The 55384-nt window shown below is 62.9% G+C and carries 57 protein-coding genes, 2 tRNA genes and 1 riboswitch (1 of these 60 cut by a window edge); of the genes, 32 read left to right on the top strand and 27 right to left on the bottom strand.

The window, feature by feature from the left end; all coding sequences use genetic code 11:
- The 3 genes in view from ACI3KW_RS12705 to ACI3KW_RS12695 are tightly spaced (at most 28 nt apart) and all read left to right on the top strand, a layout consistent with a single transcriptional unit that may run on beyond the window.
- Positions 1-750, top strand: partial view of a carbohydrate ABC transporter permease gene (locus tag ACI3KW_RS12705; protein WP_404848389.1) — the 3' portion only. The gene continues 159 nt to the left of window position 1, outside the view; the window shows 750 of its 909 coding nt (coding positions 160-909); its start codon lies beyond the left edge, outside the window; its stop codon occupies positions 748-750.
- A 3-nt stretch (positions 751-753) separates the two neighbouring features.
- Positions 754-1656, top strand: coding sequence for a carbohydrate ABC transporter permease (locus tag ACI3KW_RS12700; protein WP_404848388.1), 903 nt, complete (start codon positions 754-756; stop codon positions 1654-1656).
- Between the two features lie 28 nt (positions 1657-1684).
- The gene (locus ACI3KW_RS12695; RefSeq protein ID WP_404848387.1) at positions 1685-2752 is read left to right on the top strand and encodes an ABC transporter ATP-binding protein; all 1068 of its coding nucleotides are present in this window, start codon (positions 1685-1687) and stop codon (positions 2750-2752) included.
- Positions 2753-2777: 25 nt separating this feature from the next.
- Here the strand turns inward: ACI3KW_RS12695 and ACI3KW_RS12690 are convergent, their stop codons facing one another.
- Positions 2778-3461, bottom strand: a complete 684-nt coding sequence (locus ACI3KW_RS12690) for a GntR family transcriptional regulator (RefSeq protein WP_404848386.1) — start codon at positions 3459-3461, stop codon at positions 2778-2780.
- A 130-nt stretch (positions 3462-3591) separates the two neighbouring features.
- Here ACI3KW_RS12690 and ACI3KW_RS12685 point away from each other — a divergent pair, with 130 nt between their 5' ends.
- The 4 genes from ACI3KW_RS12685 (at position 3592) to ACI3KW_RS12670 (ending at position 7994) form a co-directional block, all read left to right on the top strand.
- Positions 3592-5121, top strand: a complete 1530-nt coding sequence (locus ACI3KW_RS12685; protein WP_404848385.1) for an aldehyde dehydrogenase family protein — start codon at positions 3592-3594, stop codon at positions 5119-5121.
- A 114-nt stretch (positions 5122-5235) separates the two neighbouring features.
- Entirely contained in the window at positions 5236-6192 is a 957-nt protein-coding gene (locus ACI3KW_RS12680) for a substrate-binding domain-containing protein (RefSeq protein WP_404848384.1), read from the top strand.
- 132 nt (positions 6193-6324) lie between these two features.
- Entirely contained in the window at positions 6325-7269 is a 945-nt protein-coding gene (locus tag ACI3KW_RS12675) for an ABC transporter permease (RefSeq protein ID WP_404848481.1), read from the top strand.
- Complete coding sequence (locus ACI3KW_RS12670; RefSeq protein ID WP_404848383.1) at positions 7266-7994, top strand: ATP-binding cassette domain-containing protein; 729 nt, start codon at positions 7266-7268, stop codon at positions 7992-7994. Before ACI3KW_RS12675 ends, ACI3KW_RS12670 begins: the two co-directional genes overlap by 4 nt.
- Positions 7995-8011: 17 nt before the next feature.
- Here ACI3KW_RS12670 and ACI3KW_RS12665 read toward each other — a convergent pair whose 3' ends face one another.
- Together ACI3KW_RS12665 and ACI3KW_RS12660 are read right to left on the bottom strand one after the other, a co-directional pair.
- Positions 8012-8569 (bottom strand): dihydrofolate reductase family protein, encoded by a 558-nt coding sequence (locus ACI3KW_RS12665; protein ID WP_404848382.1) that lies wholly within the window; start codon positions 8567-8569, stop codon positions 8012-8014.
- A gap of 29 nt (positions 8570-8598) precedes the next feature.
- Positions 8599-8814, bottom strand: coding sequence for a hypothetical protein (locus tag ACI3KW_RS12660; RefSeq protein WP_404848381.1), 216 nt, complete (start codon positions 8812-8814; stop codon positions 8599-8601).
- 96 nt (positions 8815-8910) lie between these two features.
- On the opposite strand from ACI3KW_RS12660, the gene ACI3KW_RS12655 reads away from it, so the two are divergent.
- Entirely contained in the window at positions 8911-10305 is a 1395-nt protein-coding gene (locus tag ACI3KW_RS12655) for a PLP-dependent aminotransferase family protein (protein ID WP_404848380.1), read from the top strand.
- 65 nt (positions 10306-10370) lie between these two features.
- On the opposite strand, the gene ACI3KW_RS12650 is transcribed toward ACI3KW_RS12655, so the two are convergent.
- Positions 10371-11288, bottom strand: coding sequence for a helix-turn-helix domain-containing protein (locus ACI3KW_RS12650; RefSeq protein ID WP_404848379.1), 918 nt, complete (start codon positions 11286-11288; stop codon positions 10371-10373).
- 157 nt (positions 11289-11445) lie between these two features.
- Between ACI3KW_RS12650 and ACI3KW_RS12645 the strand changes: the two genes are divergently transcribed.
- The 13 genes from ACI3KW_RS12645 to atzF all read left to right on the top strand — a co-directional run bounded on the left by ACI3KW_RS12645 (position 11446) and on the right by atzF (position 25113).
- Positions 11446-12600, top strand: a complete 1155-nt coding sequence (locus ACI3KW_RS12645; protein WP_404848378.1) for an amine dehydrogenase large subunit — start codon at positions 11446-11448, stop codon at positions 12598-12600.
- A complete protein-coding gene (locus tag ACI3KW_RS12640; RefSeq protein WP_404848377.1) occupies positions 12600-13130 on the top strand; it encodes a MauE/DoxX family redox-associated membrane protein in 531 nt (176 codons plus the stop codon). Before ACI3KW_RS12645 ends, ACI3KW_RS12640 begins: the two co-directional genes overlap by 1 nt.
- Positions 13131-13154: 24 nt before the next feature.
- Positions 13155-13754 carry a methylamine dehydrogenase accessory protein MauD gene (gene mauD, locus ACI3KW_RS12635; RefSeq protein ID WP_404848376.1) on the top strand — a complete coding sequence of 200 codons (600 nt, stop codon included), beginning with the start codon at positions 13155-13157 and terminating at the stop codon, positions 13752-13754.
- Between the two features lie 20 nt (positions 13755-13774).
- A complete protein-coding gene (locus tag ACI3KW_RS12630; protein ID WP_404848375.1) occupies positions 13775-14314 on the top strand; it encodes a methylamine dehydrogenase light chain in 540 nt (179 codons plus the stop codon).
- Entirely contained in the window at positions 14307-14750 is a 444-nt protein-coding gene (locus ACI3KW_RS12625) for a cytochrome c (RefSeq protein WP_162740377.1), read from the top strand. Before ACI3KW_RS12630 ends, ACI3KW_RS12625 begins: the two co-directional genes overlap by 8 nt.
- Positions 14747-15193, top strand: a complete 447-nt coding sequence (locus ACI3KW_RS12620; protein ID WP_404848374.1) for a c-type cytochrome — start codon at positions 14747-14749, stop codon at positions 15191-15193. The genes ACI3KW_RS12625 and ACI3KW_RS12620 overlap by 4 nt, the downstream gene beginning before the upstream one ends.
- 171 nt (positions 15194-15364) lie before the next feature.
- A riboswitch (guanidine-I (ykkC/yxkD leader) is annotated at positions 15365-15473 on the top strand.
- A 71-nt stretch (positions 15474-15544) separates the two neighbouring features.
- Positions 15545-16618 carry a putative urea ABC transporter substrate-binding protein gene (locus tag ACI3KW_RS12615; RefSeq protein WP_404848373.1) on the top strand — a complete coding sequence of 358 codons (1074 nt, stop codon included), beginning with the start codon at positions 15545-15547 and terminating at the stop codon, positions 16616-16618.
- Between the two features lie 47 nt (positions 16619-16665).
- The gene (locus tag ACI3KW_RS12610) at positions 16666-17481 is read left to right on the top strand and encodes an ABC transporter permease (protein ID WP_404848372.1); all 816 of its coding nucleotides are present in this window, start codon (positions 16666-16668) and stop codon (positions 17479-17481) included.
- Entirely contained in the window at positions 17481-18308 is an 828-nt protein-coding gene (locus ACI3KW_RS12605) for an ABC transporter ATP-binding protein (protein ID WP_404848371.1), read from the top strand. The genes ACI3KW_RS12610 and ACI3KW_RS12605 overlap by 1 nt, the downstream gene beginning before the upstream one ends.
- Positions 18305-19102, top strand: coding sequence for an urea amidolyase associated protein UAAP1 (locus ACI3KW_RS12600; RefSeq protein WP_404848370.1), 798 nt, complete (start codon positions 18305-18307; stop codon positions 19100-19102). Before ACI3KW_RS12605 ends, ACI3KW_RS12600 begins: the two co-directional genes overlap by 4 nt.
- A 13-nt stretch (positions 19103-19115) precedes the next feature.
- Positions 19116-19724, top strand: a complete 609-nt coding sequence (locus tag ACI3KW_RS12595; RefSeq protein ID WP_404848369.1) for an urea amidolyase associated protein UAAP2 — start codon at positions 19116-19118, stop codon at positions 19722-19724.
- 47 nt (positions 19725-19771) lie between these two features.
- Positions 19772-23308 (top strand): urea carboxylase, encoded by a 3537-nt coding sequence (gene uca / locus ACI3KW_RS12590; RefSeq protein WP_404848368.1) that lies wholly within the window; start codon positions 19772-19774, stop codon positions 23306-23308.
- Positions 23308-25113: an allophanate hydrolase gene (gene atzF / locus ACI3KW_RS12585; protein WP_404848367.1), complete on the top strand. Its 1806-nt coding sequence runs from the start codon at positions 23308-23310 to the stop codon at positions 25111-25113. Before uca ends, atzF begins: the two co-directional genes overlap by 1 nt.
- A 144-nt stretch (positions 25114-25257) precedes the next feature.
- On the opposite strand, the gene ACI3KW_RS12580 is transcribed toward atzF, so the two are convergent.
- The gene (locus ACI3KW_RS12580; RefSeq protein ID WP_404848480.1) at positions 25258-26004 is read right to left on the bottom strand and encodes an SDR family NAD(P)-dependent oxidoreductase; all 747 of its coding nucleotides are present in this window, start codon (positions 26002-26004) and stop codon (positions 25258-25260) included.
- Between the two features lie 140 nt (positions 26005-26144).
- Complete coding sequence (locus tag ACI3KW_RS12575; protein ID WP_404848366.1) at positions 26145-26552, bottom strand: ArsR/SmtB family transcription factor; 408 nt, start codon at positions 26550-26552, stop codon at positions 26145-26147.
- 169 nt (positions 26553-26721) lie between these two features.
- Between ACI3KW_RS12575 and ACI3KW_RS12570 the strand changes: the two genes are divergently transcribed.
- The gene (locus tag ACI3KW_RS12570) at positions 26722-27408 is read left to right on the top strand and encodes a hemolysin III family protein (RefSeq protein ID WP_404848365.1); all 687 of its coding nucleotides are present in this window, start codon (positions 26722-26724) and stop codon (positions 27406-27408) included.
- On the opposite strand, the gene ACI3KW_RS12565 is transcribed toward ACI3KW_RS12570, so the two are convergent.
- A complete protein-coding gene (locus ACI3KW_RS12565) occupies positions 27405-27890 on the bottom strand; it encodes a DUF192 domain-containing protein (protein ID WP_404848364.1) in 486 nt (161 codons plus the stop codon). The genes ACI3KW_RS12570 and ACI3KW_RS12565 overlap by 4 nt on opposite strands.
- Positions 27891-27900: 10 nt before the next feature.
- Positions 27901-28524: a cold-shock protein gene (locus tag ACI3KW_RS12560; RefSeq protein WP_404848363.1), complete on the bottom strand. Its 624-nt coding sequence runs from the start codon at positions 28522-28524 to the stop codon at positions 27901-27903.
- Positions 28525-28717: 193 nt separating this feature from the next.
- On the opposite strand from ACI3KW_RS12560, the gene ACI3KW_RS12555 reads away from it, so the two are divergent.
- The 5 genes from ACI3KW_RS12555 to ACI3KW_RS12535 all read left to right on the top strand — a co-directional run bounded on the left by ACI3KW_RS12555 (position 28718) and on the right by ACI3KW_RS12535 (position 30568).
- A complete protein-coding gene (locus tag ACI3KW_RS12555) occupies positions 28718-29134 on the top strand; it encodes a VOC family protein (protein WP_404848362.1) in 417 nt (138 codons plus the stop codon).
- Positions 29135-29287: 153 nt separating this feature from the next.
- On the top strand, positions 29288-29764 hold the full coding sequence (locus tag ACI3KW_RS12550; protein WP_404848361.1) for a YcbK family protein: 477 nt from the start codon (positions 29288-29290) through the stop codon (positions 29762-29764).
- 72 nt (positions 29765-29836) lie between these two features.
- Positions 29837-29911: transfer RNA gene (locus ACI3KW_RS12545), tRNA-Glu, on the top strand.
- A 50-nt stretch (positions 29912-29961) separates the two neighbouring features.
- Positions 29962-30036 (top strand) — tRNA-Glu (locus tag ACI3KW_RS12540).
- Between the two features lie 208 nt (positions 30037-30244).
- On the top strand, positions 30245-30568 hold the full coding sequence (locus ACI3KW_RS12535) for a hypothetical protein (protein ID WP_404848360.1): 324 nt from the start codon (positions 30245-30247) through the stop codon (positions 30566-30568).
- Between the two features lie 19 nt (positions 30569-30587).
- On the opposite strand, the gene ACI3KW_RS12530 is transcribed toward ACI3KW_RS12535, so the two are convergent.
- On the bottom strand, positions 30588-31703 hold the full coding sequence (locus tag ACI3KW_RS12530; RefSeq protein WP_404848359.1) for an acyltransferase: 1116 nt from the start codon (positions 31701-31703) through the stop codon (positions 30588-30590).
- Between the two features lie 1513 nt (positions 31704-33216).
- Here ACI3KW_RS12530 and ACI3KW_RS12525 point away from each other — a divergent pair.
- On the top strand, positions 33217-33486 hold the full coding sequence (locus ACI3KW_RS12525) for a hypothetical protein (protein WP_404848358.1): 270 nt from the start codon (positions 33217-33219) through the stop codon (positions 33484-33486).
- Here ACI3KW_RS12525 and ACI3KW_RS12520 read toward each other — a convergent pair.
- Positions 33468-33707: a hypothetical protein gene (locus ACI3KW_RS12520; RefSeq protein WP_404848357.1), complete on the bottom strand. Its 240-nt coding sequence runs from the start codon at positions 33705-33707 to the stop codon at positions 33468-33470. The genes ACI3KW_RS12525 and ACI3KW_RS12520 overlap by 19 nt on opposite strands.
- 288 nt (positions 33708-33995) lie before the next feature.
- On the opposite strand from ACI3KW_RS12520, the gene ACI3KW_RS12515 reads away from it, so the two are divergent.
- Positions 33996-34670 carry a permease gene (locus ACI3KW_RS12515; RefSeq protein ID WP_262168336.1) on the top strand — a complete coding sequence of 225 codons (675 nt, stop codon included), beginning with the start codon at positions 33996-33998 and terminating at the stop codon, positions 34668-34670.
- Here ACI3KW_RS12515 and ACI3KW_RS12510 read toward each other — a convergent pair.
- From ACI3KW_RS12510 to ACI3KW_RS12455, 12 genes are all read right to left on the bottom strand, one after another.
- Positions 34667-35482 carry an ABC transporter ATP-binding protein gene (locus tag ACI3KW_RS12510; RefSeq protein WP_404848356.1) on the bottom strand — a complete coding sequence of 272 codons (816 nt, stop codon included), beginning with the start codon at positions 35480-35482 and terminating at the stop codon, positions 34667-34669. The genes ACI3KW_RS12515 and ACI3KW_RS12510 overlap by 4 nt on opposite strands.
- A gap of 15 nt (positions 35483-35497) precedes the next feature.
- Complete coding sequence (locus tag ACI3KW_RS12505; protein ID WP_404848355.1) at positions 35498-36553, bottom strand: FecCD family ABC transporter permease; 1056 nt, start codon at positions 36551-36553, stop codon at positions 35498-35500.
- Entirely contained in the window at positions 36550-37581 is a 1032-nt protein-coding gene (locus tag ACI3KW_RS12500; RefSeq protein ID WP_404848354.1) for a FecCD family ABC transporter permease, read from the bottom strand. Before ACI3KW_RS12500 ends, ACI3KW_RS12505 begins: the two co-directional genes overlap by 4 nt.
- Complete coding sequence (locus ACI3KW_RS12495; protein WP_404848353.1) at positions 37578-38540, bottom strand: ABC transporter substrate-binding protein; 963 nt, start codon at positions 38538-38540, stop codon at positions 37578-37580. Before ACI3KW_RS12495 ends, ACI3KW_RS12500 begins: the two co-directional genes overlap by 4 nt.
- Before the next feature lie 4 nt (positions 38541-38544).
- A complete protein-coding gene (locus ACI3KW_RS12490) occupies positions 38545-39504 on the bottom strand; it encodes an ABC transporter substrate-binding protein (RefSeq protein WP_404848352.1) in 960 nt (319 codons plus the stop codon).
- Between the two features lie 91 nt (positions 39505-39595).
- Positions 39596-40831, bottom strand: a complete 1236-nt coding sequence (locus tag ACI3KW_RS12485; RefSeq protein WP_113122918.1) for a cyclopropane-fatty-acyl-phospholipid synthase family protein — start codon at positions 40829-40831, stop codon at positions 39596-39598.
- A gap of 85 nt (positions 40832-40916) precedes the next feature.
- On the bottom strand, positions 40917-41156 hold the full coding sequence (locus tag ACI3KW_RS12480; protein WP_404848351.1) for a hypothetical protein: 240 nt from the start codon (positions 41154-41156) through the stop codon (positions 40917-40919).
- 88 nt (positions 41157-41244) lie between these two features.
- Positions 41245-43035 (bottom strand): single-stranded-DNA-specific exonuclease RecJ, encoded by a 1791-nt coding sequence (recJ, locus tag ACI3KW_RS12475; protein ID WP_404848350.1) that lies wholly within the window; start codon positions 43033-43035, stop codon positions 41245-41247.
- Between the two features lie 63 nt (positions 43036-43098).
- A complete protein-coding gene (locus tag ACI3KW_RS12470; protein WP_404848349.1) occupies positions 43099-43560 on the bottom strand; it encodes a cupin domain-containing protein in 462 nt (153 codons plus the stop codon).
- A gap of 64 nt (positions 43561-43624) precedes the next feature.
- Entirely contained in the window at positions 43625-44611 is a 987-nt protein-coding gene (glpX, locus tag ACI3KW_RS12465; protein WP_404848348.1) for a class II fructose-bisphosphatase, read from the bottom strand.
- A 38-nt stretch (positions 44612-44649) separates the two neighbouring features.
- The gene (locus ACI3KW_RS12460; protein ID WP_404848479.1) at positions 44650-45990 is read right to left on the bottom strand and encodes a homoserine dehydrogenase; all 1341 of its coding nucleotides are present in this window, start codon (positions 45988-45990) and stop codon (positions 44650-44652) included.
- A 276-nt stretch (positions 45991-46266) separates the two neighbouring features.
- A complete protein-coding gene (locus ACI3KW_RS12455) occupies positions 46267-47481 on the bottom strand; it encodes an LL-diaminopimelate aminotransferase (protein ID WP_113122922.1) in 1215 nt (404 codons plus the stop codon).
- A gap of 422 nt (positions 47482-47903) precedes the next feature.
- Between ACI3KW_RS12455 and ACI3KW_RS12450 the strand changes: the two genes are divergently transcribed.
- A complete protein-coding gene (locus tag ACI3KW_RS12450; RefSeq protein WP_262168351.1) occupies positions 47904-49214 on the top strand; it encodes a glycosyltransferase in 1311 nt (436 codons plus the stop codon).
- A gap of 266 nt (positions 49215-49480) precedes the next feature.
- Here the strand turns inward: ACI3KW_RS12450 and ACI3KW_RS12445 are convergent, their stop codons facing one another.
- Positions 49481-50851, bottom strand: coding sequence for a dicarboxylate/amino acid:cation symporter (locus ACI3KW_RS12445; RefSeq protein WP_404848347.1), 1371 nt, complete (start codon positions 50849-50851; stop codon positions 49481-49483).
- A 172-nt stretch (positions 50852-51023) separates the two neighbouring features.
- Complete coding sequence (locus ACI3KW_RS12440; RefSeq protein ID WP_404848346.1) at positions 51024-51662, bottom strand: SdpI family protein; 639 nt, start codon at positions 51660-51662, stop codon at positions 51024-51026.
- A gap of 143 nt (positions 51663-51805) precedes the next feature.
- On the opposite strand from ACI3KW_RS12440, the gene ACI3KW_RS12435 reads away from it, so the two are divergent.
- Positions 51806-52657 carry an NAD(P)H-binding protein gene (locus ACI3KW_RS12435; RefSeq protein WP_404848345.1) on the top strand — a complete coding sequence of 284 codons (852 nt, stop codon included), beginning with the start codon at positions 51806-51808 and terminating at the stop codon, positions 52655-52657.
- A 95-nt stretch (positions 52658-52752) separates the two neighbouring features.
- On the opposite strand, the gene rpsI is transcribed toward ACI3KW_RS12435, so the two are convergent.
- The 3 genes from rpsI to ACI3KW_RS12420 form a co-directional block, all read right to left on the bottom strand.
- The gene (gene rpsI, locus ACI3KW_RS12430) at positions 52753-53235 is read right to left on the bottom strand and encodes a 30S ribosomal protein S9 (RefSeq protein ID WP_404848344.1); all 483 of its coding nucleotides are present in this window, start codon (positions 53233-53235) and stop codon (positions 52753-52755) included.
- A 1-nt stretch (position 53236) separates the two neighbouring features.
- Complete coding sequence (rplM, locus tag ACI3KW_RS12425; RefSeq protein WP_113122928.1) at positions 53237-53701, bottom strand: 50S ribosomal protein L13; 465 nt, start codon at positions 53699-53701, stop codon at positions 53237-53239.
- A gap of 143 nt (positions 53702-53844) precedes the next feature.
- Positions 53845-54918 carry a COX15/CtaA family protein gene (locus ACI3KW_RS12420; protein WP_404848343.1) on the bottom strand — a complete coding sequence of 358 codons (1074 nt, stop codon included), beginning with the start codon at positions 54916-54918 and terminating at the stop codon, positions 53845-53847.
- 69 nt (positions 54919-54987) lie between these two features.
- Between ACI3KW_RS12420 and ACI3KW_RS12415 the strand changes: the two genes are divergently transcribed.
- Positions 54988-55224, top strand: a complete 237-nt coding sequence (locus tag ACI3KW_RS12415) for a DUF2842 domain-containing protein (RefSeq protein ID WP_404848342.1) — start codon at positions 54988-54990, stop codon at positions 55222-55224.
- Positions 55225-55384 lie beyond the last annotated feature (160 nt).

Here is a 55384-nt window from a genome sequence, read left to right as displayed (position 1 = left end):
TGGGTCGGGCTCGAAAACTTCCAATATATGTTCGAGTTCGACTACCGTTTCTGGCAGTCGCTCAAGGTCACCTTCCTTTTCGTCGTGCTCTCGGTGCCGGCCAAGCTAATCTTCGCGCTGATCGTGGCCATGCTGCTAGACAAGGGCATTCGCGCGGTCGGCTGGTATCGCGCCCTGTTCTACCTGCCGTCCATTCTGGGCGGCTCCATCGCCGTGGCCATCCTGTGGCGGCAATTGTTCAACGCCGATGGCGTGATCAATTCGGCCCTCGGGGTATTCGGCATCCAGGGTCCCTATTGGCTCTCGGACCCCAATTATTCGCTCTATACGCTGGTCGTGCTCGCCATCTGGCAGTTCGGCTCGCCCATGCTGATCTTCCTCGCAGGGCTGCGCGCCATCCCGCAGGACCTGTACGAAGCGGCCGAGATTGACGCCGCCACGCCCAGCCGGAAATTCTTCGCCATCACCGTGCCCATGCTGGCCCCGGTCATCTTCTTCAATCTGGTGCTGCAGATGATCGAAGCGTTCAAATCCTTTTCGGGTGCCTTCATCATTTCGGGCGGCACCGGCGCCCCGCTCGATAGCCTGCTGTTCTTCACGGTTTACCTGTTCAACGAGGCGTTCAGCTATTTCCGCATGGGCTATGCCTCTGCGCTGGGCTGGGTCCTGCTGGTCATCATCGCCGCCTTCACCGCCGTCGCCTTCTGGACCTCGAAATATTGGGTCCACTACGAAAATGAGAGGGGCTAGGCCATGACCGACGCAACTTCGACCCGCCTCGCCGATCTCGCCATTGTGTCCGCTCAGCTCCGCGCTGATCGTGCCGTCCGTGCCAAACGCGCGGCAATGCTCAAGCACGTCTTCCTGATCGCGGCATCCTTCGTGATGATCTATCCGCTGCTCTGGATGGTCGCGAGTTCACTCAAGCCCAATAACGAGATTTTCGGCCAGCTCGGGCTCATCCCCAGCGATCCGCAATGGTCCAATTACACCAGCGGCTGGAATGCCCTGCCGGTCAGCTTCACCAATTTCTTCTGGAATTCGGCCGTGGTGACCGTGCTGTCGGTGATCGGCAATGTCATCTCATGCTCGTTTGCCGCCTATGCCTTCGCCCGGCTCGAATTTTCCGGCAAGACTATCTGGTTCGCGCTGATGATGATGACACTGATGATCCCCTATCACGTCGTGCTCATCCCGCAGTACCTCACCTTCCTGCAGCTGGGCTGGGTCAACACCTACCTGCCACTGGTGGTGCCGCGGTTCCTCGCGTCGGACGCGTTCTTCATCTTCCTGATGATCCAGTTCTTCCGCCAATTGCCGCGCGAGCTGGATGAGGCGGCCATGATCGATGGCTGTTCCCCCTTCAAGATTTACTGGGCCATCATCCTGCCGCTCTCGCTGCCGGCGATGACCACGGCGGCCATCTTCTCCTTCATCTGGACCTGGGAAGATTTCCTGGGGCCGCTGGTCTATCTCAACGATATCAAGGACTACACGGTCCCCCTCGCCCTGCGGATGTTCCTCAGCCAGGACAGCGTTTCCGAATTTGGCCAGATGTTTGCCATGTCGGTGCTCTCCATCCTGCCCATCATCCTGTTCTTCGTCATCTTCCAGCGCTTCATCATCCGCGGCATCGCCATGAGCGGCATGAAATAGCGCTCGATACCCATCAAGGACCAAACCAATGGCCTCTGTCACTCTCAGCGACGTCAAGAAAACCTATGGCAACGTGCCCATCATCCATGGCCTCGACCTCGAGGTTCAGTCGGGCGAATTCCTCGTGCTGGTCGGCCCTTCCGGCTGCGGCAAGTCCACCCTGCTGCGCATGATCGCCGGGCTCGAAGACATCAATGATGGCGTCATCGCCATCGGCGACAAAATCGTCAACGACCTGCCCGCCTCCCAGCGGAACCTCTCCATGGTGTTCCAGTCCTACGCGCTCTATCCCCATATGAGCGTGCGCAAGAACCTGGCTTTCGGCCTCTCCAATCTCAAGATGCCCAGGCCCGAAATCGAACGCCGCGTCGCCGACGCTGCCCGCATTTTGCAGATCGAGCCGCTGATGGAGCGCAAGCCGCGCCAGCTTTCCGGCGGGCAGAAACAGCGCGTCGCCATCGGCCGTGCCATCGTGCGCGAACCGCAGCTATTCCTGTTCGATGAACCCTTGTCCAATCTCGATGCCGAATTGCGCGTGCAGATGCGGGTCGAGCTGGCCGGCCTCTATCAGCGGCTGGGCACCACCATGATCTATGTGACGCACGACCAGACCGAGGCCATGACCATGGCCACCCGTATCGTCGTGCTCAACAAGGGCCATATCGAGCAGGTCGGCACGCCCTACGAGCTGTATAATTTCCCGCGCAACAAATTCGTCGCGACCTTCATCGGTTCACCCAAGATGAACATGCTCGACGCACAGGCCGCAGGCGGCAAGGCCGATATTGCGGGCCTGGGTGGCCTCGCCCTGCCCCAGGACATCACCGCCAATGGCCCCATCAGCATCGGCATCCGCCCTGAACAACTCAGCCTTGGCACATCAGGCGATCTGACTTTGCCCGGCAAGGTGACCCTGGTGGAATACCTGGGCAGCGAAGTCTTCATCTATGTCCGCCTCGCCAATGAGCAGACCGTGCTGGTGCAAGGCGCCGGCGACGCCAAAACCCGCAATGGCGAGGACGTAACCCTCACCATCAATGCGGCAGGCGCCCATTATTTCGACGCCGAAGGGCAGCGTTTGGGGGATATGAAATAGCCTTATATCCCAAACCGGTCGCCGCCTAGATAAAGAGGCTGGCGTTCCGTGTTTCCAGGTCGGGCAGGTCATCTAGGATACTGCCCAGGTGCTGGGCCATGGCGCGTTGGGCGCCTTCGACATCGTGTCCATCGATGGCGGCCATGATGTCCTGGTGTTCGCGCACGCGACGCACCATGTCCGCCTCGCTCTGCAAGGTCATGTTGCAGACCCGGTCCATATGCGTCTTCATATCGGCAATGGCGATCCAGGCAATGCCGACCCCGGCTCCCTGTGCAATGGCAAAATGAAACGCCTCGTCATGGTCGCGGAAGCCGGCATGGTCGAGCTTGGCCGCCGCTTCTTCCTGCTTGATCAACAGACTGGCTATGCGCTTGCGTTGCCATGCGTCAAAGCTCTGCGCGGCCTTGGCGACTACGGCCAGTTCCACGGCCTGCCGGACGAACAGCGCCTCGGTCATCTCCTTGGCCGAGATGCGTGCCACGACCGTGCCGCGATGCGGGCGGATTTCGATCAATCGTGAATTGGCCAGGCGGATCAGGGCCTCGCGCACCGGCTGCCGCGACACGCCGAGGCGGGTGGCAATATCCTGTTCGCTGAGGCGCGAGCCCGGCAACAATTCCAGCTCGATGATCGCCCGCCGCAGATCTTTTTCGATCGAGGCGGCGGCACTTTCACCGCTCTCAGCCACCTGCATTTCAAGAGTCATATTACATCTCGCCCACGCCATTGACAGCTTGTGTCAATGCGCCATACGGTACCATACAATTCCATACAGGACGCATAGAAACGTCCGAATCTATTCGAGGAGGTGGGTTCAGCCCGCCATGGCGATATCCATGCAGTCACGCTTTCAGGACAATTTCGTCGCGCCGAACCTTAGTGATCCGCGGCTGGCGAGTAAACGCGCCTATCGCATGCTGATCGATGGTCGATCGGTCGATGCGCAGTCGGGCGAAACCATCACCCGCGAAAGCCCCGGCCATCGCGGCAAGGCCGTTGGCGAATGGCCGGCGGGTAGTGCGGCCGACGCCGAACTTGCCATCACCGCGGCGCGGCGCGCCTTCGACACTGGTGCCTGGCCGCGGATGAGCGGCGCGGAGCGCTCGACAATCCTGCATGCCGTTGCCACCAAAATCCTCGAACATGTCGACGAACTCGGCCTGATCGAATGCCTCGAAACCGGCAAGCCCCTGGAACAGGCCAAGGCGGAGATCGGCTATTGCGCTGACCTGTGGAACTATGCCGCGGGCCAGTCGCGCGGGCTTGAGGGTTCAACCCACAATGCTATTGGCGAGTCCCGCCTCGGCCTGGTGTTGCGGGAGCCGGCGGGCGTTGTCGGCATCATCACGCCGTGGAATTTCCCCTTCATCATCGTCTCCGAACGCGTGCCGTGGGCGCTGGGCGCGGGCTGCACTGTCGTGGTCAAGCCGAGCGAATTCACCTCCGGCACCACTATCCGTCTCGCCGAACTGGCTGTTGAGGCGGGCCTGCCGCCCGGGGTGTTCAACGTCATCACCGGCTATGGCCCTGCCGTGGGGCAAGTGCTGGCCGAGGATCCGCGGGTCGACGTATTGGCCTTTACCGGGTCGGTTCGTGTCGGCACCACGTTGGCCGGTCTGGCGGCCGCGGGGGTCAAGCGGGTGGGCCTGGAGCTGGGCGGCAAGGGGCCGCAGATCGTCTTTGCCGATGCCGATCTGGACGCTGCCGCCGATGGCATTGCCTATGGCGTTTATCACAATGCCGGGCAGTGCTGCATTTCCGGCAGCCGATTGATCGTCGAGAATTCAATTCGCCAGCCATTGCTCGAACGGGTGCTGGAGCTGTCACGCAAGCTGCCCTTTGGCGATCCGCTCGGCGCCGGTACGCGCTTTGGCGCCATGGTCACCCGCAATCATCTCGAAAAGGTGGCGAGCTATGTGGCCGCCGGCATCAATGAAGGCGCCGAATTGCTGCTGGGCGGCGACATGGTCGATGCTAAATCGGGCAATTTTTTTGCGCCGACGGTTTTCGACAAGGTGCGCCCCGACATGGCCATCGCCCAGGAGGAAATCTTCGGGCCAGTGCTCGCCACCATTGGTTTCGACACGCCCGAGGAAGCTGTCGCCCTCGCCAATGGTACGCCATTTGGCCTGTCGGCCAGTGTCTGGTCGCGCGACCTCGAGAACGCCATCCAGACCACGCGCAAGCTGCGGGCCGGACGGTGCTGGATCAATTCGGTGATCGACGGCACGCCCGAGCTACCCATTGGCGGCTACAAAAAAAGCGGCACCGGCCGCGAGCTCGGGCGCTTTGGCTTTGACGAATATTCCCAGTTCAAGGGTCTGCACATGACGCTTGGGCGGGGCCAACCCTGGTTCCAGCATTGAGGAAGAGCTGAAGCGGGGAGACACGCATTCGGGCGGCGCGATCTTTGGTCGGAATGCGCCGTCCGGAACGGGACCTGAGGAGGACCCGTCACAGATCCAAGGGAGGATTAAGCGATGAATTTGACCAAGTCGAAAGCCGCTTTACTGGCCGGCTGCGCCCTGTTCGCCACCATCGGTGGCGCCGCGGCCCAGGATGATCAGGTCAAGGCAACCATGATCATCTATCTCGATCCCAGCGTGCAGTTCTTCAACCCGGTGGTGAAGGGCGCCCAGGACGCCGCGGCCGCCTTCAATGTCGATCTGGACGTGCAATATGCCAATAACGATCCGGTCCGCCAGAACGACCTGATCGAGAGCGCGGTAGCCACGGGCGTCGATGGCATCGCTGTCGCCATTTCCAGCTCCGACGCCTTTGACGACAGCATCTGCGCCGCCGTCGAAGCCGGTATAGTGGTCATCGGCTTCAACAATGACGACCTCGAGGGCGCGAACGGCAATTGCCGCCAGGCCTATGTCGGCATGGATGAATTTGCTTCGGGGTATGAACTGGGCAATCGCATGATCGAGGCCTTCGATCTCAAGGAAGGCGACGTGGTGTTCAATCCGCGCGAAATTCCCGAGGCCAGCTTTGCGGTGGCTCGGGGCGGCGGCATCGAGAAGGCCATGAGCGAGCATGGCATCACGGTAGAAACCGTGCGCGCCGGCCTCGATCCGGCCGAGGCGCAGAACATCATGGCCCAGACGCTGATCGCCAATCCGGATATCAAGGCGGTGTTCGGCACCGGTTCGGTCACCTCCACCGTTGGCGCCGGCGCCATTAAGGATGCCGGTGCCGACGTGCCGTTCGGCGGCTTTGATCTGGCGGTCGAAATCGTCAATGCGGTGGAATCCGGCGCCATGTTCGCCACCATGGACCAGCAGCCTTATCTGCAGGGCTATTATCCGATCGCCCAGATCGCCATGGCCGCCCGGTATGGGCTGACCCCGACCGATGTCGATACCGGCCAGGGTGCCTTCCTCAACCAGGAACGCATCGGCGTCGTGAAGCCCTTTATCGGCACTTATCGCTGATCGGCCGGTCCCGGCTTTCGGGCCGGGGCCATTCCCTTTTCACAACCGGATATGACCGTGACCGAGATGATCGATCATCGTGCCGCCTGGCCCAGGCGAACGGCTGCCCAGAACCTGCATGCGCTGCTCACCATGCCGGCAGGCGCCATTCTGCTGGTCTTTGTTGCCGTGCAAATCGGCTGCATCGCCGCCGGGCTGCTGTTTCCCGACGACTTCCGCTACCTCTCATCAGCCAATATGGGCATCATGATGCGCTCGGTGCCGGTGCTGGGGTGCCTGGCACTGGGCGCCGGTGTGTTGATGATTGCCGGGGAATTCGACCTGTCGATCGGCTCGGTCTACACCTTCACCGCCATCGTCATGGCCATGCTGGTCGGCAATGGCGTCGACGCCTTCCTCGCGGCGCCCGCGGGCCTGCTCATCGGCGCTGCGATCGGCCTGCTCAATGGCGCGCTGACGCTGCGCTTCAACCTGCCCAGCTTCATCGTGACATTGGGTGGCCTACTGTTCTGGCGCGGCGCGGTGCTGCTGCTCAATGGCGCGGTACAGGTGCGCTTTGATCCCAATCCGGTGTTCAACGCGCTGTTTTCCGGCACGCTGCTCGGCATCAATGCCGCCTTCATCTGGTTTATCGGGCTGTGCCTGGTCTTCTGGGCCATGCTGCACCGGCATCGCTTCGGCAACCATGTCTTTGCCACCGGCGGCAACCGCTCGGCCGCGACCGCCATCGGGGTCAATACCAATGCTATCAAGCTGATGGCCTTCGCCATTGCCGGCTTCATGGCGGCTTTTGCCGGAATTCTCGCCACGACGCGGGTCGGCTCGGTGCAGCCGGGCCAGGGCGCCGGGCTCGAGCTGCAGGCCATCGCGGCCTGCGTCATCGGCGGGCTGTCCCTGCGCGGCGGGCGCGGCTCCATCCTGGGGGTCTTTCTGGGCGTGATGCTGATTTTCACCATTACCGACGTGCTGCTGCTGATGCGGGCACCGGGCTTCTATCTCGACATGTTCATAGCCACGCTGATCGTGATGGCCTCGATCTTCAATCACGGGCTGGATCGCCGGGGAGCCGCCGCATGAGTCTCTTGGCCCTGCACAATATCAACAAGACCTTCGGGCCGCTCAAAGCCCTTACCGATCTCAGCTTCGAAGTCGGCCACAGCGAAGTGGTGGGCCTGCTCGGCGACAATGGCGCGGGCAAATCGACCACGGTCAACCTGCTTTCGGGCATTCACCAGCCCAATTCCGGCTATATCTCGGTCGATGGCCAACGGCACGATTTCAGCTGCCGCCGCGACAGCGCCGAAGCGGGCATCGAGACGATCTACCAGAATACCGCGCTGGTCGATTGCCTCTCCATTTCGCGCAATATCTTTCTGGGCCGCGAATTGACCGGCCGCTTCGGCTTTCTCGATCTCAGACAGATGCGCGAGATCGCCATGCAGGTGCTGGAAAGCGCGGTGCATATTTCGGGGATCGACTCGCCGGACAAGCTGGTCGGCGACCTGTCCGGCGGGCAAAAACAAGCCGTCGCCATTGCCCGCGCCGTGTTCTTCAAGCGCCGGGTGCTGCTGCTCGATGAGCCGACTTCGGCGCTATCGGTCCGCGAAACCGAGGCGCTGCTGCATCAGGTGCTCAAGCTCAAATCGGAGGGGGTATCGAGCGTGCTGGTCACGCATAATCTCTATCACGCCTACCAAGTGTGCGACCGCTTCGTGATCATGAGCCACGGTACCAAGGTGTTCGACGTGGCCAAGGCCGACACCACGATTGAGGAGCTGACCCAGCACGTGGTGCTGACCTAAATGTGGGGAGTCGCGATCTATTTGGCTTTGTTACGGGGAGCATAGCGCAGGAAGGCCATGCCCGAGGCGAACTTATGCTCTTCGATGAGTTCGAGATCCAGTTGCGCTTCCAGATCCCTGAACACCGGCTTGCCCGCGCCCAGGACCACGGGCACGGCATAGAGCGCGTACTCGTCGATCAATCCGGCCTTGATGAATTGCGCGGCCAGCGTCGGACCGGTGACCGAGATATGCCCGGTCGATTCCGCCTTGAGGCGCCGGATTTCTTCCGGCTCGAAGGCGCGCAGGAGCCGCGTTTTCTCGCTTGAGGTGCGTTCAAGCGTCGAGGAGATGACCAGCTTGTCGAACCCTTTCCAGATGCGGGAAAATTCGTCCGCGAAACCGTTCCCGCCCGATTTCGGCTCGTAGGTTTCCCAGTAGACCATCTCTTCATACATGCGCCGGCCATAAATCTCGGTGCCGTAGGTGCGGGCTTCATCATTGATGAAACCCAGAACTTCGTCGTCGAAATAGGCCGAGGCGTCGGCGAGGAAGCCATCGAGCGACATGATCATGCCATAGGTCAGCTTGCCCATTCTTGCGCTCCTTTGGTCGGTTATGAGGTTTAGCGATGTTGCGTTTCAATCATCTGGATCAGTTGCTCGCGGGTAATACCGAGATCGCGCAAACGGTGCTCGGGTGCAAACAGCAGGCTGTGCAATGCAGTGCGCTTGGCGCGCGCTGCTCGACTGGCGGCGACCCAGCGGCCGATGGCATGGATGACACGGACAAGGGGGAACTCAACGGATTGGTTGGCGGGGGTGACATCGAGGATGCTCATTTGCTGCTCCAACGGTTTGATTTGAAGCCCTAGCGGGCATGGATGAAGCTATGGCAAACTGGTCAGGCATTTAATGACCAGTTGAGGAGGAAACACTTGTCCAGTCGCGACGCCGAATTGCTGATCAGTGTGGACCGCAACGGGCCGGCCTCCATGCAGGCGCAGTTGGAACGCCAATTGCGTGATGCCATCCGTGGCGGCATGTTGCGGCCGGGGAGCGAAGTGCCATCGACACGGGACCTCGCCCGCGACCTGGCCATTTCGCGGCCGCTGGTGATGGAGGCCCATGCCCAGCTCGCCGCCGAGGGCTACCTTGCCCTGCGCCAGGGGGCAGCGCCGCGCGTGGCCGACACCGCGCCGCGACAGCAGATCCAGGATCTGCCGCCCGAGAGCGTTTTGACCCTCACCTTCCGCTATGATTTCCGGCCCGGCATTCCGGACCTGGCGAGCTTTCCCTCGGCGCGCTGGCTGAAGGCGGCCGAGGCCGCCCTCAGAATCATGGCGCCCAACGATTTCGGCTATGGGCAGCGCTATGGCGTATTGCCCCTGCGCCAGGCCTTGGCCGATTATCTAGGACGCGTGCGCGGCGTCAGCGCCGATCCCCGGCAAATCCTGATCACCAGCGGTTTCGAGCAGACCCGGGCCCTGATGGCGCGGACACTGAAACGTCGTGGCGTGACGGAACTGGCGGTCGAGGACCCGGGCTATTCCGACCGGGAGGTTTGGCTGGCGGCCGGATTGAAGCTGCTGCCCATCGCGGTGGATGAAAACGGCATCGACGTTGCAGCGCTCGCTAAAAGCCCGGCGCAGGCGGTGTTGCTGACGCCCGCCCATCAATCGCCAACCGGGGTGGTGATGAGCGGGGAGCGGCGCCTGGCGCTCGCCAACTGGCTGCGGCAAAGGAATGCCATCGCCCTCGAGGACGATTACGACGCCGAGTTTCGTTATGACCGGGCGCCAATCGGCGCATTGCAGGGCCTGGCGCCCGATCACGTCGTCTATGCCGGCACCACGAGCAAGACGCTCGGCCCGGCGCTGCGGCTGGGGTGGATGGTGGCGCCGTCCGATCTGCTGTTGGCGTTCGAAGATGAAATGCGGCTGATGGACTGCGGCCGCGGCCGCCTTGAGCAGTTCACGCTCGCCCAGTTTATCACGAGCGGCGACTATGATCGCCATTTGCGCAAGATGCGCGCCCTGTATCGCGATCGCCGCGAAGCGCTTCTTGCTGTCATCACAGACGAATTGCCGGAGGTGAAGATCAGCGGCATCTCGGCCGGCCTGCACGCCAATGTTCGCTTTCCCCGGCGTCTCGACGAAGCGGTAATCAGTGAGGCCGCCAATAAGCGGGGCATGGGCTTGAGCTTCCTGCGCGGGCACTATCTCGATGACGCGCCCGAGGAGAGCACGCTGCTGCTCAGCTATGCGAGCATGCCGGAATCGAGCCTGCGCACGGCGCTGCGCACGCTTGCCGCGATTATCGCAGGCAATTAGCCCGCTAGTCGAATCCCACCATGCTGCGCAGCCAGAATGGCGGCGCCGGAAACCACCTCAAGCGCCTAGGCTCGCACTAACCTTGTGGCCCGTAATGTCTCCGACGGCGTTTCGTGGAATTGGGCGCTGTAATATTTGGCGAAGCGACCGAGGTGCCAGAAGCGCCATTGCAGGGCAATTTCCGAAACGGTGCGGCCGGTGCGTCCGGCCTGCAGCAGGTCACGGCGGGCGCCGTCGAGCCGCAATTGCTTGAGCCAGACACTGGCATTGATGCCCAGGGTGTTGCGCACCGTCTCATGCAGCGACTGGTGCGTCATGCCGGTGTCGGCGGCGAGCGCGGTAATCGAGAGGGGCATGTCCCCTTCCCCGCATGTGCGGGCTTGCAGGCGGCGGAAGGAGGAATAATCCGGGCTGGTGCTGGGGCCGGGCCATTCCAGCTGGGTGGAGTTGAAATAGAGGCTGGCGAGTTGCTCGATAAGGATCTCGGGCAATAGCTCGGTCAGCTCGTCGGCCGATTCTCTCGGCCCCGCCGCATTGGGCAGCAGGCCGAGCAGCCAATGCAGGCACGCCTTCATCGCGTAGCCCGACAGCACGTTGAAGCCGGAGCGCACCTCCCAGCCGAGTTGGTCCGCGCGCATGGTGACCAACACGATGTCATAGCCGCCCGGACAGACGGCGACCCATTCCAGCCCACCGGTAATGACGCTGCAGGTGACGCCACACAGCGGCATTGCATTGATCTGCCAATGCGCATCGTCATTGACGGTGAAGGCGAAGGTGACGCTGTCCCTGGGCGTCATGATGGTTTGGGCGATGGTGGTGTTGACGCGTTCGCGCATCACCGAAATGCCCGGCATCACCAGATAGTCGACCCGCCCGTGATAGCGGTTGGGCGCCAGTTGCAGAAAACGCTGCTCCCAGCCGGGCAAGGCGGTTTCCTGTTCGGTGGCGTCGAAGAATTCAGCGGCGAAGGCTTTGGGCATGATGATCGCTATGGGCTACGCATTATCCGTAGCAGGCGCGCACAGACTGAGCAATAAACACAATTGCCTATAAATTAGCCATTCAATCGGTTTGGAGTGGATAGCGGCCGGCATGGCGCCTTCCTAGTCTGGCCTCCGACGATTGGAGACCCATGGCATGATCAAACCCAAGCTGCTTGCTGCCAGTGCGCTGTGCTGCGCCACCATGCTGACTTTTCCCGTGATGGCGCAGGAGGCCGAATTCGTCCCCGAGACGTTTTCGGTGAAGGAAGCCATTGAGCCGGGACCCAATATTTTCGTTGGGAAGCAGGAATGGGGCGGGGCCAGCTCGATCGAGGTTTATTCGGCTGATGACCTGACCAACAAGGGCAATATGACGGCGGGCGCCATCATCCAGTTGCTGGTCGCGCCCGATGGCAAGACGGCCTATGCGCAATCCACTTTCATGAAGCGCTATACCTATGGGCCGATCGAGCAGGTGCTCAACGTCTATGACGTGAATACGCTCTCCATCACCAAGGAAATCCTGCTGCCGGGCAAGGCCGCCATGGTCGCCGCCTATGAACCGCTGCTGGCGCAAAGCGCCGATGGCAAGTTCGTCTATGTGCAGAACGCAACACCGGCGACCTCAGTCACGGTGGTCGATGTCGCGGCTGGTAGCGTGGTTCAGGAAGTGGCGACGCCGGGTTGCTGGGGCATCTATCCCTCGCTCGAGGGCCACAGTTTCTCGTCGATCTGTGGCGATGGCACCTTTGCCAGCTTTGATGTGGGCGCCGATGGCGCAGCCGCGGAAAAGACCATCAGCGCGAAAATCTTCGACGCCGACACCGACCCGATCTTTGTCGCCTCCGACCGCATCGGCACCGATCTGGCCTTCATCTCCTATCACGGCAATGTCTATCTGCTGTCGGACGCGACCGGCACGATCACGCAGACCGACAAGTTCTCGATCACCGAAGGCCAGGTCGAAGGCTGGGCGCCGGGCGGCTACAATCTGCTCACTTATAACGACGCCAATGGCGTGCTGTTCGTGACCATGCATGCCGAGGCCTATGACGGCAGCCACAAAAACGCGTCCGAGGAAATCTGGGCCTATGACGTCAAGGCGCGCAAGGCGCTCTACCAGTCTGCGGCGCATGGCCTGATCTCGATCAAGGTCACCGATGGCGAAGTCCCGGTGCTGTTCGGGCTCAATGAGGAAGAGAGCACCGTGGTGCGCTATGCCGTCGATCCAGAGGCCAGGTTTGCGCTCAAAGAGACGGGCTCGGGTGACGGCACCGGCTTTGCCACCGTCGTCGTGGCAGGTCCGTGATGGAGGCGGCCTGGACAAGCCTGGTCGCGGCGACGGCAACGGCGTTCATCGCCCTGCTGTTCGCCCGGGCGGCCTGGCACAAGCTCTCGGACTTCACGGCGTTCACCGGCTTCGTTGCCGACTATGACCTGATGCCCGCCGGCAGGGTGAACCTTGCCGCAATGGTGCTGGCAGGCCTCGAAGTCCTGGTCGTCGTCGTGCTGCTCACGCCGGGCGGCAACGTGGCTGGCGCGATACTCGCTATCGCCCTGCTCGGGCTTTATGCGGCCGGCATGGGCATCAACATCAATCGGGGCCGCGACCGCATCGAATGCGGCTGTGGCGGCGCGGTGCAGCCGCTGGGCTGGCAATTGGTGGGCCGCAATGGCGTGCTCGCCGCTATCGCTGCGCTCTGCCTGGTCGGTTCGCCCTATGCGCTCTCGCTCAGCGAGGCAGCGGCCGCGCTGGTCAGCGGCTTCATCCTGTGGGTGGGCTATCTGCTGATCGAGCAGATCATGGCCACCACTGCCGTCATGCGGCTGCGGCGCTGAGGCGCGGAAACAAGGACAATGGAAATGAATGCACTCATCCTCGCAGTTGGCGTCCTCTGGGTCGTCGTGCTCTGCCTTATCGTCGCGCTGTTCGCCATGGCCCGCCAGATCGGCGTGCTCTATGAACGCGTCTCTCCCATGGGCGCCTTGGTCAATGATGCCGGCCCGCGCATCGGCGATATGACCCCGCTGTTCAGCCTGCCCAGCCTGACCGGCGGCACTGTGGCCATCGGTCCGCGGCCCGACCGTTCGACGCTGGTGTTCTTCCTCTCGCCCACCTGCCCGGTCTGCAAGAAGCTGCTGCCCATCCTGCGTTCGGTGCGCCAGGCGGAAGACAAGTGGCTCGACGTGGTTCTGGCCAGCGATGGCGACGTGGCCAAGCATCAGCGCTTCATCGAAACGGCGGATCTGGGCAGCTTCCCCTATGTGGTGTCGAGCGACCTGGGCGTGTCCTATCGCGTCTCGCGCCTGCCCTTTGCCGTGCTGCTCGACAATCGCGGCATCATCCGCGCCAAGGGCCTGGTCAACAATCGCGAGCAGCTGGAAAGCCTGTTCAACGCCAAGGAAATGGGCGTCGACTCGATCCAGAGCTTCCTCGACAGCCCCGCCCCCGCCAATAGCTGAGCCCCTAAGGAGTACCTTCAATGGCAATGATCGACACTATCTTTGAATGGCTCGACCGGGGTGCCGAAAAGAGCAGCCGCCGCATCGCCCAGGGCACCGGGCGCCGCAACTTTCTCACCAAGGCCGGCGCCGCCATGCTGGGGGGAAGCCTCTTGCCCATGTTGCCCTTCGACCGCAATTTCGGCCAGGCCTTCGCGCAGGAAGGCGCCTCCCCCGATGGCGATCAGACCTCGTGCGATTACTGGCGCTATTGCGCGCTGGACGGCAATCTCTGCAATGAATGCGGCGGCACGCTCAACCAGTGCCCGCCGGGCTCGGAAGCGTCCAAAGTCTCCTGGGTGGGCACCTGCCGCAATCCCAATGACGAGAAGGATTACCTCGTCTCCTACAATGATTGCTGCGGCAAGGCGACCTGCGCCGGCTCGTTCTGCTTCACTTCCGAAGGCGAGCGCCCCGGCTATCGCATGGGTCTCTACAACGACATCAACTGGTGCATGGCCAATGATTCCAAGGGCTATCACTGCACCGTGGCCGTGCTGGTCGGGCTGGCCGATGCATAAAGGCCTTGTCGTAACGCTGGCGCTTGCACTGCTCGCCGCGCCTGCCCACGGGCAGGATGCGGCGGGGCAGACAGCCTTCGCCGATACCTGCGGCGCCTGCCATATGGCGGATGGCAGCGGCTCGCCGGGCCTGGCGCCACCACTCAACGATGCGGCGCTCTGGCAGACGCTGGGCGACCAGAGCGGGCGCTATGTCACCGGGGTGATCCTGAGCGGGCTCACCGGCAGGATCGAAGCCGGCGGGCAGACCTATGTGGGTCTTGCCATGCCGACGCATAATTGGCTGGGAGACGAGGAGATCGTCGCCATCGCCAATTACCTGCTGGCCGACATTAATGGCCTGCCGCCTTCGGTCGATGCCGCGCTGGTTGCCGAATTGCGCGCAGCAGTGCCCAGCCACGCTGACTTGCGGGCCATGCGCAAAGGTAGCCAATGAAATCTCTGCGCGCCTTTGCCTTGCTCGGCCTGCTGGCGGCGACGCCTGTGGCCGCGCAGGAGCGCTCGCCCCACGCCAATTACATCCTGCGCTGCGCCGGGTGCCATGCCATGGATGGCTCGGGACATCCGGTGGGTGGCATCCCCGATTTTCGTAACCTGGTGGGCGCCTTTGCCCGCGATGAAACCGGGCGCACCTATCTGATGCATGTGCCCGGCGTGATTGGCGCCAGCTTGTCCGACACTGAAATCGCGGCGGTGCTCAACTACATCATGGACAATTGGGGCGGGGAATCCGTGCCTGCCGATTTCGTACCGTTCACCGGTATCGAAGTCAGCACACTACGCGCCAAGAGTATTGGCGATGTCGTTACGTATCGGCGCAAACTGGTCGAAACTCTTACCCAGCAGGGCATTGCCACAGCGGGCTATCCCTGGCCGTAACGCAACAGGCGTCGCATGCCGGCGCCATTGCCAAGAATATCGGCGACCGCACACCACCTGCCCAATCGGTGTGCAGCCAGCCGATGTTCTAGCCGCCAGCTTAGCAAAAGCGGCCCAAATCCCCCAATATCTGGCTAAAAATACTTGGCACGTGCCTTGCATCATGTCTGGCGAGTTGGGTGCTAGGGTTCCGGCGTCGTCATGACGCGACTGGTCCGAGAGCCACCCGCCGGCACGGGAGCAATCGTGTCGGACACGGCGGGACAAAAGCCCGGGAGACCTCGTAAGCCAAGGGATTGGCTCGATGGTTTCTGCCGATCCCTTTTTGTGACTACGCAAAGGGGATCTGACATGACGAAACTGTCCAAATTTCTCGTTACGGCATTGCTGGCTTCGACACTGGGTTTCAGCGCAACGCTGCCCGCACTCGCCCAGGCCAAGACCGACTTCAAAGTCGCCTGGTCGATCTATGTCGGCTGGATGCCTTGGGGCTATGCTGCCGACAACGGCATCGTGCAGAAATGGGCCGACAAATACGGCATCACCATCGAGGTGACCCAGTTCAACGACTATGTGGAGTCGATGAACCAATACACCGCCGGCGCCTATGACGCGGTGACCCTGACCAATATGGATGGCCTCTCCATCCCCGCTGCTGGTGGCGTCGACACCACCGCCGTGATCATCGGCGACTTCTCCAACGGCAATGACGCCGTCATCCTCAAGGACCAGACCGAGCTGGCCGCCATCAAGGGCCAGAACGTCAACCTCGTCGAATACTCCGTCTCCCATTACCTGCTCGCCCGCGCACTCGAAAGCGCAGGGATGAGCGAGCGCGACGTCAAGGTCATCAATACCTCCGACCCCGACATGGTCGGCGCCTTCCAGACCGCTGACGTCACCGCCATGGTCACCTGGAACCCCATGGTCTCCGAAATCCTCGCTTTGCCCGACGCCACCAATGTCTTCAACAGCGCCGATATTCCCGGCGAAATCATCGACATGATGGTCGCCAATACCGACGTGCTCGCGGCCAATCCCGATTTCGGCAAGGCGCTGGTCGGCATCTGGTATGACACGATGGCCATCATGACCGCCGACACACCGGAAGGCGCCGCCGCGCGGCAGGCCATGGGCGTTGCCTCGGGCACCGACCAGGCTGGTTTCGAGGCTCAGCTTGCCGCCACCAAGCTGTTCCCCACGCCAGCGGAGGCCGTCGCCTTCACCACCGCGCCCGAGCTTGCCACCACCATGGATCGCGTCCGCACCTTCCTGTTCGACAAGGGCCTGCTCGGCTCCGGCGCCCCTTCGGCTGACGTCATCGGCATCGAATTGCCCGACGGCACCGTGCTGGGCGACGCCGCCAACGTGAAACTGCGATTCACCGCCAGCTATATGAGCATGGCCGCCGACGGCGCCCTCTGAACCGGATCGGGCCGGCTTCTGGCCGGCCCACAGACGGAGCCCACACCATGCGTTGGATCAATACCAAACCCGGGCCAGCCATGCGGCTGATGCTCATGCTCGCGCCCTTCGTGCTGCTGGTCATTGCCTATGGCATGGGCTCGGCGGCCCGGCTCGCCGACAATCCCAGCGACAAGCTGCTGCCCGCATTGGCAAGCCTCACCGACGCCATCAACCGCATGGCCTTCACACCGGATGTCCGCACCGGCGAATATCTGATGTGGGTGGACACCACAGCCAGCCTCTCCCGCCTGCTCTGGGCGCTGGGCATTTCCACCGCCATCGCCCTGCTGCTCGGCGTGATCGTCGGCATGTTCCCCTATATCAGGGCGCTGCTGGCCCCGTTCATCGCCACCGTCTCCATGGTGCCCCCGCTGGCTCTGTTGCCCATCCTCTTCATCGTGCTGGGGCTGGGCGAAGCTGCCAAGATCACGCTGATCGTCATCGGCGTCGCCCCAGCCATGATCCGCGACCTCGCCCTAAAGGTCATCGAGCTGCCGCGCGAGCAGATCATCAAGGCCGAAACGCTGGGTGGCTCCTCCTGGCAGATCGCCCTGCGCGTGGTCCTGCCGCAAACCTTGCCCCGGCTGCTCACCTGCCTGCGCCTGCAACTTGGGCCCGCCTGGCTCTTTCTCATCGCCGCCGAAGCCATCTCAGCGGATTCCGGGCTCGGCTACCGCATTTTCCTCGTCCGCCGGTATCTCTCGATGGACGTGATCTTCCCCTATGTGGCCTGGATTACGCTCCTCGCCATCATCATGAATTTCGCGCTCGATCGGCTGCGCATCGCCATCTTCCCCTGGTCCAATCTGGAGCGGCAGTGATGAGCACTATCGTTCTCGACAATGTCTGGAAGGAATATGGCGACCAGATCGTGCTGGAAAAGGTCTCGCTGACCATCGCCTCCCGCGCCTTCGTCGCCCTAGTCGGCCCCTCCGGGTGCGGCAAGACCACTTTCCTCAAAATGCTGCTGGGCGAGGAAGCCCCAACCCGCGGGACTATTACCCTCGATGGCGTCCCGCTGGTAGCCGAGCCCGGCCCCGACCGCGGCGTCGTCTTCCAGCGCTATTCGGTGTTCCCGCACCTCACCGTGCTGGGCAATGTGCTGCTGGGCAAAGCCTTTACCGGCTCCAAAATCGCCGCCCGCCTGTTCGGCGCCAGCAAGCGCAGTGCCGTCGAAGAAGCGCGCCAGCTCATCGCCGATGTGGGCCTGGCCGGTTCCGAAAACAAATACCCCGCCCAGCTCTCCGGCGGCATGCAACAGCGCCTCGCCCTCGCCCAGGCGCTAATCATGAAGCCCAAAGTGCTGTTGCTCGACGAGCCCTTCGGCGCGCTCGATCCCGGCATTCGCGCCGAAATCCATGTGCTGATGAAGCGCCTCTGGCACGAGACCGAGCTCACCGTCGTCATGGTCACCCATGACATGCGCGAGGCCTTCACCCTGGGCACCCGCGTCATCGCCTTCGAGCGCCCGCGCGACCGCCCCGAAGAGCGCGAGCGCTACGGCGCCCTGCTCAGCCGCGACATCGATATCTGGCCGCCGCGCATTGCCGGCGAGCCCTCCATTTTCGCACCCGACCGGGACGACCCGGCCATGCCCTTGGGTCTTGCTCAGGACGACCTGGCGCCAACACAAGGAGATAATCCATGAGCCGTACGCCCGACCAGATCGCCGCCGACCGCGCGCGCTATGAAGAGCATCAGCGCAAGGGCCTGCAAAACGCCCCCAAGGCGCTGCCCGCCCCCAGCGCCATCCCGGCCGCGCCGATTGCCGACCCCATCCAAACCGAAACCGTGCCCGGCGGCTGGTATTGGTCCACCAATCTCAAAGCCGGCGACACAATCCGCATCGCCCAGGATCAGGGCCCCTCGGCCGTGGCCATGATCGCCTGGAGCCTTGCCGACACCAGCGAGCGCCTCAACCTACCCGACACCGTCAAAGTGCAATGGACCACCGCCATCGCCAAGGGCCGCGTGCTCTTCTCCGATATGGGCCGCGTCATGTTCTCGGTCACCGAAGCCGCTTCATCCGCCCATGACGGCCTGGTCGGCGGCTCCAATGCCGCCTCCAACGCCCGCTATCCCGGCGACACCCGCAACACGCGCGACAATTTCGTCCTCGTCGCCGGCAAGCTGGGGCTGGACCGTCGCGACATCCCTTCGGCGCTCACCTTCTTCGCCCCCGTCCGTGTCACCGATGACGGCACATTTCTCTGGCGCGAGGACATGCGCCAGCCCGGCGACTATGTCGAACTGCGCGCCGAGATGGACCTGCTCATCGCCCTCTCCAATTGCCCGCACCCGCTCGATCCCAACCCCGCCTTTGAACCCAATCCGGTGACCGTCACCCGCTTCCGCCTGCCCGTGCCCGCCGACGACCTCTGCCGCACCGCCACCGCCGAAGCCGCTCGCGGCTTTGAAAACAACACCATGCAGCTGGCTTGAGGGGTAGACGCAGATGAGCACTCAGGAACACTTCATCCCCGCCGAAAAGCCCTGGTCCGGCATTGTCCGCAAGGGGCAAACCATCCGCATCATCGACAGCGAAGGCCAGCAGGCCGTCGATACCCTGTTCTACAAGGCCGACGATTTCTCCGAACGCTATAGCGGCCAGGATACCCTGCGCGTCCAGGGCAGTGCCTATGTCGGCATCGGCACAAAAGTCATCAGCAATGAAGGCAATGTCATGCTGACTGTGACCGCCGATAGCTGCGGCCGCCACGACACGTCCGCCGGCGCCTGTTCCTGCGAAAGCAACACTGTCCGCTTCGGCCACGACACCAAGTATCTCCACGCCTGCCGCGACAATTTCCTGCTCGAAGTCACCAAACACGGCATGGGCAAGCGCGACATCGTCCCCAATATCAACTTCTTCATGAACGTGCCCATCGAGCCCTCCGGCCAGATGACCATCGTCGACGGCCTCTCCGCCCCCGGCGACCATGTCGAACTGCGGGCCGAAATGGACGTCCTCTGCGTCATCTCCAACTGCCCGCAAGTGAACAACCCCTGCAACGGGTTCAACCCGACGCCGATCAAGGTCGTGATTTCGGGGGATGCGAAGTGATCTTGCACCACATTGCCGCAGATCGCGCCTGCGGAGGGCACTGAACCATGTTCACCAAAGTCCTTATCGCCAATCGTGGCGAAATCGCCGTGCGCGTCATCAAGACCCTACGCCGCATGGGCATCGCCTCAGTCGCCGTCTATTCCGATGCCGACCGCTTCACCAAGGCCGTGTCCCTCGCCCATGAAGCCGTTCGCCTCGGCCCGGCGCCCGCCAGCGAGAGCTATCTCGATATCGACGCCGTCATCGCCGCCTGCAAATCCACCGGCGCCCAGGCCGTCCATCCCGGCTACGGCTTCCTCAGCGAAAATGTCGGCTTCGCCGAACGGCTAGCCGCCGAAGGCATCGCCTTTATCGGCCCGACGCCGGACAACATCAAAGCCTTCGGCCTGAAGCACACCGCCCGCGAACTGGCCAAGGCCAGCGGCGTGCCCCTGCTGCCGGGCACGGACCTGCTGACCAGCGCCGCCGAAGCACTCTCCGCCGCTGAAACCGTCGGCTACCCCGTCATGCTTAAAAGCACGGCCGGCGGCGGCGGTATCGGTATGCAACTCTGCGCCGACGCCCCCGCCCTCGCTGCCGCCTTCGACAGCGTGCAGCGCACCGCCACGGCCAGCTTTGGCGACGCCCGCGTCTATATCGAGCGCTTCGTCTCGGATGCCCGCCATGTCGAAGTGCAGATTTTCGGCGATGGCAAAGGTGGAATTGTCGCCCTGGGCGAACGCGATTGCTCCCTGCAACGCCGCAACCAAAAAGTCGTCGAGGAAACCCCCGCGCCCGGCCTCTCCGACGCCACCCGCGCCCGCCTCCACAAAGCCGCTACCGATCTCGGTGCTGCCGTCGCCTACGTCTCAGCAGGCACGGTAGAATTCATCTACGATCCGGTCCGCGAAGACTTCTATTTCCTCGAGGTCAATACCCGCCTCCAGGTCGAACATCCTGTCACCGAAGCCGTGTTCGGCATCGACCTTGTCGAATGGATGATCCGCCAGGCCGCAGGCGAAGACCCCATAGCGGCAGCCGGCCCGCTCACTCCCAAAGGCGCTGCCATCGAAGCGCGCCTCTACGCCGAAATCCCCCACGCCAACTTCCAGCCCAGCGCGGGCCTGTTGACCGAAGTGCGCTTTTCCGACTCTGCCCGCATCGACACCTGGATCGAAACCGGCACCGAGGTCACCCCCTATTACGACCCCATGCTCGCCAAGATCATCGTGGCCGGGGCCGACCGCCCCACCGCCATCGCCAACCTGCGCGCCGCGCTCAACGACACCTCGATCACCGGCATCGAAACCAACCTGGCATATCTCCGCGCCATCGCCGCGTCCGACCTGCTCGCCAGCGGCAAGGTGGCCACCACCGCGCTCAAGGACTTCGCCTTCATCCCCGATGTCATCGAAGTCCTCGCCCCCGGCGCGCAGTCAAGCCTGCAGGAACTCCCCGGGCGTCTTGGCCTCTGGCATGTCGGCGTGCCGCCGAGCGGCCCCATGGACGAACGCAGTTTCCGCCACGCCAACCGCCTTGTCGGTAACGCCGACGTCACGGCTGCGCTCGAACTCACCGTGGCCGGCCCGACCCTGCGCTTCCACGCCCCCGCCACTATCGCCCTCGCTGGCGCTGCCATGCCGATGAAGCTCGACGGAATCCTCATCGCCCACAACACTGCAATCGCCGTAGCCGCCGGCCAGACCCTGAGCATCGGCACCATCGACGGCCCCGGCCAACGCAGCTATCTCGCCGTGTCCGGCGGCTTCGCGGCGCCCGTAGTCCTCGGCTCCCGCGCCACATTCGGCCTCGGCCAATTCGGCGGCCACGCCACCGGCACGCTCAAAGCCGGCCAAGTGCTCCACCTCGCCCGCGCGGAACAGCCAGCCACCCAGCCCTCCAACGCGCCGGCGCCGCTGTCCCGCCATTGGGATGTCGGCGTGCTCTATGGCCCCCATGGCGCGCCGGACTTCTTCCTCGATACCGATATCGAAACCCTCTTCGCCACCGATTACGAGGTCCATTTCAACAGCGCCCGCACCGGCGTTCGCCTCATCGGCCCGGCCCCCAAATGGGCCCGCACCGATGGCGGCGAAGCCGGCCTGCACCCCTCCAACCTGCACGACAACGCCTATGCCGTCGGTGCCATCGACTTCACCGGCGACATGCCGATCATCCTGGGCCCCGACGGCCCGAGCCTGGGCGGCTTCGTTTGCCCCGCCGTTATCGCCCGCGACGAACTCTGGAAAATGGGCCAGTTCAAGCCCGGCGACACCATCCGCTTCCAGCCCCTCGCCCGCCCCGACGATCCGATTGCGGCGCCTGCCATCCAGCGCCCGGACATCGACACCGGTTCGGCCATTCTAGCCCGCTCCGATGCTGGTCCCGTGCCGGTCGTCTATCGCCGTCAGGGCGACGACAATCTGCTGGTCGAATATGGCGACATGTCCCTCGATATCGCGCTGCGTTTGCGCGTTCATTTATTGATGGAATCCATCCAGCGAGACGGCAAGATCGGGGCCATCGACCTCACGCCCGGCATCCGCTCGCTGCAGATCCACTATGACGGCACCGCCATGTCGCGCAGCCGCCTGCTGGGTTTCCTGGGGGAAATCGAACAATCTCTCCCTGCCGCCGAAGAAGTCGTCGTCCCCAGTCGGATCGTGCACTTGCCCTTGTCCTGGAACGACCCGGACATTCAGCTGGCGATGCAGAAATACCAGGAATTGGTGCGCCCCAATGCGCCCTGGTGCCCGGACAATATCGAGTTCATCCGCCGCATCAACGGGCTCGACAGCGTGGACGCCGTCAAGCAAACCATCTTCGACGCCAGCTATCTCGTGCTCGGCCTGGGCGACGTTTATCTGGGCGCTCCGGTCGCCACCCCCGTCGATCCGCGCCATCGCCTCGTCACCACCAAATACAACCCCGCCCGCACCTGGACGCCCGAAAATGCCGTCGGCATTGGCGGGGCCTATATGTGCATCTACGGCATGGAAGGCCCGGGCGGATATCAGCTGTTCGGCCGCACCATTCAGGTCTGGAACACCTGGCGCTCGACACCCGCCTTCCAGCCGCAAAAGCCCTGGCTGCTCAATTTCTTCGACCAGATCCGCTTCTTCCCCGTCGATCATCAGGAGCTGACCGAAGCCCGCGCCGCCTTCCCGCATGGCGCCTATCCCATCCGCATCGAGGAGACAAAATTCTCCTATGCCGACTACGCTCGCGACCTCGCGGCAAATGCCGATAGCATCACGGCCTTCAAAACCCGCCAGCAAGCCGCCTTCGACGCCGAGCGCAATCGTTGGAAGGCCGAGGGCCTCGATAGCTTCGTCGCCGATGACGCCGGCAATGGTGCCCTCGAAGGCGATATTCCCGCTGGCTGCTTTGGCGTCGGCAGCACCGTCCCCGGCAATATCTGGAAAATCCTGGTCGAAGACGGCGCCGCGGTCGCCGAGGGCGACGCCGTCGCCATCGTGGAATCCATGAAAATGGAAATCACCGTCACTGCCCATGCCGCAGGGCGCGTCCGCGACGTCCGCGCGGCCCCCGGCCGCAATGTCAAAACCGGCGATGTCATCGTCGTTCTGGAGGAAATCTGATGCTGCCGATCATGCTGGACCTGGCCACTCTCAAAGCCCTCTACGCAGAGCGGAAGGCGACCCCGCTCGACATCATCCAAGCCGTCATCGAACGCCGCGCCGCCTGGCCCGACAAGGCCGTTTTCATCACGCCCGTCAGTGACGAAGCCCTCCGCTCGGCCGCCCAGACTCTGATGGCCGAGCATCCAGAGCCCAATAGCCTGCCGCTCTGGGGTATCCCCTTCGCGGTCAAGGACAATATCGACGTGGCGGGCCTGCCCACCACGGCCGCCTGCCCCGCCTTCGCCTATCAGCCCAGCGCCGACGCGACAGTCGTCGCCCGCCTGCGCGCGGCGGGCGCCATCGTCATCGGCAAGACCAATCTCGATCAGTTCGCCACCGGCCTCAACGGCACCCGCTCGCCCCATGGCGCACCGCGCTCCGTCTTTGACGCTGACTATGTTTCTGGCGGCTCCAGCTCCGGCTCGGCGGTCACCGTCGCCGCCGGCTTCGCTACCTTCTCCCTGGGCACGGACACGGCTGGCTCCGGCCGCGTCCCCGCCATGTTCAACAACCTCGTCGGTATTAAGCCAACACCAGGCCTGTTGCCTAATACCGGCGTGATCCCAGCCTGTAAAAGCGTTGATTGCGTGACGATCTTTGCCGCAACCGTGGGCGATGGCGTTGCCATCCGCAAAGTGGCCGAAGGCTTCGACGCCGCCGATCCATTCTCCCGCCGCGCCAACTGGGCAAACCTGCCCATTACAAGCCTGCGCGTCGGCGTGCTCGACGGAGCCGAGCGCGAATTCTTCGGCAATGCCGAGGTCGAAAAGCTCTACGACGCGGCCATAGAAAACGCCCGCGCCCTGGGCGCCACCATCGTGCCCTTCGACTATGCTCCGTTCCGCGAAGCCGCCGCCCTGCTCTATGACGGCCCCTGGGTCGCCGAGCGCCTAGCTGCCGTCGAAGATTTCTTCGCCACCAACGAGGCCGATTTCGACCCAACCGTGCGCGCCATCATCGCCGGCGCCAAGGGCAAGACGGCGGTCGAAGCCTTCAACGGCAAATACCGGCTTGAGGAATTGCGCCGCATCACCGAGGCCGAATGGGCCAAGGCCGATGTGCTGCTGCTCCCCACATCACCCACCACCTATACCGTGGCCGAAATGCAGGCCGACCCGATCCGCCGCAATTCCCATTTCGGGCGCTACACCAATTTCGTCAATCTGCTCGATTGCGCCGCCATCGCCATCCCGGCCGGCTTCGACAGCGCCGGCCACCTGCCTGTCGGCGTCACTCTTGTCGCTCCCGCCTTCACCGACGATGCATTGGCCCCCCTCGCCGACGCCCTGCACCGCCGCGCCGCCAGCGGCATGGGCCGCGACAAGGCGGCCATCCTGCCCGAAGCCAGCAAGGTCTCCGCCGTCCCCGACGCCTTCATCCCCATTGCCGTCGTTGGCGCCCACCTAACCGGCATGCCGCTCAATCACGAACTGACCGGCCCCGGCGGACGCCTGCTCAGAAGCTGCCGCACCGGAGCCGATTACCAGCTCTTCGCCCTGCCTGGCACCGTACCGCCCAAACCCGGCATGGTCCAGAAACCCGGCTTCGCGGGAGCCGGCCTCGAAGTCGAAGTCTGGGCGCTCCCGGCTGCCGCTTTCGGCCAATTCGTTGCCCGCATCCCCGCCCCGCTCGGCATCGGCAAGATCGGCCTCGACGATGGCAGCACGGTTTCAGGCTTCCTCTGCGAAGCCCATGCCGTCGCCGGCGCCCAGGACATCACCCATCACGGCGGCTGGCGCAATTTCATCGCCTCCCGCACCTGACACGGAGACCAAAATGCTGACCTGGCTCGCTAAACTCCGCCACCTTATCCAGCAGGGGCTGATCGCCCGCATAGAGGCCATCGGCTCCCGCCACTCAGCCGGCGATCGACCCAAACGCTGAAGCCCTTTGCCGACCGCATGCTCCTAATAGGTCGTGCGGCCGCCGGAGAGGTCGAAAACGCTCGCGGTCGTAAAGCTATTATCCTTGCTGACCAGCCAGGCGACCATAGCGGCGGCTTCCTCGACCTCGAGGAACCGGCCGCGGGGAATGCGGACCAGCATATAGTCGATGAATTCCTGGGTCAGCGTTTCCAGGATGCGCGTCTTGGCGGTGGCCGGGGTGATGGCGTTGACGGCAATGTCGAACTTGGCCAGTTCCTTGCCCAGCGATTTGGTGAGGCCGATCACGCCCGCCTTGGCGGCGGAATAGGCGGACAGGTTGGGGTTGCCCTCTTTGCCGGCGACCGAGGAGATGTTGACGATGCGCCCGTAATTGCGGGCTTTCATCGATGGGATCACCACCTTGTTGACGTAGAATGTGCCATTGAGATTGATCTCGATGACGCGGCGCCATTCTTCGGGATCATAGTCTTCAAGGCTGGCATTGCTGCCGGCGATGCCGGCTGAGTTGACCAGGATCGACACCGCACCAATTTCAGCCTCGACCTGGGCGTGGGCAGCGGCGAGGCCGCTGAGGTCGGTGATATCAACGACTTTGCTGGACGCCCCCTCGCCCAGTGCGGCAACAGCCTTGTCGAGCGCTGCGGCGTCGCGATCCCACAGACTCACCTTGGCGCCGGAAGCCAGCATGCGGTGCGCCATGGCAAAACCCAGCCCTTGGGCGCCGCCGGTGATCACGGCGACCTGGCCATTCAAATCGATCTGGTTCATCTTGGAAAAGGCTTTCTGCTCAAATAGTTGCGACATGAGCGGCCCACGATGGTCACGCCGCAACCGGCGCATCGCAGACTCACTGGCGCCCCTCCTCAGGCGGCGCTTCATGCAGACAAGCTATAGCTCTATCGCAGCGCTTAGAAGTCAAAACCCATCTGCGAGAGCGGCGCAGATTTGCGTGGCTTGGCCGGCGCTGGCGTGTCTGTCATGACTTCTACCACCGGATCAGGAACGGGTGCCGGCGCGGGCTTGGCCACCGGGGCAGATACGGCTTTTTTCGCCGGAGCCGGCGCCAGCTTGTCCAGCCAATTGCGCACTGGTGCCAAGCGCTTGGCCTGCAAGGCATAGTGGTTTTCCCGGCCCGACTTTTCCTCGCGGATCAGTCCGGCCTCGCGCAACACCCGCAGATGGCGCGAAATGGCGGGGCGGCTGATGTCGAATTCGGCGGCAAGGCGGTGGACCGGCGAAGGCCCGACTTGCAACAATTCGATGATGCGGCAGCGCGTCGGATCGGCCAGCGCGATGAAGATGGGAACAGGGGCCATAATTCTCTCGTATCGAAGCCCGTCTAAGTAACCCAGGCGTTACCCGTCAAGCCGGAACCGCTTGAAGTAGCAGCTTGTTCACCGGAACGATGTCTTTGCCCTAGTACGGCCTTGACGAAGCGATAGTCTTCAATCTGCGGGCGGCGATGCCGGCAAGGAGCCTTGACGCGTGCAAACGATCGTAAAGCCGACCTATTCATGGTGGAGCCGCCAGCAGCGGCCCTATACGATTGCCGAACTGGTCGTTGACTGTGCCGTCCACGTGCTGGGCCTGGTAGTCGCGGTTGCACTTGGCTCTGTCCTGCTGGCCTATGCCACGACCGTCACGGCGCCTGAGGCCGTGCCAGCACTATCGCTTTATGTGGGAACGCTGATCGCCGTGTTAGGCGTATCGCTGGCTTACAATATGTGGCCGGTTTCGCCGATCAAACAGGTGTTGGCGCGCTTTGATCAGGCGGCGATCTTCCTTTTTATTGCAGGGACTTACACGCCATTCCTTGCGGTCATCGGCGGCACCACGACCGGCATGGTGATGACCAGCTTCGTCTGGGGGGCCTCCCTTGTCGGCGTCGCCCTCAAGCTGATCGTGCCGCAGCGCTTTGGGCGGCTCGCCATCGTGCTCTATCTGGCCATCGGCTGGAGCGGCATCCTGGTGTTCCAGTCCCTGGCGCAGACGCTGCCCGCCAGCACGATGTGGCTGATATTGGCTGGCGGCGTGGTCTATTCCTTGGGGATCGTGTTCCACCTGTGGGAACGGCTGAAGTTCCAGAATGCCCTGTGGCACGTTTTCGTAGTCACCGGCGCCAGCCTGCATCTATGGGCCGTGCTCGATTGCATGGTGATCCACCGGCTCTAATTGGCGACGGGCGCCCCGACCCTCGGATGGTCCATCGTGTCTCCGGGCTTGAGCCCGATTTCCACTGACCGGCCGCCGGGGATTTCCAGCACGAATTGCACCGGCCCGTCGGACGGAATGCCCGTTGGGTCGTGCGGGCGGGCATTGACATAGATGTTTTTCACCACGCCCTTGGCATCCACGAAGATCATGTCGAGCGGGATGAAGGTGTTGCGCATCCAGAAAGAGACTGGCTGCTCGCCTTTAAAATCGAACAGCATGCCGGCGTTATCGGCCAGTTCCTGGCGATACATCAGCCCCTGCGCGCGGCTTTCCGCCGTGTCGACCACTTCCACGTTGAACTTGTAGTCCCCGGTAGCGGAATGCAGCACCAGCTTGCCTTCATCGCTGCAGGCGGCCAGGGGCGCCGCCGCGAGAAGCACGGCCATGGCAATGCCAGCCCGGCGCAAGTTGGAGCCGATCCGATGGGCAGACAGAGTCATGCTGAAATTCCTAGTGCGAGGACGGTGCGTCGCCCCAATTATCCGGCCGGATTTCGGCGACCATAAGGCCCTTGGGGCCATTGCCGTAGCGCACCAGCACGAATTGGCCCGGGCGCAGCTCGGTAATGCCGAAGCGGCGCAGCGTTTCCATATGCACGAAAATATCGGGCGTGCCCTCGCCGGCGGACAGGAAGCCGAAGCCGCGAATGCGGTTGAACCACTTCACCTCGAGCCGAACCATGCCCGAGGTCGGCTCGACCACGACATGGGTGCGCGGCGCCGGCATTTGCGCGGGGTGGCGAGCGGTGGAATCATCCATGGAAACAATGCGGAAGGCCTGCAGGCCACCGGGGCGGTTGAGCGCTTCTACGACAATCCGCGCGCCTTCATGGGCCGTCTGATAGCCGTCGCGGCGCAGGCAGGTGACGTGCAGCAGCACATCGGCCATGCCATTGTCGGGAACGATGAAGCCAAAGCCCTTGCCGGCATCGAACCATTTGATGGCGCCGGTGATCTCGATCGTATCGAGGCCCGCTTCGCCTGGCTGAACCGACATGTCGGAACGGTTGCTCGCGCTGCCGTCACCCGATTGGGTTACGGGCTGATCGCCGTCGCCGCTGAACTTGGCCCCCATAGTCCCAAAGCCCTTTAAATACTCGACTCGCTACTGCGAGGTACTCCACACCTAAGCACTCTGGCCGATTCAGCGCCAAAAGTTAAGAAGGTGTTGCGATTTTGTTTAACCGCGGCGGGCCACGGCGCCGGTTGCGGCGGGGCGGCATGCTTGCTAGGCCAAGGTCCAACGGTTTTTGCCCAGGAGAAATGCCATGCAGTTTCTGCACACCATGGTTCGCGTTACCAATGTCGAGGATAGTCTTCGCTTTTATTGTCAAGGACTTGGCCTGGAGGAAGTGCGGCGGACGGAGAATGAAAAGGGGCGGTATACGCTGATTTTCCTGCGCGCGCCGGGCGATGCGGGTGGCGAGCTGGAGCTGACTTATAATTGGGACCCGGAAGACTATACCGGCGGCCGCAATTTCGGGCACCTGGCCTACCGGGTGAAGGATATTTACAAGCTTTGCCAGCATCTTGCCGACATGGGCGTCACCATCAACCGGCCGCCGCGCGATGGCCATATGGCATTCGTGCGCTCGCCGGACGGGATTTCCGTGGAGCTGATTCAGGAGGGCACTCTGCCCCCGCAGGAGCCATGGCTATCGATGCCAAACACCGGAAAATGGTAACGGACTGCTAACGCCGACGCGCGTTAAAGCTAAGGTTTCGCTAACCATCCGGGTTAGCCGCGGGTTAGCGAAACCGATCGTATTTTAGAGACTTCACAGGACCGAGCATTGCCTGTTGCGAATTTGCAACGGACCAGTCCCAGGAAGTCGCCGATGCACCCCCTCCTCCGCCCCATTGCCGCTGCCGTGGTTTGTTCGCTCACTTTGGGCGCCTGCGTGCCGATGGCCATGTTCGCCAGTTCGAGCGGCTCGGCCTATTCGGGCAAGCGCAATGACTGGGGCACGTTCGTCGCCAGCCGCGAGGTGAATGCGCTCTGCATCACGCCCAAGCTACGATTCGTGATCTGGGAATTCGAGGGGCGGTTCGGGCGCAAGGTCATCATGAATTCGGGCTATCGCGACGGGCAGCACAATTCGGCGGCCGGCGGCGCCGACAGTTCCTACCATACCAAATGCATGGCGGCCGATTTCTACATTCCGGGCGTGCCCAAGGAAGAGCTGATCGCCTTTGCCATGCGGGTCGACGGCGTAGGCGGGCTGGGCTGCTATCCCGGTCGCCAGTTCATCCATGTCGATGTGCGCGACCGGCCGCGCGGCTATAACCGCCCGGTGACTTTCTCAGGCTGTTGAAAAAAGTCACTTTCATGTCGTCAAATGGGTTGCGCATCACGAGAGGCCCAACTATACGAACCCAGCGCTTAGGCGCCCTTCGTCTATCGGTCAGGACGCCACCCTTTCACGGTGGAGAGAGGGGTTCGATTCCCCTAGGGCGTACCATTCTTCTTGCTGAAGTTTGGCCAAGTAGCTAACACTAAGATCCTTGCTCCGCGCCCATCGTCTAGCGGTCAGGACACCGCCCTCTCACGGCGGGAACAGGGGTTCGATTCCCCTTGGGCGTACCAAGCGAACCAGGGTCAGATCGTCCCCGTTCCTCGATCTGTATGATTTGCAGAGAATATAGTGAGAGCTTGGCAGAAAATGGCTGCCTCGGCGTCTTCTCTGTTCTACACTCCTCAAGCGGCAAACAATCAGAGTACTCAGACATCGTCCTATCACGGGGCGTGCGCGAGCATGGGATAGTTTCCCTTTGATTTCCGGAGCAACTTGCCCATGATCGAGGCAATCAAAGACATCATTCGCGGTGCGACTGGCATTCCGGATCAGGCGCTGCATGTTTTGCTGGGTCTGACCGTGTACTTCCTCTGTGTGCTGATTTTCCGCGTGCCGTTGCGGAGCTGGTGGCCGTGGCTTGCGGTACTGGCATTACAGCTGATCAATGAGGCGTCTGACGCGATCGGAGATCTGCCGCGGCGCAATGGGATCGAGGTTCGTGGGACGATCCTGGATACGGCAATCACGCTTTTGGTGCCGACGATCATCGTGCTGGTCGCCAAGCTTGCCTTCATGCGGGCCCAAAGGCTGGCGCCGCGCTAGGATCGGCTACGCCTGTGCCTCAGCCCGTCTCCCGGGGCGCTGTTGGGATGACGGGCGCCCAAGCGCCAGGAACGGCCTGCGCCGTCTCCTCTTTTCGGCGCGCAGCTTTATGCCGTTGGGCCTTGAGGTCTATGCCGAGCAATAGCAAAGCCGTCAGATCGGTTTTGAGCGCCAGCTTTTCGATGAGAATGGGTCCGAACAGGCCCATGAGGAATGCCGGCAGGAAGATCAGTTCGGGCGGCAAGGCGGGCCAGAGTTTCTGGAGCACCTCCCGCGTGGTTCCCGTGAACATCACATGGAACAGGAAGATGGCGTAGGTGTGGGTCCCGAAATAGAACAGGATTTTGGACCGGGGCTTGAACAGGAACAGGAACAGCGCGCTGCACAGCCCGAGGATCACCCGATGGACATTGACGATTGGTCGCGGCAGGTGGAGCAGTTCGAGGACCACTGCGGTGTTGACGACAAGCAGCAGCGCCAGAAGCACGCCCAAGACGACGGTCAGCCAGGCCGGCAGGTCTCCTTCATCGCGTTGCGTCCGGTGGCGCAAATAATAGGCGAACAAGTGCCCTGAAAGGAAGAAAGGCGCCAGATAGCTCCCCTGGAACATCGACATAACGTTGGGTTCCCAGCGCCCGACGAAAATGAAAAACGGCACAAAAAATATAAGCAGGACTACGGCCGCTAGGTCGCTACGCCCCTTGAGCAGGAGACTCACGGTGAGGAGCAGCGCCGTCAGCACGAATGTGGCCTGCAGGAACCAATAGTGGGCGTATTGGACGAAGAAAATGGACAGGAACGGCTGCTGATCGTAATCCGCCAACGCCCGCATGGCGTAAAAGATCGCGCTTACTACCGCCATGGGCACGAGCAGGCGTTTTACCTTGCTGAGCATGGCCCCCTGCCACTGGCTGACACTGACAATGGCCGCGCTCAGCACAAAGCCGGAGATAAAGGAAAAGATGGGCATGCGCGAATTATCGAGCCCATCATTGACTATGCGCAGCGGGTGCCATTGATCCAACATCAGACCGTCAGTGAGATTGGTGCCGGTAACGTGGAAGGCGACGAGCAGCAGGCAGGCCAAGCCACGGATAGTTTCGACATATTCGAGCCGTCCAGATCTTGCTTGCACCTCAGACCTCGCTGGTCGTGACAAACCGAACCGGGCGCCAACAGAAGGCCCGACCTGCTGCGGCTATCGAAGGGCTGCTAGCCATGGCGCATCTGCGTCATTTCAGGCTCACCACGGACCCTTTCCAGACCCACTTCGAGACTGTTGAGAAGGTCGGCGAGCTCGCCTAATCCGGCTAGAAGCCTTCCCTGGCAAAGGGCCGGTCGGCCGGTGTCGAGATCAGAGATACTGCAGGTGACTTTGAATTCGGGCCGAATGTCGCATCTGCCGAACATAGCATTCTCCTCGCATCCTGTTTGCCGCCGCCTGTTGTTGATGTCGTTTATGCCGCTCCTTGTCGGCCTCCAGTATTTGTCGGTCAGGTCTTCCGCCGGATATTTCCATCCAATGGCGGGCAGACCTTCACGCTCGAAAAGCTTGGCTGGTCAGAGAATGGCACGAATAGCTGCAAGCATAGCGCCGCTATTGCGAAACCACTCAAACATATCTGCACATGATCTTGCATTTGTTATGTCGATATGCAGACCGAAAGACGCCAATATTTGACAGTACAGATATTGCCTTCAAATGAACAAGCACAAATTTACTTGCGACGGGCATTCGGGGATCAGCCCCCTCCCCCATTTGTATGGTTGCGACAAGCGCGAGCGAGCTGCAGCCAAGCTGGGCTGCACGCCAAGGCGAGCTTGACATGCAGCTGTGTGAACGTTCTGTCTAACTTACTGACATCTCGACAGTGCCGCCGCTGGCACACCAATTCACCTCAGTGCGAGCCCGCCCCCTCCCCCATCCAGTTACGGTGAGGTCGGCGCGACAGACGCCGTCGGGCAGAGTGATAGTCTTGACGCAAAGAGTCGCGCTCTGCCACCCGCAGGGCTTCCCCTCAACAGTCCCACCCGTCACCCAAATCTTGCTAATGTTACCACTATAAGGGGCGATCGTGATTTTCAACGTGTAGGTAGCCGCAAAGCTGGGTGTCGCTGTCAGCGCGAGTGCAAACACGGCCGCAATAATCTTCTTCATGATGTCCCCCAAGGTAATGAGGTCAGAAGATCGGCCCGGACGATCGCTGTCAATTCGAGCGCATGGCCTTTGAACAGTTGCCCGTGGGACGGTTACCGCCAGCACTCCACGAAGCACCAGGCGCAGAGAACATTTTTTCTCTGATCGTTCGCGCACAATAGAGGTCGACAGAGCCAGAGTCTGCCTAGCCGCCGGGCCATCCACGTCGCAACGTCAGCCATCACGCGGCCCACTCGCGACCTGCGCCGTAACAAATCACTTCAATGTTTCGGAATCGCAGCAAGCACATGTTCAACAATGGAGAAAAGTGAGCGGTGCGCCGGGGGGCGTCTGCATTTTTCTGTGGTTAACGGCGCGAATTCGTGCACAATATTTGTTGAGCCCAGATTTCTGGGAACGCCCACGAGAGAATGGCCCTGATGTCACGTCTCTCGGATCTGAAGAATGGCCGCTACGCCTGTAGCTGCCAGGCTTTGTATCGGGGGCAGGAATGGCACTCTTCAAGATACGGACACTCGCTGGCGATCTGGTCACCGTGGAAGACGGGCGGGACCTGACCACGCTGTGCAATACACTGCGCGACCTGGGCTATCTGCAGGTGCAGCGGCGCGATTCCCACTATTCCCCCTCGATGATGACCCTGGTGTCCTTCATGGCCCATGCGGTGGTTTCGATTGAGCTGGCCTCGGCCGCCGGGGAAGTTGAAGGCGCGGTGTCCTCCAATATCTCGCTTCCAGGGACCTATAACGGCCGGCGCTGATGGGGCGGCGCGTTGCGCGGCACACGGTCGGTTTCAAACAGCTGCAGCGTGTCATCCTCCGGCCGGGGGCGGTAGGCCAGCTCGATCGCCGCTTCTAGCGCGACCCCAATATGGACGCGCAGGGGCGCAGCGTCCGGCGCCCTGGGCGCAATGGCCAGCGCCTGCTCGAGATGGTCGCGGACGCATTCATAGCGGGGATCGGGAAGATTGTGCTTGAGCATGGCGGCCTCGTTGTAGGTAGCCGCACGGACAGGTTGCCCTGATCTGGTTTTCGAGCTGTCAAAGCCGGAGTGCCGATTTTATTCAAACAAGGGGCTGAATCGACAGTCAGATTGTTTTGAGGCTGCGGAGCAAGGGAAGGCCCCCTCACCCGGCCCAAATGGGCCGACCTCTCCCCCTGGGGAGAGGTGAAGCGGCGCCACGGGCAGACGGGTGGCGAGCCCTTTCCCGTTGCCTGAAAGCGGCTGGCATCGCATAGCTATCAGGACCGCAGCGAGGGAGGATCGGGCGTGGATTTCATGCGCCTGCTCAAGTCCGTAGAGGAATTGCTCTACGAACTCGTCACCTGGATCTTGTTCTATCCCCTGACGCTGTGGCGCTGTCTGCGGCATCCGGTGCGGATGATGAACTATGCCAGCACCGAGCTGGGTGACGCCGAGGCCGAGCAATATGACGATGCACTCAGCCCGCCGATTTTCCTGCTGCTGACGCTGTTCATCGCGCATCTGATCGAGCTGCGCTTCGGCGTGGCGACCAAGGTGGTGTTGCCGGATGTATTTGCGGACGAGCGCAATTTGCTGTTCTTCCGCGCCATCGCCTTCAGCCTCTTTCCGCTGCTGCTGGCGCTGCAGGATGTGCGGCGGCGTGGCGCCAAGCTGACGCGCCGGACATTGAAGCCAGCTTTCTATAGCCAGTGCTACGCGGCGGCGCCGTTCATCCTGTCGATCGATCTGGCGGTGATCATTGCGCAGCATTCCAATGTGGCGGCTGTTGTCGCGAGCCTTGCGGCCTTTGTTGCGGGCCTGATCTGGTATGTGGGCGCGGAGACTGCCTGGCTTTTGCTGGATGGCCGCCTTGGCCGTCCGCGAGCGCTGCTGAACGCCAGCGGGGCTATTGCGCTTGGATTTGTCGCGGTGCTGGTCGTGCTGGTGCTGACGGCTTGGACGATTATGGCGCCGGCCTAAGCCAGCGTCTTCGCTCCGATATGGTGGCGGCCGATGGGGACGATCATGGGGGTGTCGGAGATGGGGTCGATGACGATGCGGGAGGCCATGCCGAAGATTTCGGCGACGATGGCTTCGGTCATGACTTCGGAGGGCTTGCCTTCGGCGACGAGGCGGCCGGCTTTCATGGCGACGATGTGGTCGGCATAGCGGCAGGCCAGGTTCAGGTCGTGCAGCACGACGACGATTGTGCGGCCATTGTTGCGGACCAGATCGGTCAGCAGGTCGAGCACTTCGACCTGGTGGTTGATGTCGAGGAAGGTGGTCGGCTCGTCAAGCAGCAGCAGATCGGTTTGCTGGGCCAGTGCCATGGCGATCCAGACGCGCTGGCGCTGGCCGCCGGAAAGCTCATCGACGGGGCGATCGGCCAGTTCGAGCGTGTCGGTGGCGCGGAGGGCTTCGGCGACTGCGGCGTCATCCTCGGGGGTCCAGCGGCGGAACCAGCCTTGATGGGGATAGCGGCCACGGCCGACCAGATCGGCAACGACGATGGCGTCGGGGGCGATGGGCGATTGCGGCAGCACGCCGAGGATGGTCGCAACTTCGCGGGTTGGCATGGTGTGGATGGGCTTGCCATCGAGATAGACCGCGCCGCGCGTGGGCGCCAGCAGCCGGGCCATGCCGCGCAGCACGGTGGACTTGCCGCAGGCATTGGCGCCGACAATGACCGTGAGCTTGCCGGGCGGAATGGCCAGGTTGAAATCGGACACGACCTGGCGGTCGCCATAGCCCAGATCCATGCCGGCGGCGATAAATTGGTGTTCAGCGGACATATCTGTCTCCCGGCATTAGTTGACCCGCCCTGCCCGATTGGATGCGATGAGCAGCCAGAGCAGGAACAGCGCCCCGAAAACGCCGGTGACGACGCCGACGGGCAATTGAATGGATGGCAATGCGTGTTGGGCGACCATGTCTGACCCCAGCATGAGCAGCGCGCCGACCAGCGCGGCTTGCAGGAAGCCATTGCCGGCGCCGTTGAGCAGGCGGCGGGCAATCGGGCCGGCGACGAAGGCGACAAAGCTTACCGGGCCGACAGCGGCGGTGGCGAAGGCGGCGTAGCCGACGGCAGCGAGGATCAGGCCGAGCCGCGAGAACTCGACGCGGGCGCCGAGTGCGGTGGCGGTGTCGTCGCCCAATTGCATGGCGTCGAGCGTGCGCACCAATGCGATGGTGAGGGGAATAAGCACGACCAACGCCGTGGCCAGCGGATAAATGTCGCCGGTATTGGCGGCGTTGAGGCTGCCGATCAGCCAGGCCAGGGCTTGCTGGACTTCGAACAGACGCGCCCGCGTGAAGAGATAAGACATGACTGCGCCCATGATGGCTGCCATGCCGATGCCGATCAGCACCACGCGATAGGCGGTGACGCCATTGCGCCAGGCGAGGCCATAGATGGCGAGCGCCGTCAGCACGGCACCGGCAAAGGCGCCGACCGAGACCCAGAGCCCGGACATGCCCAGCACGATAATGCAGAACACGGCCGAGGCGCTGGCGCCGTGGGAGATGCCGATAATGTCGGGGCTGGCCAACGGGTTACGCAGCAATGTTTGGAAAATGATTCCGGACAAAGCGAAGGACATGCCGGTGAGCACGGCCAGTACGGCGCGGGGCACACGCACGTTCAGCACGATGAAATCGACGCCCTTATTGACCTCCCCGGTCAAAGGGGAAAACAGCGAGCGCAGCACATCGAGCGGGGCGACGGGATAGTCACCGAGATAGAGCGAGAGCGCGAAGACCAAGGCCAGGGCGACGGCAAGGCCGAGCGTGACGTGGCGGCGGCGAGTGGCGAGATGGCCGCGGATGGCGTGGACCGTTGCGGATGGGGCGGGAGCGATACTCATAGCGAGGCGAGCTTGCGGCGGCGCACCAGCGCGATGAAGAAGGGCGCGCCGAGAAAGGCGGTGACGATGCCGACCTGCACTTCGCCGGGCGGGGCGAGGACGCGCCCCAGCACATCGGCGCCGAGCAGCAGAATCGGCGCCAGCAGCATGGAATAGGGCAATATCCAGCGGTAATTCGGGCCGGTTACCGCGCGCGCCACATGGGGCACGGTGAGACCGACAAAGGCGATGGGGCCGGCGGCGGCGGTGGAGGCACCGGCCAGGATGACGGCGGCAAGGCCGGCAATGGCGCGGGAGAGGCCTATGCGTTGGCCCAAAGCGCGGGCGACGTCTTCGCCCATGGAGAGGCCATCGAGCAGGCGGGCGGAGGCCAAAGCCAGAACGATGCCGACGGCGAGGAAGGGCGCGACCTGGATGACGATATCCATATTGCGGCCGGCGAGCGAACCGACCTGCCAGAAGCGGACTTCATCGAGCGTGCGGGGGCTGGTGAGCAGGATGGCGCTGATGACCGATTGCAGCGCCGCCGTCATGGCCGCGCCGGCTAGCGCCAGCTTGATCGGCGTGGCGCCTTCGCGGCCCAGCGAGGCGACGGCGTAAACAATCAGCATGGCGGCCCCTGCCCCGGCAAAGGCCAGCCAGACATAGATGCTGAGCTGGCTGATGCCCAGAACGGCGACGCCCAGGACGACAAAGAGCGCCGCGCCGGCATGGATGCCCAGGATGGATGGATCGGCCAGCGGATTGCGGGTGGCGCCTTGCAGTACGGCGCCGGCGAGGCCCAGTGCCGCGCCGACCATCAGGCCGATCACTGTGCGCGGCAGCCGCAATTCCCAGATGATGCGGTGATCGGTGGAGGCGGGATTGTAGGCGGTCAGGGCGGCCCAGACAGTGTCGAGGGTTACCGGGCGGGCGCCGACGGTGATCGACAGGAAGGCGACGCACAGCACGATGGCCACGAGCCCGAGGAGGCCGAGCAGGAGAGGCACGCCGCGGCGGGCGTCGAATGTCGGCGCGACAGTGGTCATTGCGCGGTGGTCAGGTTCTCGTCGGCGGCCGCGACCACGGCGGTGAGCTTGTCCAGCTCGCCGGCATAGGCAGTGTAATTGCGCAGCCAATAGGCCGGCCATTCGCCGATGGCGCCGGCCGCGGCGGCTTTCATGGCGGTCCAGGTGGGCTTGGCCTCGGCACTGGCGCGATTGGTGGGTTTGCGATTGTCGATCAGGATGATGTCGGGCTGGTAGGTGTCGGAGCGCTCCCAGCTGACGGTTTCCCAATAGCCGCTGTCGGCGTTGAGCCCGGTCTTGAGGAAGCCCAGGCCCCAGCGCTTGAGATCCATCAATTCGGCGGAGCCTTCGGGCGCGGCGACCCATAGCCCGTCATCGCCGGCCCAGACGGCCAAGGCGGTGAGGTTTGGCTTGGCTTTGGCGGCGGCGGAGAAGGCGTCGCGGGCGCGCTCGAAATTGGTTTTGGCAGCAGCAATTTCGGGGGTCGACAGATCGGCGCCGAAGCTGATGGCGAGCTTCTCGTATTCCTCGATCAGGCCGACGACGCTATCGAGCTGGGCTGGGCCGGTGACGGGGGCCAGAGCGCGCAGCTGACCATCCGGGCCGGTGACCGCGGGGCCGCCGCCCCATTCGCGGTCGCCGGGCCAATATTCGGCAATCACCAGGTCGGGTTGCAACATGGCGGCTTTTTCGATGTCGACTTCGTTGTAGGCGACGCCGACCATTTCGATGCCGGTCAGGTCGAGCCCCTGCAGGGCGCGCGAATCCTGGGGCTGGCTGCTGGCGATGATGCCGACGGGGCGGATGCCCAAGGGGATGAGCGCGGCGGCGGCATCTTCGGTGGCGATGATGCGCTGGGGCACGGCGCCGAGCGTGATCGTTTCGCCGGCGCCGTCGGTATAGGTCCAGGACTCGGCTTGGGCCGCCAGGGGCGCGGCCGCGAGCACGAGGGCGAGCAGGATCTTGAGCGCGGAATGCATCGCTTTACTCCGAAAGGTTCGCATCGGCGGCGTTGATGGCTGATGTCAGCTTGTCGAGCGCGCCGGCATAGGCGCCGTAATTGCGCAGCCAATAGGCCGGCCATTCGGTGACGGCGCCGGCAGCGGCGGCTTTGATACTGGTCCAGGTCGGCTGGGCCTGGGCGATCTGCAGCTGCGTGCTGGTGCGATTGTCCAGCATGATCAGGTCGGGCTGGTATTTGTCGGCATTTTCCCAGCTGATGTTTTCAAAATAGCCGTGCTGGTCAATGGCATCGGGCACGATGATATCGAGGCCCCAGGTCTGGAAATCGGTGAGTTCGGAACTGCCATGCGGGGTGGCGATATAGAGTGCATCGTTGCCGGCAAAGGCGGCCATGGCGGTGAGGCCGGGCTTGGCTGATATGGCGGCCTTGAAGGAGTCCCGCGCGGTTTCGAAGCGGGCGCGTTCGGCAGCGATATCGGAGTTGGTCAGATCGGCGCCCAGGCTTTGCGCCAGGGTTTCGTAATCCTCGATGATGGCGATGACAGATTCGCCGACGGTGACGCCGGTTATTGGCGCCAGGGCACTCAGCGGGCTATCGGGACCAGCCAGCTTGTTGCCGCCGCTCCATTCGCCCGACACGGGCCAATATTCCGCGACGATCAGATCGGGCTGCAGCGCAGCGGCTTTCTCGATATCGATTTCACCCCAGCTCTGGCCGATGATCTCGATGCCGGTGAGGTCGAGCCCCTGCAGGGCTTTGGCATCGGCCACGGGGCTATCGGCATAGATGCCGACCGGGCGAATGCCGAGCGGGATCAGCCCGGCTGCCGCGTCCTGGCTGGCGATGATGCGGGCGGGGACCGCGTCGAGCGTGACCGTCTTGCCGGTGCCGTCAGTGTAGCTCCAGCCGGCCGCAAAAGCGGTGGCGGACAGCGTCAGGAACAGCGCCAGGAGAACGAGGCGCAACGAGACTCTGATCATGATCGGCAGCTCCGTCGCGTGGTGGCGAAACGGGGCTACCTAACGGGCGCAAACATGAGAGGTCAAGTCATGTTTGGAAAAACCGGCCCGATCAGGCGGGTTTGCGGTATTGATAGATGCCGACGTCGATCGAGCCTTCGGTGAAGCCGGCCTCGCAATAGCTGAGGTAATAGACCCACTTGCGCTTGAATTCCTCGTCATAGCCAAGCGGGGCGATCATCGGCCAGCGTTCAAGGAACCGCTCGCGCCACAGCTTGAGGGTCTTGGCGTAAGACAGGCGGAAATTCTCGACATTTTCGAGCACCAGGCCGACCTTGTCGCCGAATTCGCGCATCACCGTCTTGGTCAGCAGCATGCCGCCGGGGAAGATGTAGCGCTGGATGAAATCGGGGCCGGAGCGATAGCCGTCGAAATCGGCTTCGTTGATGGTGATGGCCTGGATTGCCGCCGTGCCGCCGGGCTTGAGCCGATCATGCACAGTCTGGAAATAGCTGGGCCAATTGTCCTCGCCCACGGCCTCGATCATTTCGATTGAGCCGATATGGTCGAACTGGCCTTCGGTGTGGCGATAATCCTCGAACACCAGGGTGGCGAACTGGTCCAGCCCCTGCTTGGCCAGGCGCTCCTGGCCATATTTGAGCTGTTCGGCCGACAGGGTAATGCCGCGCAGATTAGCCTTGTAGTCACGCGCAACGGTTTCGGCAAAGCCACCCCAGCCGCAGCCGATCTCGAGCACCGAGGAGCCCGCGGTGATGCCGGCCATATCGGCCACGCGGTGGTATTTGGCGAGTTGGGCTTCCTCGAGGCTTTGATCGCCCGAGGTGAAGACCGCCGAAGAATAGGTCATCGAGGGGTCGAGCCACATGCCGTAGAAGTCGTTGCCCAGGTCATAATGCTCGGCAATGTTCTTCTTGGAGCCTTCGAGCGTGTTGCGACGCGACAGGTGATAATGCAGATCGCCGGCAGCGCGGCGGAAAAAGCCCGGATTGGCGCTTTCGAACATATCGCGATTCTGCAGGAAGAAGCGGAACAGCGCCGTCAGGTCATCGACCTCGATATCGCCGCGCATATAGGCGGCGGCAAAACCGACTGTGCCACGCTGCATGGCCTCGGTCAGCACCTTGAAATTGTTAAGCCGCAGCACCGCGTGCTCGCCCGTCGCGGGGCTGCCGACGGTTCTGGTGCGGCCATTGGGGAAAATGACGGTAATGCCGCCGTGGCGGGGATGCCCGATCAGCGCAACGCCGATGCGCTCCACGAGCCATGATACAAAATGAGTCCACGGCGTGGTGCCGGGGCCGGTATTCTCAACTGCTGTTTTGGTCATTGAGCCGCTGGTCCAAATATCGAAAAGCTTGGCGGCGGCTCCTCAGCTGTCGCCTGAATTCAAGCGTCGGCGGCATACCTTTGAGCTACAAAACCAGTGCTTCCCAGTGCATGCCCATGACTACTTTAGCTGTCATAAATGGATATGCAAGCAGCAGTTTCAACTGGGTCACGCCGGATGGCGGGTGGGTCAAAGCACTGAAAATGCTGCTGGAGTGGGCCGAGCCACGACTCACCCGCCCTTTTCGCGGCGCTTGCTCAAAGCCATCCTCACCCACGGTGTCATCCCGGCGCAGGCCGGGATCCAGGTCCGTGGTGATCAGCACACATCGAGCGCCGGGATGGCCTTCAGCATGGATTCCGGCCTGCGCCGGAATGACCCGGTGGGTGGTTTCAAATTCAGCGAAACGGCCGTCAGCCCTTGGGGCGGGCCAGGTCGGTCAGGCGGAACTGGACCTGTTCGCGGCCCTGGTAGTGATCGATGGAGAGGCCGCCGGCGAAGTGGAAGGCGGTGTCGGTTTCGCGCAGCAGGGCATCCCCGATGGGGGTATTGGCGGCGCGGAAGGCGATGGCCTTGAGACGGGCGCCATCGCCCGAGGTCAGGGTGAAGCTGACATGGCCGCCCTTGCCCACGATTTGGGGGAATTTGGCCCGATGCGCGGGGAAGGCGAAGACCGGATTGGGATTACCCGAGCCATAGGGGCCGGCCCGCTCGATATCGTAGATGAGATCGACCGTGGCGCCGCGGGCCGTGAGGGCCGCGTCGATCTTGAGCGCAGTCATGGCGCGGGCGGCGGTGACGTCGAGCGAGAGCGCCTGGGCGAGGAAGGAACGGAACGGGCCGAGCTGGCCGGGCTTGATGGTGACGCCGGCCGCCATGGCGTGGCCGCCGCCCTTGGCGATCAGGCCGGTTTCGACCGCCTCGATGACGGCGCGGCCCAGATCGACGCCAGGCATGGAGCGGCCCGAGCCGGTGCCGGTGCCGTCGGGTTGCAGGGCGATGGCGAAAGTGGGGCGCTCGAAGCGTTCGCGCAGGCGCGCGGCGATGAGGCCGACCACGCCGGGGTGCCAATTGGCGGAGGCGAGGACCAGTACGGGCGGCCCCTCCCCGTTGCCGATTTCCATTTCGGCGACGGCGGCGGCTTCTTCGACGGCTTCGATCTCGATGCGCTGGCGTTCGGAATTGAGTTCGTCGAGGCGCGCGGCGAGGGCGAGCGCGTGATGTTCGTCATCGACCGTCAGCAATTCGGTGCCCATGGCGGCGTTGCCGATGCGGCCGCCGGCATTGATGCGCGGGCCGACGAGGAAGCCCAGGTGGTAGGGATTGAGCGGGCCGCTGACGCGAGCGGCGAGAGCCAGGGCGGCAATGCCCTTGTTGTCGCCGCGGCGGGCGACTTCGAGGCCGCGCACCACGAAGGCGCGGTTGAGGCCAACCAGGGGCACGACATCGCAAATGGTGGCAAGAGCGACGAGATCGAGCAGCTTGAGCAGGTCGGGCAGACCGGTATCTCCGCGCAGGCGCAGTGCACGGTTGACGGCGACCAGCACCATGAAGGTGACGCCGGCGGCGCAGAGATAGCCCAGGCCCGAAATGTCGTCGGGGCGGTTGGGATTGACCAGCGCAGTGGCGTTGGGCAGGTCGTGATCGGACAGATGGTGGTCGATGACCAGGACATCAGCGCCGCGGGCGCGGGCATGGGCGATGGGGGCGTCGCTGGTGGTGCCGCAATCGAGTGTGATGATCAGGCTGGCGCCACCATCGATCAGCTTGTCCATGGCCGCGCTATTGGGGCCGTAGCCTTCAAAGATGCGGTCGGGGATATGCACCTGCGGATTGATGCCGAAATGGTTGAGATAGCGGGCCATCAGGGCGCAGGAACAGGCGCCGTCCACGTCGTAATCGCCGAATAGGGCGATGGTTTCGTTATCGGCAATGGCCTTGGCGAGGCGATCGGCCAGGGCATCCATGGCGGTGAGCGTGGATGGATCAGGCATCAGGCCGCGAATGGTGGGATCGAGGTGCTTTTCGGCATCCTCCAGCGTCACCTCGCGAGCGGCGATGATGCGGGCCAGGATTTCCGAAATGCCGCTGCGCTGGGCGATGGCGGTGGCCATGCGCGTGGCATTGCCATCGAGACGATCCGTCCAGGCGCGGCCGGTAACCGAACGGCTGACGTCAAGAAAAGGGCGTGGCGCTTCGAGCATGGGCGAGAGGTAGGCGATTTAGTGGAAGCGGTCGAGGGGGAAGTGTGGGGGCCTTGTCCCGGCCTAGATCGATAGCGGCGGGCCAACCACTTCCATGCCGTGCTCGCGGCTCAAGGCACGGAACTCTTCCGAGCGCGGATCGAGCAGGCTTTTGGCGAAGAAGGCCTCCATCTGTCCAGCCGGCTGGAAGGCGATGAGCAGCCGCGCAGGCGCCGTCAGGTTAATAAAAGCGTGCGGCACGCGGCGAGGCCCAAAGATCGAGTCCCCGGGGCCGAGCTCGTGCAGGCCGTCGCCGATGCGGAACCGAAAACGCCCTTGCTGCACCAGGAACCATTCATCCTGCTCATGATGATAATGCAGTGGCGGGCCGCCACAGGCGGCGCGTAGTGTATCAATGATGAACAGACCGCCGCCGGTGTCGCCGGTGGCCAGCTTGATATCGAAACGGCCGTTGAGAAAGGTCACCGGTCGCCCAAAGCGGTCGCTGTCCTGCCGCACAGGGCCGGAAAAGTCCGAATTTGTCATGGTCGGAGCCCACCATCGCCGCGAAACGGAGCCTCTGCCTAATGGCCAGCGCCGTCAAGCAGCCTTAGCGCGCGTGCTGGGCCTTGATCCAGCGGACGGTCTGGCTCCAGCTGCGCATGACGATGGTGTTGGTTTCAACCGAGTCGCGGCGCAGGCGGACGCCTTCGAGCAGGGTGCCATCGGTGACGCCGGTGGCCGCGACCAGGACGTCGCCGGCGGCGAGTTCGGTCACGTCGTAGATGCGGTTGGGGTCGGTGATACCCATGGCGTGGGCGCGCTCGCGCTTGGCGGGGCTATCGAGGATCAGCTTGCCCTGCATCTGCCCGCCAATGCAGCGGAGCGCCGCGGCGGCCAGCACGCCCTCGGGCGCGCCGCCAGAGCCGAGATAGATATCGATGCCGGTATCCTCGGTATTGACCGCGTGGATGACGCCGGCAATGTCGCCATCGCTGATCAGCTTGACCGCGACGCCCGTGGTGCGCAGTTCTTCGATGAGGCCGGCATGGCGGGGCCGGTCGAGCACGATGGCGGTGACTTCGCTGAGCGGCACGCCCTTGGCGCTGGCCAGCGCCCGCACATTTTCGGTGGCGGACCAGTCGATATGCACGGTGCCGGGCGGATATTCGGCGCCAATGGCGATCTTGTGCATATAGACATTGCGGGCGACGTTGAGCAGACCGCCGCGCTCGGCCATGGCCAGGACCACGATGGAATCGGGCTGGTTCTTGGCGCAGAGTGTGACGCCTTCGAGGGGATCGACAGCGATATCGACCTCGGGGCCCTGCCCTGCGCCCACCGGCTGGCCGATGAACAGCGCGTCGCATTCATGCTCTTCGCCTTCGCCGATGACGACACGGCCGGAAATGGCGACGCGATCGAGTTCGGCCTTCATGGCATGCACGGCGGCATCGTCGGCGGCTTTTTCGTCGCCCTTGCCGCGCCATTCGGCGGCGGCGATGGCAGCGCGCTCGGTGACGCGCACCAATTCCAGCGTCAGGCTCCGGTGCAGATGCGCAGGGTTTCTGTCACCCTCAACTTTGGACAGTCTCATGCTTCCTCCCGGGCCTCCGATTTGCCCGGGAACGGGTATCAGAGCGTTTCGATCCGGATCAATTGCGGTTCGCCCACTATGAACCCGTCGGCGGCGATCTGCGCAAGCGAGTCGCGCACGTCTGATTCCAAAGTCTGCTGCGTGATCATGACCACGGTGCGGGTCGGCGAACCGTCCGGCGCGACTGCCTTAGCGCTCAAATCGGACCGCTGGATGACGGAATCGATGGAAATGCCGCGTTCGCCCATGCGGGTGGCGATGGCCGCCAGGGCGCCGGGCACGTCCTTGGCATTGAGGCGGATGTAGTAGCCGCCCTGATGGGCGCGCATCGGCGCCTCGCGATAGGGCATCAATTCGTCGCTGGGCACGCCGAGCGGCGGCACGCGGGTGCCGCGGGCAATGTCGAGAATGTCCGACAGCACCGAGGAGGCCGTGGGCGGGCCACCAGCGCCGGGGCCGGCCAGCAGAAGCTCGTGGACGTGGTCGGTTTCGAGGGCGACGGCATTCATCACGCCATCGACGCCGGCAATGGCGCTTCCCTTGGGCACGAAAGTGGGATGGACGCGCTGCTCGATGCCGTCATCGGTGCGCTGGGCGATGCCGAGCAGCTTGATCTTGTAGCCGAGCTCGGCGGCGACCTTGATGTCGTGCTGGCTGATCTTGGAAATGCCCTCGACGCGGATTTTGTCGGGCGCGATTTCGTAGCCGAAGCAGAGCGTGGCAAGGATGGAGAGCTTGTGGGCGGTGTCGTAGCCTTCGACGTCGAAGGTGGGGTCGGCTTCGGCATAGCCGAGCGCCTGGGCGTCCTTGAGGCAATCGGCGAAGGAAATGTCCTCATTGCCCATGCGCGTCAGGATGTAATTGCAGGTGCCGTTCATGATGCCGAACACCTTGGCAATACGGGCGGAACCCAGGCCTTCGCGCAGGGTTTTGATCACGGGAATGCCGCCGGCGACAGCGGCCTCGAAGCCGAGCTGGGCGCCGGATTCTTCGGCCAGTTTGGCGAGCAGCACGCCATGCTTGGCCAGCAACGCCTTGTTGGCGGTGACGACGGGGCGGCCGATTTCGAGGGCGGCTTTGACCGCGGCGAAGGCCGGGCCATCTTCGCCACCGATCAGCTCGACGAAGAGATCGATGCCGTCGGACTTGGCGAGCGCCACCGGATCGTCGAACCAGTCGAGCCCATAAATATCAATGCCGCGGTCGCGGGAACGCGAGCGCGCGGCAACGGCCGTCACCACCAATTGGCGGCCAAGTTTTCGCGTCAGCTCGGCGCCATCCTTTTGCAGGATGCGCACCAGCGTCGCACCGACATTGCCCAGGCCTGCCACGCCCACGCGCAGCGGCGGCAGCGCCTCGCCATCGCCGAAATCCTGCATGGCCTTGAGGATGCGCGCCCGCGTATCGGAACGCGGTTCGCGGCCCTCGCGCAGGTCGAACACGAACAGCGGATCGCCCGCAACGGTGCGGCCGAAGCGGGTCGGGGTCCAGCCGCGTGCGGCGATAAAGGATTCAACGGTTTGGCGGAAGGAAGCGATATCACTCATGGTGGCGACATCTGCATAGGAATTCGCCTAGCCGTCAATAGGAGTTTGCGCGGAAGGGCGGGACTTCCCTGCCAGACGGCAGGGAAGTCCTGGACGGAAGGAAGGGCCCTACCCCGCCAGCGGCACTACGTTGCTGGTGCCGGGCTTGGAGCCGAGCAGCTTCTTGATGTTGCGGGCGGCCTGGCGGATGCGTTGTTCGTTTTCGACGAAGGCCAAGCGGATATATTGATCGCCATATTCGCCGAAGCCGACGCCGGGGGCGACGCCCACGCCGGTTTCCTTGATCAGGAGCTTGGCGAATTCGAGCGAGCCCATATGGGCGAACTGCGCGGGAATGGGCGCCCAGGCGAACATGGTGGCCTTGGGCACCGGAATGTCCCAGCCCGACCGGCCGAAGCTTTCGACCAGCACGTCGCGGCGGTATTTGTAGATCTTGCGCACTTCGTCGATCACGTCGTCGCTGCCGTTGAGAGCGGCGGTGGCCGCCACCTGGATGGGGGTGAAGGCGCCGTAATCGAGATAGGACTTCACGCGAGCCAGTGCCGCGATCAGCCGTTCATTGCCCACGGCAAAGCCCACGCGCCAGCCGGGCATGGAATAGGTCTTGGACATGGAGGTGAATTCGACGGTGATGTCGATGGCGCCGGGCACCTGCAACACGGATGGCGGGGGCGCGTCTTCGTCGAAATAGATCTCGGAATAGGCGAGATCGGACAGGATGAAGATGTCGTTGGCCTTACAATACTTGACCACCTCGGTGTAAAAATCGAGGTCGGCCGTATAGGCGGTCGGATTGGCCGGATAGTTCAGCACCAGCGCGATCGGCTTGGGGATCGAGTGCCGTACGGCACGATCCAGCGAGCGCATGAAATCCTCATTCGGATCAGCCGGCATGGAGCGCACGACGCCGCCACTCATGATGAAGCCAAAGGAATGGATGGGATAGGTCGGGTTGGGCACCAGCACCACGTCGCCGGGGGCGGTGATGGCCGAGGCCATATTGGCAAAGCCTTCCTTGGAGCCCAGGGTCGCGACGATCTGCGTATCGGGGTTCAGCTTCACGCCGAAGCGGCGGCCGTAATAGCTGGCCTGGGCCTTGCGCAGACCGGGAATGCCGCGCGAGGTCGAATAGCGGTGGGTGCGCGGGTCCTTGACCGTTTCCTGCAGCTTTTCAACGATGTGCTGGGGGGTCGGCATATCGGGATTGCCCATGCCCAGGTCGATGACATCGACGCCGTCAGCGCGGGCCTTGGCCTTGAGCGGATCGATATGGGCAAAGACATAGGGCGGAAGACGGCGGATTTTGTGGAAGTCGTCGCTCATGATTTCCTCGGCGGCCCGCTGGGGACCTTGATCTGGGCCGCGACGCGCCTGGTGCGCTACGCATCTGATACAGATGTCGTGATTATCGCGGAATTATGGTTGTGAACGGGTTAAACGGCCCCGTTTGGGGCGCTTTTCTCATGTTCGGCTCTTCCCGGCCCTTTGGCGGGGCCATTCGGGAAGAGCTAGCGGGCGTTCGCGCCCGCCGCTGCAAAGGCGGCCGCCGACACGAAATTGCCGGCGAGCGAGGCTCCAACCAATGCAAATGTGTACAGGGACGGCATATGTCTTGCCCTTCAGAAGCGTTTTTTGTAATGAAACCAGCTATCGATAAGGCCGTTCATAAATCCTCGTCGGGGTATTGTAAATGGTCCGGAGGACGCCAACCTTCGGGATCAGAACGGCGTATGTGAGGTAATATCTTGAAGCGGATTGCCCTTGTTACAATCGGCACGCAAGGCGACGTTCAACCCTACCTAGCCTTGGCCATTGCGCTCAAGGAGCGCGGCTATTCGGTTGTATTGGGAGCCTCCGAGGAATTCCAGGACATGGTGGAAGGCTATGGTGTGGAGTTCCACACGCTCGGCCCCTCCATCCAGGCCTTCCTGCTGCAGCAGCGATTCGAAAATGCGATGAGCCAGTCCATGCTCATCAACGGCCCTTCCCTATTGCGGCAAGGCCAGCAGATCGTCGACACCGCCGCGCGCCATGCCTGGAATATGTGCCAGGGCGCGGACATGCTGATCCTCAACATGAATACCAGCTTCGGCATCGACATTGCCGAGGCGCTGCATGTGCCCGCCGTGATGGTGGCCCTGCAGCCGCTGAATTCGACCAGCGAATTCCCGCTCTGCATCTATTACGGCGCCGATTTCGGGCCGGCCTTCAACAAGCTGACCTATACGGCCATGACCGTGCAGCAGATCTATTACAACCTGCCGCGCAACAAGCTGCGCCGGGAGCTGATGGGGCTGGATTCGCGTAAGAAGGGTGGCTTCTTCCGCAATACGGACGGCACGCCGCTGACCACGCTTTACCCCTATTCTCCCGAGATTTCGCCGCGCCCGCGCGATTGGCCGAAAAGCGCCATCGTCACCGGCTATTGGCAGCTCAAGGACCGGACCGACTGGCAGCCCTCCGAGGCGTTCCAGAAATTCCTCTCCGAGGGCGAGGCGCCGGTCTATATCGGATTTGGCTCGATGCCGTTTGGCGCCGAGCGCAATACCAAAATCTTGAAGGAAGCCGTGGGCATGTGGGGCGGCCGTGCCGTCGTCGCGCGCGGCTGGGGCGGCATCAATCCGCAGGATTTGCCGGACAGTATTTTCGCCATCGAAAAGGCGCCGCACGACAAGCTGTTCAAATATGTGTCGGCGGTGGTGCATCATGGTGGCGCCGGCACGACATCGGCGGGGCTGCATCTGGGCCGGCCGACCTTCGTCGTGCCGCAGACGGTGGACCAGCCCTATTGGGGTCGCCGCGTCTATGAGCTGGGTTGCGGGCCGAAACCCGTGCGCCTGCGCAAGCTGACCTCGGAAATCCTGGCCGGTGCTTTGGCCGATCTTTCGACCAATGAAGACTATCGCCGCAAGGCCGCCGACATCGCGGAAAAGCTGCATGCCGAGAACGGCACGGACAAGGCGATCACCATCATCGAGCGGGTGATGGCGAATTATGTGCCGCATGCGAACAAGGTGAAGAAGGTCAAGAAGCCGTCGCTTAAGCTGGTTGGGTAGGGGTTCCCTGCCCCTGTCCTTGTAATTCCACACGATGTCATTCCGGCGTAGGCCGGAATCCATGTCCGTTATTATCGGCATACATCCAGCGCCGGGATAGCCTTCAGCATGAGTTCCGGCCTGCGCCAGTTCGGTGCGGGTGGTGAGTGGCCCTCGGGTCGAGCCCGAGGGAGAGCCGTGGGTGGGGGGAGCGGTGGGGTACACCCCTGCAATATAAAAAAGGGAGGCTCACGCCTCCCTTTTGCATTTCCAACGCGTGACCCAGCTTACTCCGCCGGCACAGCGTCGGCGTCGAGCGCGTCGATGCTTTCGCCGCGGTCGTAGACTTCCTGATTGAGGATGCCTTCGCGCTTGGCGACGATGGTGGGGATCAGGGCTTGGCCGGCGACGTTGACCGCGGTGCGGCCCATGTCGAGGATCGGATCGACGGCGAGCAGCAGGCCGACGCCTTCGAGCGGCAGGCCCAGGGTGGAGAGCGTCAGCGTCAGCATGACCACGGCACCGGTGAGGCCGGCGGTGGCGGCGGAGCCGATCACCGAGACGAAGACGATGAGCAGGTAATGCTGGAATTCCAGCGGAACGCCGTAGAACTGCGCTACGAAGATAGCAGCGATGGCCGGATAGATCGCGGCGCAACCATCCATTTTGGTGGTGGCGCCGAGCGGCACGGCGAAGGCAGCGTATTCACGCGGCACACCCAGATTCTGCTCGGTGACGCGCTCGGTGAGCGGCAGCGTGCCGATCGAGGAGCGGGACACGAAGGCCAGCTGGATGGCCGGCCAGGCGCTCTGGAAGTAGCGGATCGGATTGAGGCCATGGGCCTGCAACAGGATCGGGTAGACCACAAAGAGCACAAGCGCGAGGCCGATATAGATGGCGGCCGAGAACCAGCCGAGCTGCGCCAGCGCATCCCAGCCATAGACGGCGACGGCGTTGCCGAGCAGGCCAATGGTGCCGATCGGGGTCAGGCGGATAACCCACCACAGGATCTTGTGCACGACCTTGAGGAAGGAGCGGTTGAACGCCAGGAACGGATCGGCAGCCGGGCCGACGCGCAGGGCGGCGACGCCGACGGCGATCGAGACGACCAGAATCTGCAGCACGTTGAAGCTGAGGCTGGTGGTAGCCGAACCATCGGTGACGCGGGTCGAGGCGGTGAGGCCCAGAATGTTGGAGGGGATCAAACCCTTGAGGAAATCGAGCCAGGAGCCGGTCGAGGACGGCGCCTTGGCAGCGGTTTCGGCGACGGCGGTATTGAGGCCGGGCTGGATGATCAGGCCTAGCGCTATGCCGATGGCCACCGCGATCAGCGCGGTGATGGCGAACCAGAACAGGGTCTGCCAGACCAGCTTGGCGGCATTGTTGAGTTCGCGCAGATTGGCGATGGACGCCACGATGGCGGTGAAGACCAGCACCGGTACCAGTGCGCGCAGCAGCGAGACGAAGGAGGAGCCGATGGTCGACAGCGTCTGGGTCAGCCAATTGGCATTGCCGGCCGCGTCGGGGCCCATATTGCGGGCGATGAAGCCCAGGATGAGGCCGATGACCATGGCGGCGAGCACCTGGAAGCCGAAGGTCCGGTAGAACGGCTTGGGTGCACGCGCCGGGCGCGCGGCAGAAACAGTGGTTGGGGACATGTCAAACCTGTGAAGCACCGAGGAATCGCACACCAATTGAGCGAAGCGCCTCGAAATTAGCCACAAGATAGGCCGGCAGGGCGCTTTTTTCTGCGCATCGTTTTCCGTTTGGCTCAGGCGAGGAGAAAATTTTTCTCGGACGCAGGGCTATTGCGGCAATGCTGATGGGTGATCAGAGGCGGCGGCACAGTATCGTGGCTGCGCCCGCAATGCCGGGCAGCAAGATCAGCGCGGCGGCATAGGCGGTGACCAGCACGCCCAGGCCGGGGTCGAACCAGGCCAGAGCCAGCAGAACTGCTCCGGCCAGACCACAGCCCAACCCGGCAATGCGATGCACGAGTTTCCACGCCCGGTCCGAGGCGATGGGCCAGGGCATGCGCAGGCCGGCATAGGTGTGCCGCTCGGCCTCGAAGAACACGATGCCCAGGATCAGCAGCACGATGCCCAGCCCTGCCCCGGTCAGGCGCACCAGATCGATATCCGAGCCGATGCCGATGACCAGCAGGCCCAGTTGGACGGCCGTGACGACGAGGAGCAGCAGGGTCAGAGCGGGATCGAGGATGTGCTGGACCTTGGCGAAGTGGTTCTTGGTCAGCAGGCGTCCGAGCAGGAAGAACGCGCCGAGTATCAGCACTTCGACGAGGGGCGCGACCGGCAAAGCGAGATCGCGCGGCCAGAGCCAATCGGCATAGCTGCCTGACCAATGCGCCGGATAGGCGAAATCGGCGGGAATGCGGAAGAACCCAACGCCGGTAATGGCGACGGTGACTGCGAGCAGCAGGAGGTGGAAGCGGGTAACGAGGCGTTGCATGGGCGAGGTCCGGAAGGCCAACCAGATATAGGCAGCGGATGCGGCTTGAGAAGAGACAGGCGCCTGCTGACACCATGTGTCATGCCGCCATGACAGGTTGGCCCGGCGTCAACAATTCGCCAATCGTAAAAAGGAGATGACACATGTTCATCATTTTGGGCGCTAGCGGCAATATCGGCTCGCAAGTGGTGAAATCATTGAGCGAAGCGGGGCAGCCGGTGCTGGCCGTGGTGCACAGCGCCGAAAAGGCCAGGGCTTTCGAAGGCGGGAAGGTCGCGGCGGTGGTGGCCGACGTCACGGACAGCGATGCACTCCGCGCGGTGTTTCGGCGTGGCAAGCGGGCCTTTCTGCTCAATCCGCCCGGCGATACGAGCGGCGACAGCAACGCGGCGGAACTGACCACATCGCGCAGCATCACCGATGCCCTCGCCGATAGCGGGCTTGAGAAAATCGTGGTGGCGTCGACATATGGCGCCAGGCCGGGCGACGGTATCGGCGACCTCACGACCCTCTACGATTTCGAGGAGCGGGCGAAGGCCAGCGGCATTGCCACGGCTATCAATCGCGGCGCCTACTACTTCACCAACCTGGCCATGCTGGCGGAGCCGGCCAAGGGTGGGACGCTGCCGGCCATGTTCCCGGCGTCGTTCACGCTGCCAATGGTGCATCCGGCCGATCTCGGAATCGTGGCCGCGGAGCGGCTGCAAAGCCCGATCGACGATACTGGCGTCGCCTATATCGAGGGGCCCGAGCGCTACAGCTTCGGTGATGCAGCGACTGCGTTTGCGCGGCATCTGGGGCGCGAGGTCACGGTCGCCACCACACCGCGTGAGCAGTGGGAAGACAGTTTTCGCAAGATCGGTTTTTCCGATGAAGCGGCCCGCTCCTATGCGAGGATGACGGCGGCAACGCTGGATGAACTCGATGTTCCGCCATCGCCACGGCGCGGGCGCGTGACGCTGGATGAGTATGTGGCGGGGCTGGTGGGCGGATAAGACCAAAATACCCGGCCGTCACCCTCCCCCACAGTGCGGGCAAAACAAAAGGGCCGGTTTCCCGGCCCTTTCGCAAAAATCGATAAATCCGAAGCTTAGCGCTTGGAGAACTGGAAGGACTTGCGGGCCTTGGCCTTGCCGTACTTCTTGCGTTCGACAACGCGGCTGTCGCGGGTCAGGAAGCCACCCTTCTTGAGGACCGGGCGAAGAGCCGGCTCGAAGAAGTTCAGCGCCTTGGAGATGCCGTGACGAACGGCACCGGCCTGACCGGACAGACCACCACCGGCAACGGTGACGACGACGTCGTACTGGTCATTGCGTTCGGTCGCGACGATCGGCTGCTTGACGATCAGCTGCAGAACGGGACGAGCGAAATAGGTAGCGAACTCGCGACCATTGACGGTCACAGTGCCCTTGCCCGGCTTGATCCAGACGCGAGCAACGGCGTTCTTGCGCTTGCCGGTGGCATAGGCGCGGCCGAGCGAGTCAAGCTTCTGCTCGTGGATAGGAGCGGTATTGACGACGGCAGCAACCGAGGTGGTGCCGAGCTCTTCGAGGGAGTTGATGGTGTCGGCCATATTACTTCACCCGCACATTCTTGGAGTTCATCGCAGCAACATCCAGCGTGGCCGGGTTCTGCGCTTCATGGGGATGCTCGGCGCCGGAATAGACGCGCAGGTTCTTGAGCTGGGCGCGGGTCAGCGGGCCACCAGGCATCATGCGGCGAACGGCGTTCTCGAGAACGCGCTCGGGGAAACGGCCTTCCAGCAGTTCACGAGCGGTACGGTCCTTGATGCCGCCGGGGTAACCGGTGTGCCAGTAGAAGCGGTGCTGGTCCAGCTTGCGGCCGGTCAGCTTCACCTTGTCGGCATTGATGACAATGATATTGTCGCCCATGTCCATGTGCGGGGTGAAGGTCGGCTTGTGCTTGCCGCGCAGACGCGAAGCGATGATCGAAGCGACACGACCCACGACCAAGCCTTCGGCATTGATCAGGACCCACTTCTTTTCGATCTCGCTCGGTTTTGCCGAGTAAGTGCTCATCGTTGAATTCCTTAGATTTCTGGCTTGCCGACCTTCATCCAAGGAAGAAAGCAGCATGTTCGGCGGCTCGTGTATGAGGGAAACGAGACGCCGTCAAGGGCCTTAATAAAGACCAGCAATTTCAATCACTTATCTTTGCGGTATTATGATACCGCGCGATTCACCCGGGTCAGATCGGCAATATAGAGCGTCCCTGCCCCGGCCAAGAGAAAAGCCATGGCCTGGTGGGCGACCGCCAGATCGATCTGCACCATGGTCAGGAGCGTTGCAATGCCCAGACACACTTGCAGCAGCACCATGACGCCCAGGCGTGGCAACCAGGCATTGGCGCCGGCAAAGCCGCCGCGACCCGCCTGCAGCCAGATCAGCACGCCCAGATAGAGCACAATGCCATAGGCGATGCAGCGGTGAATGAACTGAACGGTGAGGCTGTTTTCAAAGAAATTGCGCCAGAGCGGGTCCATGCGGCCCAGACCGCTTGGAATCAACGCGCCATCCATCAGCGGCCAGGTGTTGTGGCCCATGCCCGCGTCGATGCCGGCGACGAAGGCGCCCGCTGCGATCTGGAGAATGACGAGCGCAACGAAGGCCCCTGCGGTCCAGAAATGGACGGGCTTTACGGTTCCGCCGATATGGCCGGGATGCAGGGTTCGCGGGACATAGACCAGCGCGATAAACAGAATTGCGGCCGCGGTCAGGTGGGCGGCGAGGCGATATTGGGACACCGAGGTCAGCTCGGTGAGGCCCGAAGAGACCATCCACCAGCCCAGCACGCCCTGAAAACCGCCCAGCAGGAACAGGCCGAATAGCGGCCAGGCCAGTTGCGCGGTGAAGCGCTTTTGCGCCAGGAAGATCAGGAAGGGCACGATGAACAGCACACCGAGGAACCGGCCCAGCAGGCGGTGGAACCACTCCCAGAAGAAGATCATCTTGAAGTCGTCCACGCTCATCCAGGTATTGTTGACCTGGTATTGCGGGATCTGCTTGTAGGCGTCGAATTCGGCCAGCCATTGCGCGTCATTGAGCGGCGGAATGATGCCGGAAATCGGCTTCCAGCTGGTGATGGACAGCCCCGACTCGGTGAGCCGCGTGATCCCGCCGACCACCACCATGAGCAGCACGAAGGCTGCCATCACGTAGAGCCAGATGCGGACCGGACGAAGACGATCGGCCGGATAGCTGGTCTGACTGAGGGCGGGCGAATGGGTCGAAGTCACGGCGGTTTCCCGGTATGCGTTGGGGCATGGGAGTGGTATGCCCCCCCGAACTATCCCGCAAGAGCACCGATGCCGCACATGACCCAGAGCCACCGCAAGTTGATCGGCGTGTTTTTGACCATGATATCGATCGCCCTGTGGGCCGTGCTTGGCACCGCGATCTATCTGCTGCTGCCGCCCGGCCTGCCCGGCTGGGTGCTGATCATCTATTTCATCATTGCGGGGATGGGCTGGCTGCTGCCGTCGATGGCGATCATTCGTTGGATGGCAAAGCCGGATGTAGCTGTGAGCGCCAACCAACAGTAGACCTCATCCTGAGCCTGCCGAAGGACGAGGTCGAGCGAGTGGAGGCGCGGGAGCCACGATCTGCCTCCCTCCCCCTTGAGGGGAGGGATTGAGGGTGGGGGTGTCGTAGCCCCAAGCGGGCGCCGAGTTTGTAGAGAGTCCGACACCCCCACCCTAGCCC

Origin of the sequence: Devosia sp. ZW T5_3, assembly GCF_044987315.1 — a bacterium.
Classification (GTDB): domain Bacteria; phylum Pseudomonadota; class Alphaproteobacteria; order Rhizobiales; family Devosiaceae; genus Devosia.
This window is presented reverse-complemented; position numbering and strand designations above follow the sequence as displayed.

Excerpts from the sequence above, each read along its gene's own strand:
- ACI3KW_RS12490 (WP_404848352.1), bottom strand. The coding sequence starts at position 39,504 with ATGATCAGAGTCTCGTTGCGCCTCGTTCTCCTGGCGCTGTTCCTGACG.
- ACI3KW_RS12670 (WP_404848383.1), top strand. The coding sequence starts at position 7,266 with ATGAGTCTCTTGGCCCTGCACAATATCAACAAGACCTTCGGGCCGCTC.
- ACI3KW_RS12555 (WP_404848362.1), top strand. The coding sequence starts at position 28,718 with ATGCAGTTTCTGCACACCATGGTTCGCGTTACCAATGTCGAGGATAGT.
- ACI3KW_RS12625 (WP_162740377.1), top strand. The coding sequence starts at position 14,307 with ATGCATAAAGGCCTTGTCGTAACGCTGGCGCTTGCACTGCTCGCCGCG.
- atzF (WP_404848367.1), top strand. The coding sequence starts at position 23,308 with ATGCTGCCGATCATGCTGGACCTGGCCACTCTCAAAGCCCTCTACGCA.
- ACI3KW_RS12630 (WP_404848375.1), top strand. The coding sequence starts at position 13,775 with ATGGCAATGATCGACACTATCTTTGAATGGCTCGACCGGGGTGCCGAA.
- ACI3KW_RS12575 (WP_404848366.1), bottom strand. The coding sequence starts at position 26,552 with ATGGCCCCTGTTCCCATCTTCATCGCGCTGGCCGATCCGACGCGCTGC.
- ACI3KW_RS12535 (WP_404848360.1), top strand. The coding sequence starts at position 30,245 with ATGATCGAGGCAATCAAAGACATCATTCGCGGTGCGACTGGCATTCCG.
- ACI3KW_RS12550 (WP_404848361.1), top strand. The coding sequence starts at position 29,288 with ATGCACCCCCTCCTCCGCCCCATTGCCGCTGCCGTGGTTTGTTCGCTC.
- glpX (WP_404848348.1), bottom strand. The coding sequence starts at position 44,611 with ATGAGACTGTCCAAAGTTGAGGGTGACAGAAACCCTGCGCATCTGCAC.
- ACI3KW_RS12485 (WP_113122918.1), bottom strand. The coding sequence starts at position 40,831 with ATGACCAAAACAGCAGTTGAGAATACCGGCCCCGGCACCACGCCGTGG.
- ACI3KW_RS12580 (WP_404848480.1), bottom strand. The coding sequence starts at position 26,004 with ATGAACCAGATCGATTTGAATGGCCAGGTCGCCGTGATCACCGGCGGC.
- ACI3KW_RS12615 (WP_404848373.1), top strand. The coding sequence starts at position 15,545 with ATGACGAAACTGTCCAAATTTCTCGTTACGGCATTGCTGGCTTCGACA.
- ACI3KW_RS12565 (WP_404848364.1), bottom strand. The coding sequence starts at position 27,890 with ATGACTCTGTCTGCCCATCGGATCGGCTCCAACTTGCGCCGGGCTGGC.
- ACI3KW_RS12695 (WP_404848387.1), top strand. The coding sequence starts at position 1,685 with ATGGCCTCTGTCACTCTCAGCGACGTCAAGAAAACCTATGGCAACGTG.
- mauD (WP_404848376.1), top strand. The coding sequence starts at position 13,155 with ATGAATGCACTCATCCTCGCAGTTGGCGTCCTCTGGGTCGTCGTGCTC.
- ACI3KW_RS12620 (WP_404848374.1), top strand. The coding sequence starts at position 14,747 with ATGAAATCTCTGCGCGCCTTTGCCTTGCTCGGCCTGCTGGCGGCGACG.
- ACI3KW_RS12560 (WP_404848363.1), bottom strand. The coding sequence starts at position 28,524 with ATGGGGGCCAAGTTCAGCGGCGACGGCGATCAGCCCGTAACCCAATCG.
- ACI3KW_RS12660 (WP_404848381.1), bottom strand. The coding sequence starts at position 8,814 with ATGAGCATCCTCGATGTCACCCCCGCCAACCAATCCGTTGAGTTCCCC.
- ACI3KW_RS12460 (WP_404848479.1), bottom strand. The coding sequence starts at position 45,990 with ATGCAGGATTTCGGCGATGGCGAGGCGCTGCCGCCGCTGCGCGTGGGC.
- ACI3KW_RS12470 (WP_404848349.1), bottom strand. The coding sequence starts at position 43,560 with ATGACAAATTCGGACTTTTCCGGCCCTGTGCGGCAGGACAGCGACCGC.
- ACI3KW_RS12445 (WP_404848347.1), bottom strand. The coding sequence starts at position 50,851 with ATGTCCCCAACCACTGTTTCTGCCGCGCGCCCGGCGCGTGCACCCAAG.
- recJ (WP_404848350.1), bottom strand. The coding sequence starts at position 43,035 with ATGCTCGAAGCGCCACGCCCTTTTCTTGACGTCAGCCGTTCGGTTACC.
- ACI3KW_RS12605 (WP_404848371.1), top strand. The coding sequence starts at position 17,481 with ATGAGCACTATCGTTCTCGACAATGTCTGGAAGGAATATGGCGACCAG.
- ACI3KW_RS12610 (WP_404848372.1), top strand. The coding sequence starts at position 16,666 with ATGCGTTGGATCAATACCAAACCCGGGCCAGCCATGCGGCTGATGCTC.
- rplM (WP_113122928.1), bottom strand. The coding sequence starts at position 53,701 with ATGAGCACTTACTCGGCAAAACCGAGCGAGATCGAAAAGAAGTGGGTC.
- ACI3KW_RS12455 (WP_113122922.1), bottom strand. The coding sequence starts at position 47,481 with ATGAGCGACGACTTCCACAAAATCCGCCGTCTTCCGCCCTATGTCTTT.
- ACI3KW_RS12685 (WP_404848385.1), top strand. The coding sequence starts at position 3,592 with ATGCAGTCACGCTTTCAGGACAATTTCGTCGCGCCGAACCTTAGTGAT.
- ACI3KW_RS12690 (WP_404848386.1), bottom strand. The coding sequence starts at position 3,461 with ATGACTCTTGAAATGCAGGTGGCTGAGAGCGGTGAAAGTGCCGCCGCC.
- ACI3KW_RS12505 (WP_404848355.1), bottom strand. The coding sequence starts at position 36,553 with ATGAGTATCGCTCCCGCCCCATCCGCAACGGTCCACGCCATCCGCGGC.
- ACI3KW_RS12645 (WP_404848378.1), top strand. The coding sequence starts at position 11,446 with ATGATCAAACCCAAGCTGCTTGCTGCCAGTGCGCTGTGCTGCGCCACC.
- ACI3KW_RS12435 (WP_404848345.1), top strand. The coding sequence starts at position 51,806 with ATGTTCATCATTTTGGGCGCTAGCGGCAATATCGGCTCGCAAGTGGTG.
- ACI3KW_RS12500 (WP_404848354.1), bottom strand. The coding sequence starts at position 37,581 with ATGACCACTGTCGCGCCGACATTCGACGCCCGCCGCGGCGTGCCTCTC.
- ACI3KW_RS12640 (WP_404848377.1), top strand. The coding sequence starts at position 12,600 with ATGGAGGCGGCCTGGACAAGCCTGGTCGCGGCGACGGCAACGGCGTTC.
- ACI3KW_RS12440 (WP_404848346.1), bottom strand. The coding sequence starts at position 51,662 with ATGCAACGCCTCGTTACCCGCTTCCACCTCCTGCTGCTCGCAGTCACC.
- ACI3KW_RS12675 (WP_404848481.1), top strand. The coding sequence starts at position 6,325 with ATGCCGGCAGGCGCCATTCTGCTGGTCTTTGTTGCCGTGCAAATCGGC.
- ACI3KW_RS12700 (WP_404848388.1), top strand. The coding sequence starts at position 754 with ATGACCGACGCAACTTCGACCCGCCTCGCCGATCTCGCCATTGTGTCC.
- uca (WP_404848368.1), top strand. The coding sequence starts at position 19,772 with ATGTTCACCAAAGTCCTTATCGCCAATCGTGGCGAAATCGCCGTGCGC.
- ACI3KW_RS12415 (WP_404848342.1), top strand. The coding sequence starts at position 54,988 with ATGCCGCACATGACCCAGAGCCACCGCAAGTTGATCGGCGTGTTTTTG.
- ACI3KW_RS12520 (WP_404848357.1), bottom strand. The coding sequence starts at position 33,707 with ATGCTCAAGCACAATCTTCCCGATCCCCGCTATGAATGCGTCCGCGAC.
- ACI3KW_RS12525 (WP_404848358.1), top strand. The coding sequence starts at position 33,217 with ATGGCACTCTTCAAGATACGGACACTCGCTGGCGATCTGGTCACCGTG.
- ACI3KW_RS12600 (WP_404848370.1), top strand. The coding sequence starts at position 18,305 with ATGAGCCGTACGCCCGACCAGATCGCCGCCGACCGCGCGCGCTATGAA.
- ACI3KW_RS12650 (WP_404848379.1), bottom strand. The coding sequence starts at position 11,288 with ATGCCCAAAGCCTTCGCCGCTGAATTCTTCGACGCCACCGAACAGGAA.
- rpsI (WP_404848344.1), bottom strand. The coding sequence starts at position 53,235 with ATGGCCGACACCATCAACTCCCTCGAAGAGCTCGGCACCACCTCGGTT.
- ACI3KW_RS12595 (WP_404848369.1), top strand. The coding sequence starts at position 19,116 with ATGAGCACTCAGGAACACTTCATCCCCGCCGAAAAGCCCTGGTCCGGC.
- ACI3KW_RS12665 (WP_404848382.1), bottom strand. The coding sequence starts at position 8,569 with ATGGGCAAGCTGACCTATGGCATGATCATGTCGCTCGATGGCTTCCTC.
- ACI3KW_RS12495 (WP_404848353.1), bottom strand. The coding sequence starts at position 38,540 with ATGCATTCCGCGCTCAAGATCCTGCTCGCCCTCGTGCTCGCGGCCGCG.
- ACI3KW_RS12510 (WP_404848356.1), bottom strand. The coding sequence starts at position 35,482 with ATGTCCGCTGAACACCAATTTATCGCCGCCGGCATGGATCTGGGCTAT.
- ACI3KW_RS12680 (WP_404848384.1), top strand. The coding sequence starts at position 5,236 with ATGAATTTGACCAAGTCGAAAGCCGCTTTACTGGCCGGCTGCGCCCTG.